This window comes from Brucella oryzae (genome assembly GCF_041929965.1).
Classification (GTDB): Bacteria; Pseudomonadota; Alphaproteobacteria; order Rhizobiales; family Rhizobiaceae; genus Brucella; species Brucella oryzae.
Genome location: NZ_JBHEEO010000016.1, coordinates 11610 through 68811, shown reverse-complemented (window position 1 = coordinate 68811; position 57202 = coordinate 11610). Strand labels below are relative to the sequence as shown.

Here is a 57202-nt window from a genome sequence, read left to right as displayed (position 1 = left end):
AGCCTTAGCGCGGAAGAACTCGCCGGTGTGCTGATCGTAGCAACCGAGACCACCGACGCCGGGAAACGGGAGGCGTGGGCCAAGCGCGGTGAGGCGTGGTTTCGTGGAAAATCACGGCGGTCTGTACCGGCAAATGATGATGGCGAACGCCGCGCTCAGACGCAACAGAACAGCGCGCAATCGCTATCAGGCGCAACGGGCGCGGCATGACATGCGCAAATGGCAGATCGAACGGAGAAAGAGAACACGTCACCTGATTGAACTCGGCGGTCTCGTCATCAAGGCCGGCGTCGTGGAACTCACTGGCGATGACCGCGCCGTCATTCTCGGCGCGCTCGTCTGGATTGCCGAAAAGCTGCGGAGTGACGACGGCGAGCGGGCGAGTGGTGTTTGGGCGACATTGGGGAAGATGGCGTTTGAGGCTGAACGGAAAGACGGAAAACCTATTGTCACGCTGGAATAGTAGAATTTGGTACGACCGACGGCGGGCGGCGCGGAGACCCCAAATATCGGAGCGTTGCCCGCCATCGTGCGGAGAAGCCACACAGTCCAGCAACTCCAAGTCTCTACTTAAGAAGGTTTGTCGTATCGAAGTCCCGCTGCGGACACAAAAGCATGGTTTGGCAAGCGGGTGTCGCCAAGCAGATCATACCATTCGATGTCGTGCGCCAGCCGTTCGTATAGATTTCGAGCTTCCCAACGACGTCGGCAACAACGCGTATTTCAGAAAGCGCGTCCGGTAAATCACTGGAATCCGCAATTGCACCTATCCTGTATTGATAACACGTAGGGCATGAATCCAATGGTCCGACCTCAATGCCAGTCCTTGGAATAGACGAACTTCGGCATGTTCCAGTTGAAGCGCAATGCGAGCAATCTGAGTGCCAAGCCAAAAACAAAGGCCACGAAAGTCACCAGTTCATGCGGCAGGGCAAGGTGCAGGCCGCCAGCGTAAAGAACGCCCGTCACCACGGAGACGCTGGCATAGAGTTCGCTCCGCAGGAGAAGCGGACTCTCTCCACACAGGATGTCACGCAGAACACCGCCTGCGCAGCCCGTGATCATACCCGCCACGATCACGACAACAGCCGGCAATCCGAGTTCGAGGGCGACATTGCAGCCAAGGATAGTGAAAACCACAAGGCCTATAGCATCGAGAAACAGAAACAGACGTTTCAGCCTGTCCATAAACCGGGCAAAGATGATCGTCGCAATTGCCGCAAATGCCGTTAGCAGCAAATAGAGGGGATGTTCTACCCAGACGAGCGGATGATGCCCTAGAAGAACGTCGCGAACCGACCCTCCACCGAGCGCTGTAACGGCAGCCAACAGGCAGACGCCTACCCAGTCCATGCTACGCCGCCCCGCGGCAATTGCGGCTGTCATGGCTTCAACCGTGACGGCCACGATGTAGAGGAAATGCAGTACTACGATGCTCATGAGTGAAAGGTCTCCAGTGACAAATCTTGATGAGTATTCAGACGAAGTACCTCGCGCTTCAGCAGGTGTTCGAGCCAGTCTGCGAACACCTGAAGCCGACGGGACAGGTGTTGGCGATGCGGATAGAGCAGCGTCATGGCCATAGGCTCAGCTCGGTAGTCGGGCATCACTTCGATAAGTTCACTGGCTTCGAGATGATGGCGGATATCATAGACCGGGATCTGGATGATCCCCAGACCGGCAAGGCAGCAGGCGATATAGGCTTCTGCACTATTGACGCTAACGCGGCCGTGCATCGGGAGCGTGCGAAGCGTGCCATCCTGCATCCATTCCCAATCCTCCACACGACCACTGAACGGTGATGCATAATTGACCGCCATATGCGCGTTGAGGTCTTCGGGGGTCTTCGGCATGCCATGCTGCTTCAGATAGGCCGGACTTGCGACATTGATCAGTGGCAATTTGCCGATCGGTCGGGCGATTAGGCCGGAGTCGCTCAGAGGTCCGACCCGCAGCACGCAGTCGACGCTGTCCTCCACAAGGTTGACCGCGCGGTCGGTAACACCGAGATCAATGTCGATCTGCGGATAGCGGTCAAGAAAGTCGGGCAGCGCCGGAGCAATTATCAACCGCCCGATACGGCCCGGAACATCGATACGCAGTCTGCCGGACGGTTGCGCCGATGTCTGCCGGAACAGATTCTCGGTCTCCTCGACATCGGAAATGAGGCGTTGGCAGCGGTCATAAAACGCAGTGCCGTCCTGTGTCGGCGACACCTGGCGCGTGGTCCGGTGGAGTAGGCGTGCGCCGACTCGTCCCTCCAGTTCCTGAACGGCCGCCGAGACGGAGGAGCGTGGAATGCCCAGTGTATCGGCAGCGCGGGTGAAACTTGAGCATTCAACAACGCGCGAGAAGATACGGAACAGGTCGATACGGTCCACGGTCTGGCGGCGCTCCATTAGTCGGTTTTTCTGACAAGTGATGTCAGAATAATCGGCTTTATTGTCTAATCCTAGACGATATTGTCTTCAGGTAGAAGCGGCCTCGATGTGACCGCACAGACCAAGGAGGCGATCCAATGACCGATCATTCCATCAAGGGCAAAACCGTCATCATTGCCGGCGGCGCGAAGAACCTGGGCGGGCTGATTGCCCGCGATCTCGCTGAACATGGCGCAAAGGCCGTTGCAATCCACTACAACAGCGCATCCAGCAAGGCCGATGCAGATGCGACGCTGGCCGCTATCAAGGCTGCCGGTGCCGAAGGCGTCGCCTTCCAGGCCGACCTCACCACGGCTGGGGCGTTGGAGAAGCTCTTCGCCGATGCGATCGCCGCCGTTGGTCGCCCCGACATCGCCATCAACACGGTCGGCAAGGTATTGAAGAAGCCGATCGTCGAGATATCGGAAGCCGAGTATGATGAGATGAGCGCCGTCAATGCGAAGTCGGCTTTCTTCTTCCTGAAAGAAGCCGGCAAGCACGTCAATGACAACGGCAAGGTCTGCACGCTGGTTACCTCGTTGCTCGGGGCCTTCACGCCCTTTTATGCGGCCTATGCCGGCACCAAGGCTCCGGTCGAGCATTTCACCCGCGCGGCCTCCAAGGAGTTTGGCGAGCGCGGCATTTCGGTAACGGCCATCGGCCCTGGTCCGATGGACACACCCTTCTTCTATCCGGCCGAAGGCGAGGACGCTGTCGCCTATCACAAGACGGCGGCCGCACTGTCGAACTTCTCGAAGACTGGTCTCACCGACATCGGGGACATCGTGCCTTATATCCGCTTCATGGTCTCGGACGGTTGGTGGATGACGGGCCAGACCATCCTCGTCAACGGCGGCTACACGACAAAGTAATGGTTGGCAGCGGCCTGCCGGCTCAGGCGGGTCGCAACGATTGAGGGAAGCAAATCAAGGGGGCGCTCGTGCATATGCTGCTTGTCATCGTCGGTGGGGTCGTCCTGCTCGGTGTGTTCGCGCTGTTCGGAAAGCTTTGGGGCGGCGACATCACAGGCGTCGCTACGGGAGCGAAACTCTTCACCCCGGTATGGCTGTGGTTTGCCTGGTCAACATGTGGGTCGGCGTAACAAAGGCCGGCTACACACTTGCCTAGGAACTGCCTATCCTGTTGGTGGTGTTCATGGTCCCTGCCATCGCTGCGGGAATCGTTACCTGGCAAGTGTCCGGAGCCAACGCGCAACCTTTGCCTCCTCTCCAACAAGAAAGAACTGCCATGTCGATCCCCCTCCCGCCAGCCCTTCAATCGGCCGTCGATGCGATCAATTCTGGGGACGAGGATGCCTTCGTCGCCGCGTTTTCTTCCGATGGCGTCGTCAACGACTGGGGACGCATCCTCACAGGCGCGGACGGCGTGCGGTCGTGGGCGCGTTCGGATGCGATCGGCGCGCAGGCCCGCATGACGGTGGTTGCAGCCACCATAAGGGACGACACCACACAAATCGTGTTCGACTGGACAAGCCGCGTCTTCAACGGCCGCAGCGAAGCCTATGTGACGCTGGCAGACGGCCTGATCCTCGAATTCCGCATTCCGGCGAAGTGAGGCGTAACCATGTCCACCGAAGCCGTCACCCACGCAGCAGAAGCCGCATATCACGCGACCTTCGACCTTGTTCCCGTCGTCGTGCTTCTCGCGGCGGCGGTCATCGCCGTTCCGCTGTTTCGACGCACGGGGCTGGGGTCGGTACTCGGCTATCTTGCCGCAGGCCTTGCCATAGGACCGTTCGGGCTCGGCTTTTTCGACGACCCTCAGTCGATCATCCATGTCGCCGAACTCGGTGTGGTGCTGTTCCTGTTCATCATCGGCCTGGAGATGCAGCCTTCGCGGCTCTGGAGCATGCGCGGCGAGATATTCGGGCTGGGTGCGCTACAGGTCTGTCTCGCCATCTTCATCCTGATCTGGGTGGGTATCGCGCTTGGCTATCCGGTCGAGGCGAGCTTCGTGGCAGGCACCGGCTTTGTTCTGACCTCCACCGCCATCGTCATGCAGATGCTTCAAGAGCGCGGTGAGATTGCCCAACCGAAGGGGCGCAGGATGATCGCCATCCTGTTATTCGAGGATCTGGCCATCGTGCCGCTTCTCGCACTGGTGGCTTTCCTCGCACCGGGCGGCGAGAACGTCACGCTGGCCAACCGGCTGACGGGGGTCGGTATCGGTCTTGCGGCGATTGCGGCACTGGTGGTTGCCGGGCGCTACCTGCTCGACCCCATGTTCCGCCTGCTGGCCAGATTCGGCGTCAGGGAGATCATGACGGCGGCCGCCCTGCTTGTCGTGCTGGGCGCCGCCGTTTTGATGGAGGCAGGCGGGCTGTCGATGGCGATGGGCGCCTTCCTCGCCGGTGTGCTCCTGTCGGAATCTTCCTTCCGCCACCAGATCGAAGCGGACATCGAACCATTTCGCGGACTGCTGCTCGGCCTGTTCTTCCTCGGCGTCGGCATGGCGCTCGACCTCGACATCATCGCAGCGAACTGGGTGGTGATCGCCATTTCCGTTCCAGCTTACATGTTCCTGAAGATGGCAGTGATCTACGGTGTGGCCCGCGCCCTCAAATCCGACAATGCCGAGGCCGTGGAGCGGGCCGTCATGATGGCGCAGGGCGGCGAGTTCGCCTTCGTTCTCTACGCCGCCGCGACACAATTCGGCATCCTTACGCCTGAATGGAACGCGACCCTGACCGCGATCATCATCGTCTCGATGGTGCTGACGCCGTTGATGATCATCGCTCACAATCGTCTCGCGCCGAAAGTCCTTCCATCGATGGCGGAGGTTGATGAGGCAAGGCACCTCGCAGGCAGCGTGCTTCTCATCGGTTTTGGGCGGGTCGGGCAGATCATCAGCCAGCCCCTGCTTGCGCGCGGGCACAGCCTCTCGATCATTGATTCCGATCCGCAGGCGATCCAGGACGCGAAGGATTTCGGCTTCAAGGTCTATTATGGCGACGGTTCGCGCCTCGACATCCTCCATGCGGCTGGCGCGGAACATGCGAAGGTGATCATCATCGCCGTCGATGACGCGAAGGCCGCCAGCACCATCGCAGAGCTGGCGAGACATGAATTCCCTCTCGTTCCGGTGCTCGCCAGGGCGGCGGACCGCGAGCATGCCATCGAGCTGGTTCACGCCGGCGTCGAGTTCCAGATACGCGAGACCTTCGAATCGGCTCTCAAACTCGGCGAACGCGCACTGGTGACTCTGGGCGACGAGCCGGATGCTGCGGGCGAGTTGATGGCCGACATCCGCAAGCGCGACGCCGAACGCTTCGAGATCGAGACGGCCGGCGGCATCTATGCCGGTCGTGATCTGATCCATGGCAATGCTCCCGGCAAGAACAAGCCTGCGGAGCCGGAGGCCTCGTCATGATCGCCATGCCAAGGATGCGCAAGCGCGGGGATGACGTTCTCATTTCCGACGTCGTCAGCTTCTGGGCGGATGCCGGCGCGCAAGGCCAGTGGTTCGCCAAGGATGAAGAGTTCGATCGCACTTTCCATGACCGCTTTCTCGACCTTCACATGGCAGTCGCAGCGCGGTGGCATGACGGTTGGATCAATAGCCCGGAGGGTGCGCTTGCGCTTCTGGTCCTTACCGACCAGTTTCCGCGCAACGCGTTTCGTGGGACCGGGCACATGTATGCGACCGATCCACTGGCCCGGCACTATGCACGGATGGCGCTTGCGGCCAACTGCATGGAGCGCGTCGAGCCCGTGCTGCGGCTGTTCTTCTGCCTGCCCTTCGCACATTCCGAAGAAGTTTCCGACCAAGACGTCTCGGTCAAGCTCAATGCCAGACTCGGTCAGCCTTGGCTCGATCACGCGGAGGGACACCGCGACATTATCCGGCGTTTCGGTCGTTTCCCGCATCGCAATCCCGTGCTTGGCCGCACCACCACGCCGGAGGAGGCGGATTTTCTCAGGCGCGGCGGGTTTCAGGGATAGGAAACACAGCCCCACAAGAGCAATCACAGGAGTAGTCAACATATGCCCGCATCGGACCTGAAAATCGAAACGCGGATCGGCGTAAAACGCAAACCGCGACGCATCCTATCGATCGTATCCAACACGACCGAGCTCAAGGGCTTTCCCGTCGGCTTCTTCGCCGAAGAAATGACACGTGCCTTTCTCATGTTCACCGAAGCCGGGCATCAGGTCGATCTTGCGTCTCCGAAGGGCGGCGAGGTGATGTTTGACACGCATAGCGATCCGCGCACGCCCGATGGCGCCTATGCCGACGATCTCATCAGCCTGGGTTTTGTCCATCACGCAACGTTCGGCGCGATGCTGAAGAACACCCTTCCGATCAGCGCGATCTCGGTCGATGATTATGATGCGGTCTGGGTGGCTGGCGGCGGCGGTCCTCTTTTGACGTTCAAGGATGACGAGACGCTGCACGACCTGATCGCGACCTTTTATGAGAAGGGCAAAATCGTCACGTTGATCTGCCACGGTTCGGCGCTCCTTTTATGGACGCGCCTGTCGGACGGGAAACTGCTGGTCGAGGGAAAGAAATGGACTGGCTTTACCGATGCGGAAGAGGAAGAGGTCAATGCAGCGTTCGGCATGACGCTCAACGAATACACGATCGAGCGCGAGGCCGCCCGTATCGAGGGGACTAGCTTTCTTTGCCGCGAAGCCAATGAGCCATTCGCAATCCGTGACGGACGTCTGATCACCGGACAGCAGCAATACAGTAGCGGGCTGACGGCGGAACTTGTGCTGGAAGCGCTAGAAGAATGACTATACTTGGCAACGTCGAACGATCGAGCGACCCGTCGAGCGGTTGGCCCGGCTCATCCTCGGAACATCTACATGCCCCGACCGGTTTGGTTTTCACCCCGCCGACTCAACTCTGGTTGAAATCAACACTTGTTGCTATACTTGAATGATCAGAAGTTCATGTTCGAATTGTTGCCAGGGGGACATCGATAGCGGCCAATTCACCGGGGCACATGTCTCCCTAGGTAGTTAAAGCCACAGGGGGCAATTGTCGCCCCCGGCGAATTAGCTCGTTCGGTAGCATTGGAATATGCAGTTCTGGAAGATACGCCAATCCGGGCCATCGCCCGCGCGGAAATACGCTTCGTTCCGCTACGCCTCACTACGCGTATTCCCGCAATAACCTTCACAATGAACCGCAATGAAATAGGTAGAAGAGCGCAACATCCGAATATTGCGATAAATCGAGCAGTTAGTCCGGTGACGAACAACTTAAAGCTTCGGTGATCTGCTGAGAACCTCGCGCAGGTCTACGCTCGGCTTGCGCCCACGCTCGGCCGGTTTCGGCAGCAATGGCTCTATCTGCTCCCATTCTTCATCTGTGAGATCGGTCGGGTAACGCTTCGTCTTCCGCTCAATCCTGGCCATCCGGCCTCGCGTCTCTCGTGTCCACATCGATAATGTGAATCACGAACCAGACACGAAGGAAACTCAATTCTCAAACGGACTCTTAGACGTTTTCTCTCATTGGCTTCGGTGCTTTTAAAAACTCGCCGTCAACTTTGCATTGAAACCGTGCTCCTGCGCGTTGGAAGTGATCTGCCCTTGATAGGAAAAGCCAAAGACAATCTGATCCGTCAGATTGAGATCGACACCGGCCTCAACAAGTGCGGTATCCTCCGCAAGAGGAACCCCCTTTATGTCGAAGAGAGAACTATCGGCAAAAGAGAAGGTTGCTTCCGGTATTTTATCGCCAAAGGCATGACGCCATCCAAGACCACCACGCGCCGCCCCGGCGACTGTTCCGATATCAAATCCCGACGATGCCCTGAGTCCAAGGGTTGAGAAGGTGACATTCTGCGACTGACTTTCGCCTGACAGCGCTGCAGCCCCGCCGGTTTCATTAAAGTCCTCAGTCTTCAGATGAACATATGCCAGATTTACATATGGCTCGAAGGCGACCGGCTTTGTATCGATATGATAACCCATCTCAGCAAAAGCCTGGAATGTCCCGGCATTGTAACTGGATTCCAGATTATCCGAAAATTCCGGAAAACCTACGCCGCGCTGTGCATCGACACGGTGCCATGTATAGGCCAGTCCAGAACGGAACCCAATATTGTCCCAATGCGTACCCGCATAGGCTCCCAGATGATAATTCGCGCTCGATCCTGTAGACCTGCGGTCGTCCACATCGAACGAAGTATGGCTATAACCGACAAGAAGTCCGGCTCTCCAGGTTTCAGCCATCGATGCGTCGACACCTGCCAGGAAACCGCCGGTGGAATAGTCGAGACGAGCCGCGTTACCGTTGTCCTTCATAAGACCCCAGGCGCCATATCCACGCCCCCAGAACACAGGACCTTCCGTATTGGCTGCAACGGGTTTGATGCCACCTGGGCCATAGGCCATGACCGGGACATCAGAAGCCCCGACTTCTTCAAATGCAGAGCGGATGCGATCAATGGCAGCATCGCGGACAAAATGGCTGTCTTCAATGAGCACGCCACGCATGGAAGCATAAATCTCACCGGATAGCTGATCGAGGGCATCGCGGGATTCCTGCTCCGTCAATGCCAGAATATTATCATATACTGGATCGCCCACTCCGAGCGTTTCGCTGGCCACAGCCGTCGAACGCTGATTGAACGTATCGGCGATGTCAGCGAACGCGGTCGATGTGCGGCTGACATCCAGATAGACATTCTTCGGGTCGTAGACCAGATTGAAATCCACAAAAGGTGAATCTGTCGCTAGAGTTCCGGTTAGCCCGCCATATGTTCCGTTAACACCGGCAGCCGCTGTGAGCAGCGTATAACGGGTATTCGCAGCAATTGCACCCTGCCGGATCAGATTGACCTGAGCAGCGCTGTCAATCGTGGCGTTGCCCCCAATATCGATGAAATCAGCGGACTTAGCGAGCCCTACTTCGTAAGTTGAACCAGACTGCTGTGCGAAACTGCCCGTCACCGTCAGTTTCGTAATCTGTTCGTTTGCGTCCAGAACGCTCCCCGGAGCGATGGTGCCACCATCTGTGACGGTAACTGCACCGAAAGTTCCGTAGCCGGCAATAATGCCGCCAGTACCGGTTTTAACTGTCCCGCCGATCTTGCCATCGTTGCCAAGAAGACCGGATGTTACGACATCATGCGTGATGGCACCGGCTTTTGCCAGCAAAAGACCCGCACCCTGATTGACTGTCGTCAATCCGGAATAATCGTTGCTCCCGCTCAGTGTCTGGACACCAGCCGCGATAACCAACCCGCCGCCACCATGGTTTTTGCTATCGTCGAAATCGCTGATGGAACCCGCGAATACGTCGTTTGCCGCCGTAAGAATCAGATTGCGATCACCAAGACCGATCGCACCCGTATCCATGCCGCTCAGGCTGCGAATGCGGACATCGTTTTGCGCGCTGTCAATTCCCCAATATTTATTGGCATTGCCATGTTCGGAGATATCGAGACTGCCGTTGACCGCAACCCTTGCGGATTGTTCGATACCGCCAAGGCCGGCCAATGACAGATAGGCATTCGCGCTGATAACCGTCTCACCTGTATAGGTGTTGATATTGGTCATACGCACATCCGTGTAAGGATCCAGGGTCAAGGAACCTGATCCGGATATGCTCCCGGCGAGTCCCAGCAATCCATAGGTATCCTGAACGGGGTTGCCGTCACTGCCAACAACGGGCTTGCCATTCTCATCCAGTCTATCCCGAAACACCTGACTGCCCATTTTACGGGTAATCTGGCTGAGATTGAGGCCCCCGCTGTCGGTCGTAAAGTTATCGGCACTGACGAAATAGGGCGTATAGGCCGTCGTCTTTTTTTCAAAGTCATAAACGACGGATTGGGAAAGGAAAAAATCCAGGCCTGCGATGAATTCGATTTTTCCCTCATCGTAATCTGGATCTGCTCTGGAAATCTTGCTGACATCCACACTTTGGAGAGAAACAGCATCTCCGCCTGATGCTGCAAGCGAAAGGTCCATCTCGTACTTGCCCGACCCTTTTTCCGTTTCTCTGATGACCCCATCATTCAACAGTTTGTCGAAGGTTCCTTCACCAAGCTTGATGGTCCCTGCTCCCGGTGTTCCCGTATCGAGCAGGACGGGAAGGTCAGCGGCCAGTGTTTCGTAGTTGCCACTTTTGGGTGTTACAGTCAGCGTGTGCCCCCCCTCAAACTGGGTCGATGCATCGCCCTGTGCACCAGGAAATTTATCTTCGAAACCTTCCCGGTTCTGATTGCCCCACAGCGTCGTCGAAACGAACTGCGCGCGAAGACCAGAATTCAGATTGACTATTATGCAGGGAGAACATCCCGGTGTTGCACCATTTTCTGCATAATCCGAGTTGCCATTGGCCGCGACGACAAAGCCGGTTCGCGTCATGCCGGCTAGCGGGCTGGACCTAATGCTGTTAGACATCAGGAAATCACCGGCGCCAAACGTACCGGCAAGTGAGTCTTTTTCCTCAAACCGCTCTCCGGCTTCAATTTTTGACCGTGCATCAAGATCGGCATGGTATTCGAGTGCGATCTTGCCCTTGTCCAGTTCTCCGGGTGCATAGCATTTCATATCACCGGGAGTCGTCGAACTGATGCAGACAGCTTCGTCAGACAATCTTTCGCCGTTCAGTTCAGGCGAAACCTTGGTGAAAACAGTGTCGAGGATTTTTGCAGCCTGAAGCGAGCCAAGTTGAGTAACAACGGACGCCGTGCCGTCCTTATTGAAATAGGTAAGCTTATCGAAACTGACAGGTTTGAAGACGTAACCATTGGTTCCATCATTGTAGACATAATATTTTTTGGGAGCACCAGCGATATCGTTGACATTCGCATCTTTCCCAATCGCCGCGTTAAACTGATCGGAACCGGTATCGAACAGAAAGCGCTGTGCCTTCCCGTCTCCTATGCCAACCCAGATACCGAGACGGCTGACATAGTGCTGCTCTGCCCCGTTATAGTTATAGGAGCCGTAAACATATTCCAGCGGGATTTGTTGCGGTTCCTGAGCAGCGGCCCCTTTGACCGATAGAGTCGCCCCGGCAAGCAGTCCGAGTGCCCATGCCACAGACACCGTCACAATTGCTGTGCTGGATGTCAAAAACGCAATTGTTCTTTCTCGCGGCAGCATTATCCACCCTTCCATACTGAACATGCATCCATCCGGCGAAGCTATTCGCCTGGTTACCGGTAACCCTTTTCGTGTCGATCAGGAGACCCCTCTCCTCAGTTCAGACAAAACAGACTGCAACACGCTAGCGACTGCTTATTGTCGAACCAACAAGAAAGCTCTTCTCCGGCACGGAACGGCGCCGAAGAAGAGCGAGCCGACAGTTGAAGCAGAGGGATGAGCTTCAACGATCGTAGCCATTGCGATGATATGATCTATTCCGAACTGTCATCGTCGCCTGGATCATCCGTCAGACACCCCATGCCGTGACAACCTTGATAATTGCCATGTTCGTCAAAGTTCGGCTCTCCCTCTTTGTCGAACTGGGGGGTGTTGTCGACCTCATCATCGGGGTTGTCGACCTTGCAGCCAATGCCATGGCAGCCGCTGTAATTATTGTTATACGTGTAGTTGGTTGTCGTATGGCTATGGGCATGGTGGTCGTTTCCGGCGGCGCCAGCGATGATCGCGCCAAGCACGGCACCTCCTATGACCTCGCCGACATCGTGACCGTGGTTATCATACATGCGTGCACCTGGGTCGAAACTGTCACCACGGCCATGATGATAACCGCCCACATCTGCAAAGACGCCTGAACAGCCTTCGGAAACCCACACGTATTTGCTGCGCGGATTATAGCCCCAGGTACGATTGAGTATGCACGGGCTGCTCGATATCTGATGAATAAGTTGCGGCTTCTTCAGGGGGCCAGCAAAACATTCGTCATATTGATAATGCATTGACCGGCATTCGACGGTTGATTGAGCCTGTGCATCGACCACCACCAAAGGCATATTGGCCAGCAGTCCCGCGACAATAACATAACGCAGCATCGTGTCCCTCCAGACGCGTAGTGACTTATTCGACTAACGATAGTTTGTGCAGTATTTCGGCGCCTCTGCACCACTCGCAGCGCAGCCCTGCCGGATCTCCTCAATCATCATGTTACAACTATTTTCAATATTGCATGGGGGATGAGTAGCACCTGACATATCGAGGCAGTGATCGGCGATTTCTTTCGCTTTCTGGAGACCAACTGCCTGACTGCATGCCCCTTTGTCCATGTTTCCATGCGTGGGTGCCTGTCTCTGTGCTGGTTTGTCGGGAGAAGTGCCTGTTGCCGCGCTCATATGGGGAACGCAGGACATATCGCCTTCCTCGCAGTTCACCTGCTGGCGCAAGTCAACAACACGTTGTGCGGTCAGAGCGGTTACGCAACTTGCCGTCAGCGAAGGCGCAATTGATCCATCGGCATAAGGCGCCACACGAAATGTGCATTCCTTGTCCCGGAAGCTGATCCACGCTCTCTGGGCATCCCGAAGACGTTGCTTGTCAGCATCGGAGAGCACATGCATGAGCGACTGGTAAAGTTTGTTCAACGTAGAATCAGCTGCTTTTTCGTCATCACCAAAACAGGCCGTGATTTCACTTTGTGTTTTGAGCGCATCGCAGTTGTCGGCACGCGCTTCCGTCGTGGCGCCGAAGCTGAACATATAGGCAGCTGTAAATACCGCTGACAGGAGAACACGCCAAACCATTGATTTCATGCTTAAACACCTGATTTACACTAAAGACGCCGACAATGAGAATAAAAGTACTGGCAATCTTCACGGGAGCAATATCAGAAATCTGCTAAATATAATGAAATTAACCTATTCCAAACGAAGTTCACCGGATTCAAGTACCCATACTCACATTTTTTTATATAGGTCTGGTCTATTCAATTTGGATAGAGTCATTTCGGCGATAACGACTTGCAACACGATAATGGATCGACGGAGACTATAGTGATGCGGAGCTGGAGAATTCACCTTGCCGGTTGGCTGCTAGCAGCCATGGGTCTGAATACCGCCGCCATGGCTGCTGGACCCGATATGGGGTTTGACGTCGCCGTCTCACTGTCGGACAAAGCGGCAGCGAAGTTAGCTTCGGACCGTGAAACGATCATTGCCTTTGCCAGCTACTATGGTGATCCGAAGAAGAGTGCCGCAAAGCATGTCAATGAAATCGGGCTGATCAGTCTTTCTCCAAGTGATGAAACAGTCGAGATTGTCGGCACAAGCCAAAAGGTGCACATCTCAGGCGATAAAGTCGAAGTAAAGCGTATCGACTGGGTGAATGGACCAGTTAAAGTCAATCTGAACGTCGCGTCAGGCCGCAAGGCTGGACCGGACAATATTCTGAGTTGCGACTTCATTGACGGCGCTCTTTCGCAAGTGAGAAAAAGGCCTATCACGCTGCACTGCTCGCTTATTTCCGAAAACGTCGAGACGAAGCTTTTCCCCTGAACTCTTCAGATCAATGCCCTTCGTGAACAAGGAGATTTCACGTGAAAATACATCCTATTGTTTTCGTTTTTAGCGTGATTGCCGTGACCGCGCTATCCGGCTGCCAGGCGCTGGACAAAATGGAACGTGAGAATTATCAGCGCGCCTGTGACAATCTCGGCATCGAGCGTAGCACGCCAGCATATGACGAGTGCATGCTACAGCAACAGCGCATGGAAAATGATGACATCCAGCGCTCCATAGATCGCTCGAATGAAGAGCGTATCCTGAAAAAGCTGTAAGCTACTTTTGTCTTCGCTCACTGTGGCGAGGTGAAATCATGATCAGGCTCGTTTTTCTGTTGCTTGGTGCACAGGCCCTCAAGCCAATGTGGTGGATTCTGGCTACTGCTGGTGCCATCTGGATACTGCTTGGTATCGGCATCCTCTATGATCTCGGCGATGGCAGGCTTTCCGTTGTGCTCGATACGCTGGCGATATTCCTGATCATTGAAGGCGTAGTGGAAATTGCTGCTGCCTGCGCACGTGGCGCTCGAGAGCACTGGATTGACATCCTTCGCGGCGTGGCATTCCTGTTTGCCGCGTTCGTTGTTTTCGATGTGCCGTGGGACAACAACATCGCCGCATCAATCCTGTTTGGTCTGGCATTTCTTGTCGACGGCCTGTTCCGCATGGCATCGGCTTTCGTCGTTCATAGCAAGCGGTGGCGTGTTGGGATCACGGCAGGACTGATCGAGGTCGGCCTTGCCGTTGTCATCCTTGCATCAAAACCCCTTCCTCATCGTCTCACCGTTCCTTTTTGCTTCGCTCTTCTCCTCCTTACATCAGGTTATGCATTGTTGCGCATGGCCATTCAGTTACGCACGTTGCCCGACGGAGCCTCTGTTACCGCTCTACCGCTCTACGCCGCTCGTAACTGGCAAGGCGGCGATTCTCGATCTCTCTTGATCGATCGCAGTCAAAATAGTTTCAAAAACAATGGCATTCTCAACGTCTATGTCTGGACAGCCATTGGTTCAGTAACAGATCCGGAAAGACGCATACTGATTGACCGGTATGTCGCCGCCGTCGACAAGAAGGGCGTTATCTCGACAGGCCATAGTGCACTGGAGATGCCACCTGATCTTTATATAAGCCACTATCCTCTGGATGACATCGACCATAGCCCGGACGACTTTCGTGCCCTTCTCAATGCCGGTCCTCAAAATGATGTCGCAGGACGGTTCAATGAATCGCTTGCAGCAGAAGCTGCTGCATGGTGCATGCCGGATCAGAAAATTACCTTTTCACACTTCAACCCTGAAGCGCTTGGCGTGTTCTGGAATACCTATTCGCAGGACAGAACCTATAATCTAACCGCGCGCAATTGCTCGACGACGGTTATCCAGGCGCTGGATGCAGCTCTCGAAGGTTCATCTTTCACCGGAAGGCCTCTGCGTGATTTTCTTCGTATTGCAAGTGATCCACATTTCTGGATGATGCGCATCGTACGCGGACGGGCAGAAGCCATGACCTGGACACCAGGAATGGTCCTTGATTACACACGTCTACTCTATCAGGTGGTTGAACAGAGCGACCGCCGCTGGCGCAGGAAGCTGAAGGAAGCATTCCGCGACCGGAGCACATTGGCTGGACAACACGTTCTGCCGCAAGGCGAACGGAGCGAAGTGTGACCACATTCGTCGTTATTCTGACCGCCGCCATCTTTGGCCTTACCTATGGCCTGAGTGCGCCATTGATCGCACTTGAACTGGTGGATGCGGGTTATTCGGAAACTATCGTGGGAGCAAACAGCGCCATGCATGCTATCGGCGTTTTGCTGATAGCGCCCTTTTTGCCTGGACTGTCGTTACGACTTGGTTTTCGTAAATTGGCCAAAGGAGCCCTTCTTCTCGCTGGTACTCTTTTTGCTCTTTTCCCTGCCATGCCGGTATTCTTGCTCTGGTTTCCGCTACGTGCGGCTCTGGGTGCTGCGTCGGAAACCCTGCTTGTAGTTTCTGAAACCTGGCTGAACCAGATCACAAACGAGGCCAAACGGGGTCGCACGATTGCGATTTATGTCGCTGCACTGTCAACAGGCATGGCACTGGGGCCAGCAATACTGGCACTAGTTGGCCGTCAACAATCCCTTGCCTTTCTCATCGGAGCGGGACTTGCCCTGATAGCCTGTCTCATTCTTGTTCTGGGCCACCCTCACGACGTCATGCCTGAACGAGATGACAGTGGCAGTCCCTTTCGTTATCTGAAATTAGTCCCCGTTGCAGTTGCAGCAGCGGCATTGAATGCCGGGCTGGAAACGGCAGGACTAAGCCTCCTGCCCGTTTATGCCATCAATCTTGGCTGGCCTGAACAATCAGCAACGATTCTTCTCACTATTCTTCTGATCGGCTCCATTGTCTTGCAACTACCCATTGGCTGGCTTGGGGATCGCATGCCCCGTCCGGTGCTTATCATATTCCTCGCTTCGTTTTCCGCATGTAGCGCATTGATCTGGCCCAGCGCCCTTGCACATCCCTGGCTTGCCTACCCGCTTCTCTTTGTCTGGGGCGGTGCATTTGCGGGCATTTACACAATGGTGATTGCAGCGCTTGGTGATCATTACAAAGGTGGAGAACTGGTCAGTATCTATGCGCTGCTTTCCATCGCATGGGGTATAGGAGCACTATTCGGTCCGTTGCTTGGTGGCCTCGCAATGGAGTTTTCCTTACATGGACTACCATTGCTTGCCGCCCTTTCCTGCACGTCATTCGCAATTTTTGCTACAATTCATGGAGGGAAAAGACAATCGCCCGGCTGATTGGGATCGTCTGAACTGAAATCATGAACAAAATCTATCTGGCCATACTCCTGCTACCCTTTTATATTCTGACGACAATCACGGCTCAGACACGAGTCCTGGACCAGTCTTCACCGCCAGACCCAATAACAGTCGGTGTTTATGTCAGCCCACCGTTCGTCTCGAAGGAGAACGCACATTTCACGGGAATGGCTATCGAGTTATGGGAAAAGGCGGCAGATGCGCTCCATCTCAAGTATAGTTATCGTGAGTATCCTTCATTCGAAGCACTGATAAATGCCACGCAAACGGGAGAAATCAGGGCTGCTGTTTCCAATATCACGATTAGCCGGGATCGGGCCACGCGGATTGCCTTTTCCCAACCCTGGTATGATGCAGGTTTGCGGATAATGGTCGCGGACAATGAACAGGGTGGTTTCTGGCAAATTCTCGGCGGCCTTGAACGGGCTGGGCATTTGCGCGCGATGGCGTGGCTTATCGCGTTCGTCATCATAGCCACTGTTCTTCTCGCTCTGTTCTATCGGCGTTTCGATAAGACATTTCCCCGGCAATGGCATGCTGGCCTCGCGGAGAGTTTCTATGAGGTCATGTCTGTTGCGACGTCCGGGAAAGTCACTCGGCCGAACATATTGGGTTGGATCGGCCGTTTGTCAGGCGGCCTCTGGATGGTCTGCGGTGTTGCCGTAATCGCTTACGTAACATCGTCGGTGACAAGCGTGATGACTGCCTTATCACTTACGCATCAGATCAATTCGGTCGCCGATCTTCCAGGGCGAACCGTTGGTGTTCTCGGTGGAAGCATCGCCGAACAATATGGGCAGGAATTACGGCTTGATGTGCGACCTTTTCCTGACATCCAAAGGCAGGTCACCGCACTTATTGCAGGCGAAAGCGATGCAATCATCGGTGATGCACCAGTTCTGGAATATTACGCACATTCGAATTCTGTTCCGGCCTTGTCAGTTGTCGGCGCTATCTTCCATCCAGACAAGTATGGCTTCGGATTCAAGCTCGGCGATCCTCTTGCGCATGAAATCACCCTGCAGATTCTCGACAATCAGGAAACAGGAGACCTCGGAGTATTGCGCCGCAAGTATTTTGGCAACGAGCCGTAAACAACGCAGTATAATGGTGCAACGCCTCCCACCGGAACTGGATGATCGTGACCGTTGGACAGGAGTGAAGCACAAACGTTCCAACTTTGCGCCCTATTATAAAATTGTTGCGTTTTTAAAATTCTGGTAGTAGCAGAAAATGAAGGGATAACCGAAGCGTCGCCTCGAAACCCGACACGTATCGTTACGCAGTCGGAGGGGTATCATGCCTTGGATAAAGAGAATTCCGTCAAAATGGGGTACCGTGCACAGGCTTCCTGATGGTGCGGTAACGCGAACCAAGACGGGGCCGAACGAGATTAAACTGGTTGCCCCCGAAGCCTTTGCGCTCGTTATGCTGTCTCCTCAACCCCATCGGGAAATCGCACTTGGCGCGGACCGGCCATATGAATTCGACGCTCCCGCAGGCGAACTTGAACTTATTCCTTCCACAGCCGACCTGTTCGCCCGTTGGCAGGTTCCAAAAGAAAACATTCTGACCTCAATAAACACCGACCGGCTTCGAGGCTTGTCCGGCATGGAATTTGACTGCGAAGATTTTGAGCTGGTTCCGCCAAAACCTGGCTTTATCGATAAGACGGCCTATACGATTGCACTACTCATACGGGACGAGCTTTTGCACAAGCATGGGCCATGCGAACTCGTGCTGGATTCGCTTAACGTCATCTTCTGGCTGCACATTCTGCGGACACACTCTTCACATTCACAGGCAGAGGGAGATATCCGCCATCGTGGAGGACTTTCGTCCAGGGCATGGCGGCTAGTCGATGATTATATTCGGGCGCATATCGCTGAAAAACCGACCATCGAAAACATCGCATCCATTGTGGACCTGTCGCCAGGGCACTTTCTGCGTGCGTTCAGCGCGACAACAGGCATGACACCCTATCAGTACATACTGGAGGTTCGTCTGGATTACGCAGCCGCCCTGATACGCGATAAGGAATTGCCACTGAGCGACGTCGCACGCAAAGCAGGTTTTGCGAGTCAAAGCCACATGACCGCAAAAATGAACGAGCGATGGAAGACGACACCGGCGAAACTACGAGCGAGTGAAGAATAGCTGTTTCAGATGCAGACAGTAATCCCCGACAACCCTACCCCTTCACCTGGACAACAAAGCCTCCAACCGTGGATACCGAGTGCCAGAATTTCGTCCAACAGGTTGATCGATGACCGCTACACTATACGCGAATGACGAGCGAATTATGACAGAAGTGGTTGCGGGGGCTCGCAACTACCGATGCGAACACTCCTTGAAGATAGCAATTTGAGAATGGTACTACCAAAGCGGGAGCATCCTTTCATCCAACCGTCGTAAGTTTCGAAAGACCAAGACCGCGACTTAATGAGATCAATTATCTCATTAAGTCGCTCTTAAATTCAGTCCAGGCCCATCTACGAATTGCTCGGCAACGCGATTAAGTTTCGCATTTTTTTGCAGAGCGACATCGTGGTCTTCTTGATACTTTATTATATCATGAAAGCGGCCTCCCTTTTCTAACAGAATTATGGAGGCAATGTGGTCCATTGTGTAATCACCGTCCTGAAGCGGTATTTTAGCAGCGTAAATTTTGTAACTCTTAATAGCGTCTTCAATGTTTTCTTCGGTACCGCTTACGCCCACAATATGCTTGGAACATTACTAACATAGGTTTTCATAATATCCGCTGTGTCACGGCGTGGGTCCACTGTGATGTAGTAGACCTTCAACTTGCCCCTGTCCCGGATCAACGCCCATGAGACCAAATTGGATTAATTGAGAAGAGAGGGTTTTCGGCTCATCATAGCTTTATCAAAGGAAGCGAAGATGAGACAGAAAACCGTACCTCAGACATCTGCGTCCGAGAAAACGATCAAAGACATCCGGCGTGCCACGCGTAAACATTATTCGGCAGAGGATAAAATCCGCATTGTTCTGGAAGGACTGCGCGGGGAAGACAGCATTGCTGCGATCTGCCGCCGCGAGGGGATCGCCGAGAGCCTTTATTATAGCTGGTCGAAGGAATTCCTTGAAGCTGGCAAGAAGCGCCTTGCAGGTGACACTGCCCGTTCTGCGACCAGTGACGAGGTAAAGGCGCTACGTCGTGAAAGCCGTGAGCTTAAGGAAGCATTGGCCGACGTCACGCTGGAAAACCGCCTGCTCAAAAAAAGCATGATCGGGGATGGGGGCGACGACGAATGAGATATCCCGCCACCGAGAAGCTTGAGATCATCAGGTTGGTCGAGCAATCGCACCTGTCGGCCAGACAAACCCTCGACCGGCTCGGCATTCCAAGGCCGACTTTCTATCGCTGGTATGACCGGTTCCAGACCCAGGGTGTCGAAGGGCTGGAAGACCGGACGTCTGCGCCGTCACGGGTTTGGAACCGTATCCCCGACGATATCCGGGATCGTATCATCGAAATGGCGCTGGATCATGCCGATCTGTCGCCGCGCGAGCTGGCGGTGAAGTTCACTGATACGGAAAGTTATTTTGTATCAGAGGCTTCTGTCTATCGTCTGCTCAAAGCCCATGACCTTATCACGTCGCCAGCTTATATCGTCATCAAGGCCAATGACGAGTTCAAGGACAAGACCACACGGCCGAACGAGATGTGGCAGACCGACTTTACCTATTTGAAGGTTATCGGCTGGGGCTGGTTCTATCTATCGACCATCCTAGACGATTATTCCCGTTACATCATCGCCTGGAAGCTGTGCACCAGCATGAAAGTCGATGACGTCACCGACACGCTCGATCTGGCACTGGCCGCTTCAGGCTGCGATAAGATCAAGGTCGAGCACCGGCCACGCCTGCTGTCGGACAACGTCCTAAGTGCGGAAGAAAATGGGCTTGGCAGACAAAGTTTCTCTGCTCGTCAGCATGCTCACGCTGCATGACGCTCGTCAAGTCACATCGTCGAACCAGGTGGCTTCCACTGGCATTGGAAAAGGTCTCGTCCATAGCAAACACAGGGTCCATCATTTTGGCCCTCACCGTCCTTAACACGAGCTTCTGATCCAGGTGGAAGACCCAAGCATTGTCTACAGGATCATCCGAAGGATGCCCTCACGGCTCTAACTGACAGAGGTTCTTCCACCTGGTACCCGCCCTTCAACGAAGGGCCGGTAGTCTGAACCGCTTTTGACGACGGCGTGTACGACACGCGCCATCTTGGCGGTAATAGCGGTCATTGCCTTGCGGCGCAGATCGGGATTGTCACGATCTCTCGCGATGTAGCGTTCGAATTTATGTCGGAAGCCGTTCTCACGCTGGCGGATGGCAACTTGCCCAGCAATCCACAGGGTCCGCCGCAGCCGCGCGTTGCCGAATTTGGAAAGCCGGGCCTGGCCGCGATACTGACCCGATTGCTGTGTCGACAGATCCAGCCCACAAAATTTGAGAAACTGACGGTGATGATGAAAGCGGCGTAGGTCCCCAGCCTCCGCAATGATTGTTAGCGCGTTGATCGGACCGATCCCGGGAATCTGCCGCAGGATCTGATAATCACGGCTGTGTCGCAGCAGCTCATCGGCCTGTGCTTCGATCTCGTTGCGTTGGCGGATCAAGCTGCGGGCTTCGGCGACAACCATCCGAAACATGCGAATTGCAGGCGCATCCAGCGGCAATGGCAAGCCAATAGAGGTGCGGGCAGTCTCATAAATATCCATTAAAATCTGTGACTTGCTGACTTTCCTGCCGACAACATCCCATGCCGCTTCGACGAACTTCTCCTTCGTCAGTATCGTGATGCTCGATGGTGTGGGGAAGGCATCGAGGAACGCGAAGAACCAGTCGCTGCGACTGTTACCCCGGAAACGCTCGATCTCTGGAAAATACAGCGGCAGGTAATGCGTCAGGATGCGATGTTGTATCTCGGTCTTTGCGTTAGCAATGGCTTCGTGTGTCTTCGACAATTCCTGAACGTCGTTGATGCCAGCGCGCAAGGGATCGTGATAGACCTGCGTCGAATGGATCCTCAACATGTGCAGGATCACCTGCGCATCCTTAGGATCGTTTTTGTCCCAACTGTTGTGCAAGGCTTCTCGCGTGCGGGCAAGCGCCAGTGACGACACCAACCGCGTTTCGAAGCCGGCTTCCACCAACCGCCAAGCGATCGGACGATGATAGTTACCCGTTGCCTCAAAGGCGCAGACCACCGGTCGGTCATATGATTGCAAAATCTCGATCAGATGGTCATGTTCTGCACGCGTATTGAGAACAGACAACCGACGGCGGCGTTTATGACCGGGTGCTTCGATCAACACTTCATTGCGAACCTTGGCGATGTCGATGGCTACCAACACGGCATCGGCAGGTATAGAATTCTGACTGGTCATGGTCGGTCTCTCCGGAATGAGTTGTGAACACTCACATTCTAGAGGTACTTCGACTGGCCATGGCCACCTCGGACGATGCGCGCTTGCAGCAAAAAAGCTGCGCGCATCGCTCCCTCGGTGGCTCCAGTTCTTCCTTCCGTAGGTGCTACGGTTCGTGTTACGTCGCTTCCGACCTTGGTGATTGGCTGGACAAATACAAGATAGACCAAGTCCACGGCGCTCCCGGTCACCCGCAAACGCAGGGTAAGATCGAACGTTGGCACCAGACGTTGAAGAACCGCATCCTGCTCGAAAACTACTTCTTCAAGGAAGACCTTGAAGCCCAGATCGCGGACTTCGTCGAACATTACAATCACCGACGATACCACGAGAGGCTCGACAACCTCACGCCCGCCGACGTTTACTTCGGACGCGGCCAGACCATCTTGCTCGAACGCGAAAGGATCAAACGAGATACCATCAAAAAACGCCGCTTGAACCACCAAACCAAAGCAGCTTAAATCAAACCGAAAACCGAGCCGGAAACTCCAATCTCCAAAAACACAAATAGTCTCAAATCATTCGACGACGGACAAGATACACCTTGTGGCAAAAACACGTGATCCGATTGTGTCAGACAATGGTTTGACAATAATGCCAACGGCAACTTTTGATGAATGTCCACAATATCTCGATGTAATATGCATTCCCGGTGGATCATCGGGAACACTCGCTGCGATGAAAGACGACAAGACGCTGGACTTCGTCGCAGACCGAGGAGAAAAAACAAAATTTATAACGTCAGTCTGTACAGGCTCTCTGGTTCTTGGAGCCGCTGGCCTGCTAAAAGGTTATCGCGCAACTTCACACTGGGGCGCACGGGATCTGTTGAAAGAATTCGGAGCCGTACCAGTCGATAAGCGTGTCGTCATAGATCGCAACCGTTTAACGGGTGCAGGCGTCACTGCTGGAATGGATCTCGGTCTGACAGTCGTTGCGCAGCTTCGTGATGATTTCTATGCTCAAGGCGTGCAGCTGATTGCGGAGTATGCACCAGAACCGCCCTATAATGCTGGGACGCCGGCCACCGCTCCTGAACCCGTCAATCAAATGATGGCAGACATGTTTGTTGGTTTCGTAGGCGAAACCTCTCAAGCAGCTAAAGAGATAGTCGCGCGACGGTTTTGACGAAGTTAAGTTGACCTTCATGAAACTCAGGCCAGTTTTCTACCACCGAACGACGTAAACATTCGAGCACATCGAGTGTTGCGAAGAGGTTAAGTACACTTTGCTAACTCAAACTCAGAAAACTGGCTACCTTCCTAAAATCGCACGTTAGCAAGATCATCGGTGTTGAGATATTTGCAAGTGACAGATCGTCTTAATTGACGTCTCATGAGAATTAATCTCTGCCGCATTTACGATTGGATCATTGAACTGAAAAATTATATCGTAACAAAATAAGTTCAAAGTTTCTATTCGTGAATGCTTGGTCTCATTCTAGCGGTAACACGTTTGAACGCTTGACTTGGCCTAAAGCAAAACTGCTTTCTATAGATGCAATATTTTCAAGCCGCGTCAGCCTGTCCTTGATGAAACGCTCATAGGCCTCAAGGTCGGCGGCAACGATGCGCATCAGATAATCGCGCTGGCCGGTCATCAGGTAGCAATCCAGCACTTCCGGCCAGCGGGAAACGGTTTCCTCGAAACGGTCCAGATCTTCCTCGCGCTGGCGCTCCAGCTTGATTGAGGCGAAGGCGTTGATCGGAAGGCCGACCCGCTTCTGGTCGACGATCACCGCATAGCCCTTGATGATACCGGCTTTTTCCAGCAGCCGCACCCGCCGCGCGCAGGGCGAGGGTGAAAGGCCGACCTTGTCCGCCAGCTCGCCGATAGAGATCTTGCCATCCATCTGCAAGCTGCGAAGAATCTTGCGGTCAATCATATCGATTTCGGAATCTGGCATAAAACACCAATTATTGCCGCCATATTGGCTATACGGGCCAATATGGCAGATTTGTAAGGACAAATATAGCCGCTTTTGCCTGTCATGATATTCTAGCATTTCCCGAAATCAACGGCAGCCGGGAGAGAGAAAAATGGCCGACGTGAATATGCTTGAGGAACTGGAGCGAAAGGTTCTGTGGCTCGCGACATGGATGATCCATAATGCCAACCACCTGCGCGATAATGGCGATGGCCTCAAGGTCGGAGGGCACCAGGCATCGTCGGCCTCGCTGGCGACCATTATGACAGCACTGTATTTTCATGCGCTGCGGCCTGAAGACCGCGTTGCAGTGAAACCCCATGCCAGTCCGATCTTCCATGCCATCCAGTATCTCTTCGGCAACCAAACACGCGAGAAGATGGAAAACTTTCGCGGATACAAGGGCGTACAGTCCTACCCTTCGCGCACAAAGGATATCGATGACGTCGATTTTTCCACCGGCTCAGTTGGTCTTGGCGTAGCGCAGACACTGTTTTCATCGCTGGTGCAGGATTACATTCAGGCGAAGAACTGGAAAGCCGCTGCCCCGGAAGGCAAGATGGTTGCCCTGATTGGCGATGCCGAAATGGACGAGGGCAATATTTTCGAGGCGCTCCTTGAAGGCTGGAAGCATGGCGTGCGCAACACCTGGTGGGTGGTCGATTACAACCGCCAGAGCCTCGATGCCGTGGTGCGTGAAGGTCTTTGGGCGCGGTTCGAGGCGATTTTCCGCAATTTCGGCTGGGATGTGGTGGTCATAAAGCATGGCAAGCTGCAACAGGCGGCATTTGCCGAACCGGGCGGCGAGAAGCTGCGCGAGTGGATCGATACATGTCCCAACCAGGCCTATTCGGCCCTGACCTTTCAGGGCGGCGCCGCCTGGCGCAAGCGGCTGATGGACGATCTTGGCGATCAGGGGCCGATATCGCAACTGATAGAGCGCCGCAGCGATGATGAGCTTGCCGCCCTCATGGCCAATCTCGGCGGCCATGACCTGCAATCGCTGCTCGATGCTTTCGACGAGGCGCGCAAGCACGATCGTCCGGTGTGCTTCATCGCCTATACGATCAAGGGCTTCGGCCTGCCGCTGGCCGGCCACAAGGATAACCACGCCGGACTGATGACGCCGACCCAGGTGGGTACGCTGCGCGAGGCGATGAATGTCCGCACCGGCCATGAGTGGGATATGTTCGAGGGAATGAACATTCCGGAACAGGCAATTCGAGACTTTCTGAAAGCCGTTCCGTTTGTCCGGCGCGGCCGCCGCCGTTTCGACGCCGCAAGAATTGCAGTGCCGGAAAAGCTGGAATTCAACGCACAGTCGGCCATGTCCACCCAGCAGGGCTTCGGCTTCATCATGCACGAAATCGCCCGCTCCGATACGTCATTCGCATCGCGCGTGGTCACCACCTCACCCGATGTCACGGTCTCGACCAATCTCGGCGCATGGGTCAACCGGCGCGGCCTGTTCTCGCGGGAAACCATGGCCGATCTGTTCAAGACAGAGCGCATTCCCTCCACCTATAACTGGGCCTTCTCGCCCGCCGGGCAGCATATGGAACTCGGTATCGCCGAGATGAACCTGTTCATCATGCTTTCGGCGCTCGGACTTTCCCATTCGATTTCCGGAGAACGGCTGCTGCCTGTCGGCACGCTTTACGACCCGTTCATCGAGCGCGGCCTCGATGCGCTCAACCATGCCTGCTATCAGGATGCCCGCTTCATGCTGGTCGCCACGCCCGCGGGTGTAACGCTCGCACCGGAAGGGGGCGCGCACCAGTCCATCGCCACGCCGCTGATCGGTTTGGCGCAAGATGGTCTCGCCAGTTTCGAGCCCGCGTTTGTGGATGAACTTGCGGTAATGATGCGCTGGGGTTTCGAACATATGCAGCGCTCCGGCGCAGCAGAGGCCGACAATACGACCTGGTTACGCGACGATAGCGGCGGCTCCACCTATCTGCGCCTGTCCACGCGCACCATCGACCAGCCGAAACGCCAGATGACGCCGCAGCTTGAAGAGGACATCGTCAACGGCGCCTACTGGATGCGCAGGCCAGGCCCGGCTGCACAGGTCATTATTGCCTATACGGGTGCGGTAGCGCCCGAGGCGATAGAGGCAACCGGCCTGATGAGCGAGGACCGCCGCGATATCGGGCTTCTGGCCATAACCTCCGCAGACCGGCTCAATGCGGGCTGGACGGCGGCGCAAAAGGCGCGGGAGAACGGGCTTTCGCATGCCAACAGCCATATCGAACGCCTGCTGGCCGATGTGCCTTCACATTGCGGTATCGTTACGGTCATAGATGGTCATCCGGCAACGCTCGGCTGGCTGGGTTCGGTTCACGGACAGCGCACCCGATCGCTTGGAGTCGATCATTTCGGGCAGACCGGCTCGATCACCGAACTCTACCGCCATTACGGTATCGATGCGCACGGAATTATTGCCGCTGCCGAGTCTGTCACGCCGGGCAAGCCGATCAGGCGTTTCAGACTTGTATGAACGTGGTCTGAGGCAAGGCCTGCTCCATTGAGCGAAACAGGCAATCCTGCCTGTTTTTCAAAAGAAAATCATTGATACCGGCGCATTCGCGGCACCTGCCTCTTTTCCTGAAGCCGGACAGTCGATTATAGTCTTTCGATGAATATAGACCGGCTAAAAACCAGAGCGGCTCCGGAACTGGCTCTTGATGGTGTAGGCGCACCCTATCAGCAGATCGAGCGGGCCATTCGCGCCAAGATACAGACCGGAGCCTGGCCGCCCGGTTACCGGATTCCGCCAGAGGAGGAACTGGCGGTCAGCCTCGGCGTGTCCCGCGCGCCGCTCAACAAGGTGCTGAACAACCTCGCCAATGCCAAGATTATCGTGCGGCGGCGGCGGCTCGGCACTTTCGTCAGCGAGCGGACCGATAATCATGCCGTGATCGGGATTATCGATATTCGCAACAAGATCGAGCAATCCGGCAAGGAATACAGTTTCGAGCTTCTGAAACGCGAGATCGTAAGCGCTGAAGACGCCTATGGCTGGCAGGAAGCCGTTCGTAACGAGCGGCTTCTGCGGCTGGAACTGGTCCATAGGGCCAACGGCGTGAACGAGGTTTTCGAGGAACGCTTCATCCGCATTTCCGTCATCCCCGAGGTCGAATTCCAGAAATTCGATGCCGTGCTTCCCAATGAATGGCTGCTGGCGCGGCTGCCCTGTACCCGGCTGGTCAATACGATCCGCGCCGCAAGCCCCGACCGCAGGATTGCAAAGGTGCTCGGTCTTACGCCGAACGAGCCGGTGCTGGTATCCGAGCGGCGAACCTGGGCGCATAATGATGCGCTGACATGGGTCAAGCTGTCTTTTCCCGGCTATCGCAACGAGTTCGTCGGCGAATTCAGCCCCCTTGAACCCCTCGCGAATATCGGCTGACCGCATATTACAAGGTGAACGACATGGATGGAATTGCGGGCATGAGGGCGCTCTCGCGGGACCTTCGAGAGAAGTTTTTTGGTGAAGCGCCGCAAGAGGTGGCGCTGGTCGTATCGTCCGACCCGCTGAACAAGGCCTATCTGTCCGGCTATGTCAGCATGACACATGATCTGGCGCCTGCCTACAGGTCGGCAGTTCTGGCCTCACGCGATCAGGTCTCGCTGGTGGTCAGCGCCGCCGATGCCGGTCCGGCCTATGAATTTTTCGCGGATGCCAGCCGCCTCTACCGCTACGGGGAGTTCTATTTCGAAGCGACCGATGATGCATTTGCTGAATTCCGCAAGGATACCTATGTAAGTTTTCAGGAAGCCCTTGCCGAAGCCATCAGGGCGCAGCAATCTGAAGATGGCCTTGTCGGCGTGGATCGCTCGAATGACGATGTTGCCTGGGCGCTATGCCGCGAAATTCTCGGGGAAAGCAGGGTGCGGGATATCACGCCGGATCTTGCACGTGCACGTGCCACCAAGACCGTTGGCGAGGTTGCGCGCCTTCGCAAGGCCAGTGCGCTTGTCGAACAGGGCTTTCGCCAGGTAGCGGAAATCGCCCGCACCGGCATGACCGAGCACGATCTGGCTGCCGAAATCACCCGTTGCATCGTTTCGGGTGGCGGCGTGCCGCGCTTCGTTTCCGTAACCTCGGGCATCAGATCGGCGCTTGCCGATGCCTATCCGGCCGACCGGAAAATATCGGCCGGAGAAATCCTGCGCATCGATGCGGGCTGCACTGTCGACGGATACTGGTCTGATATCGGGCGGACCTTCGTGTTTGGCGAACCCGATGCGCGGCAGCGCAGGATTTACGGGGCGCTGCATGCCGGGCTGGAGGCAGAGCTTGCCGCCGTGCGCGCCGGTATACGGGCCGATGCTCTTTTTGCAATCGCCATGGAAAGCGTCCGTTCCAGCGGCATTCCCCAATACCGGCGGCAGCATTGCGGGCATGGCATAGGGCTGCGATCCTACGACAATCCAACGATCAGACCCGGCGAAACGACGCCGCTGCTCGAAGGGATGTGCCTGTGCCTAGAAACCCCCTATTATGAAATCGGCGTCGATGGAATGATGGTCGAGGACATGATCCGGGTTACGGAAACCGGCTATGAGCCCCTGACGACGATTTCACGCGAACTCGTCGTCATTTCCTGATCGCGCCTCACTGTGCGACCGGTGCGCACAGGCCATACAAGGCATCTCCGGCGGCACTCAGCGTCGGAAATCTGCGATAGACCACAATACCATCCGCCGCGAAGCGAAGCTCCGCCGGATCGCCGAGCAGCGAACCGACGGGATGGAGATACCCGGCCAGGTCGCCCTTGCGCACAGTCGATCCAACCTGTTGCAACGGCTCGAAAAGACCATCCGATACCGCATGGATCGATGTTTCGGGCGGCAGCATCCTGAGCATGCGGGTTGGTGGCTTTTCCGGCGCCGAAAGTTCCGGTGCCACGCCGAAATACCGCAGAACACGGCGTATTCCCGCTTCGGCCAGCATTGTGCCGCCTTGCGACAGTCCCGGCCCGCCGCCAAGCTCCGTGGTCAACGCCGCAAGCCCATATGCGGCGGCGGAAGCGTAGAGCGTGGTTGCACCGCCGCCGCCCCGGCCATCGGTGAGAATGGTGTTCGGTGCGCCGAAACAATCGAGCAATGCGGCAATGCGCTTTTCCTGCTCCGGCGAGCGCCCGCGATGGGCAAAGGCAACCGGCATATAATCCAGCGAGCTTCCACCGGAATGAAGGTCCAGAACATAATCGGCCAGCGGAAAAAGAACCGTGGTCAGATAATGGGCGATCATACTTGTCGGCCCGCCATTTGCGGTGCCTGGAAACAGCCGGTTGAGATTGCCGGAATCGAGTGGCGAATTTCTGCGGCCTGCAATGACGGCGGGGCGGTTGAGTTCAGGCAGGATGATGACGCGGCCCCTGACCTCCGTATCGCGCAATGCGGCGGCAATTCTGCGCAAGGCGATCTGCCCCTCATATTCATCGCCATGCGTGCCTGCCGTGAGCAGAACCGTGGGGCCAGCGCCACCATTGATGCAGACCATGGGCACAGGAATCCAGCCATAGGCCGATGTATCGGAGGAAAAAGGCACGCGGGCATAATCGATCTGCACGCCGTGTCGCTCGAAATCGATTGCCGTCCAGACCTGGCTTTTCATCTCGCTTGTCATGCTGGCTCCCTGTTTATGCTGCATCGGTTCATTGCGATAAAATATCCGGCTCATATGCGTTTCATACGAAACTCCGGGGCTGTCGGTACTGCGGCTGCAAGGCATGCCGCCACAACACAGACAATGGCTGTGGCGACAAGAACCGCTGTCATCCCCAGCCCTTGCGACAAGGGCGCGATAGCTGAAAGCCCCAGCGGCGCAAGGCCGTAGGATACAATAAAATCCAGCGAGGAAACGCGCGACAGCTTGCGGCGCTCGATTTCACCCTGGATGGCCGTAAACCAGATGACGTTGAAAAGCTCCATTCCGAAACCGGCAATCACATAGGCTGCCATCGGTATCCAGAAAATTTCCGGCACCAGAAGGCTGAGAGGCACCACGCTATAGGCGCCCAGACCGGCAAGCGCCCACCAGCCTCTTTTGACCGGCTTCCAGTAAGAGATTGCGACGCCGCCGAGAAGTGCGCCGGACATGTAGGCCGTCACACTACCGGCCAGCAGGCTGGCATTATTGTAAATGGTCGTGCTGATCAGCGGCACGAGAACGCCGGTGACGGAATAACCGGTCGCGACCACCGCCGAAAGGGCGGCAAGAGCTGCAAAGAACCACGGATGGCGGCGGGCTTCGTGGTAGCCTTCCAGCAAATCAGCGGCAAATCTTCCGGCAAGGCCCGTTCCGGCGATTGCCCGCCTGATTTCCCTGTCCGGTTCGGCGGGCCATGGCGGAAGCACGGCGCTGATCATCCACAACAGGCCGATAACCAGAAATGCCGCCTCCAGCCCGAACGCGGTTGCCACGAGCGTGGCCGCCGCCGGTCCGATGAGGATCGTTGCCCGCACCGAAAAGCTGAGCGCAGCATTGGCAATCTGAAGCTCTGCTTCCGGCACCAGGCCGGGAACGATAGACTGGTAAACCGGCCTGCAAGCGCCCTGCCCCATGCCGGAAAGCACAACGCCCGCTGCGGTGAGAATGGAGAGCGGTCGCGTATCTCCCGCAATGTCGAGGAATATCAGGGCCGCGCCGCAGGCGGCAATCAGGCTCGACACCAGAATAATCCAGCGGCTTCCGACCCGGTCCGCCATGACGCCGGCAACCGGCACGGCGACCAGAAACCCTGCCGAGCGCAGCGCAAGAAATATGCCCAGATCGACCGGGGACAAAACAGCATCAGCAACCGCAAAACCGAGCACGAATGGCAGCGCCCAGGTGGCGATGCCCGATGCGGTATTGCCCGACCACAGCCGGAAAAAACCTATGGAAGGGACGCTGGACACCGGCCCTAGCCGCCCTGACCGGGAATATTCGCGCTGTTGCGAATTTCTTCGAGAATGCGAACCCAGCTGCGCACGCCCTTGTGGAAACGCCCGACATCATAGCGCTCGTCCGGCGCATGGATAGCATCGTCGGGCAGGATGAAACCGATCACGATACAATCGATGCCCAGCATATCGCGAAACTGCTGCGCAAGCGGAATGGAGCCGCCAGAACCCTTGAGAACGGTAGGCTTTCCCCATTCTTCCGCCAGGCCGCGAGCGGTCGCTTTCACGAACGGATTGTCCTCGGGCATGGCGACGGCGCTGCTTCCGGGAAAACCCTCGAATTCCGCCGTGCAGCCATCCGGCAGGCGGGAGCGCACCCAGGCCTGGAACAGTTCGCGTATCCTTGCGGGGTCCTGCCCTTCCACCAGCCGGAAGGAAAGCCGGGCCGTTGCCGAGCCGGGAATGACCGAGCGCTCGCCCGGTCCCTGGTTGCCGCCGGTAATACCGTTCATATCGACCGTGGGCCGCCCCCAGATGGCTTCCAGAATCGAATAGCCTTTCTCGATGACGCCGCCGCGCAGATCGATCTTTTCGACGAGATCGGTCTCTTCCGCCAGCGCCCGCCACTGCTGGCGAAGCTCCGGCGAGATATCGCTCACCCCATCATAGAAACCGTCAATCGCTACACGGCCATTTTCATCGTGAATGCCCGCAAGGATCCCGCTGAGTATGCGAACGGGATTGGCCGCGACGGCACCGAAAAAGCCCGAATGCAGATCGCCATTCGGCGCGTGTATCACCACCTTTTCATGGAGAAGGCCCTTGAGGCGAATGCTCAGCGCGGGCTGCGTGGGCGACCACATATCGCTATCGCAGATGAATGCGACATCGCAGGCCAGCTCTTCCCTGTGCGCCTCAAGAAAGGCGGGCAGGCTGTGCGAGCCGGATTCTTCCTCACCTTCCAGCAGGATAATCACCTTGCCCGGAAAACCGCCATGGATATTTTTCCAGGCGCGCAGCCCTTCGATGAATGTCCAGAGCTGGCTTTTGCTATCCGATGCGCCCCGGCCATAGAAGCGGCGAAGCCCGTCTTCCTCGATAATTTCCGGCGCGAAAGGCGGATGCTTCCACGCTTCAGCCTCTCCGACCGGCTGCACATCGTAATGCCCGTAAAACAGCATTCGCGGGCTGTCCTCGGCAACCGCGCCGGTCGAGTGGGCAAGCACCAGCGGATGACCTTCGGTTTCCACGATACGCGCGCTGAAGCCAAGCTCCGCAAGCTCGTTCTGTAGCCAGCGCGCCGCCTGGCCGATGCTTTCCACGCCCGAAGGATCGCCCGAAATGGAAGGGATCGCTATCAGTTCGAGGAGTTTGTTCAGCCCGGTCTCAAGGTTGCGATCCGCTTCCTGAAGCGCGTTTTCTGAAGCATTTCCGGTGAGTACGGAAATATCGGCCATGATCTGTCTCCCTGTTTTTCAGATTTCGAAGCCGAATTCCGCTTTCAGATAGTCGCGCAGCGATGCAATATCCGCCTTTGCAACCGACACCTGCTCTGGTTCCGTCGGTTCTTTCAGCCCTGTCGAGCAACCGATAACCACCACGGGACCATCGTTTTCGAACCCGGCAATGTTATCGAGCGCCGCAAATGCCGCACTGGAGGAATATTCCTGCCACAGGCCCTGGCGCGCCATGACCGCGTGGGCTGCCCGCGCTGCATCGTCATCCACCAGCATCGGCAGGCCATTGCTTTCCCGTATGGCGACAACTGAGCGATAGCCATTGATGGTCGTGGCCGTGCCGGACTGGAAAGTGGGCTTCGCCTCGACCGTAATCGCCGGAACCCCGGCCTCGATTGCATGGAAGAGCGGGCCGCGGGCCGCTGGCTCGACGGAAACGAGTTGCGGAATGCGATCCGTATGGCCCAGCAGCCTCGCTTCATTGAAACCCTTGTAGATGCCGTAAAGCATCTCGCCATAGCCCGTGGGCACCACCACGGCAGATGGGACCTGGCCGTCGAGATCGGCAAGGATTTCATAGGCAATCGTCTTGTAGCCCTCAGGCCCCCAAGGGTGTCCCGTATGAACAGAGGTCAGATTGCTCACCGGATAGGTGCCTGGCAGTTCCTGAAGCGCACGCAATGCCGGCCAGCGATCCTCGGCGGGCAGAAATACCGGAAATGCGCCATATCCGAGGATCATATCCCGGAATGCCGGACTGACTTCCGGCATGGTCAGCACGATGCAATTGAGCCCGGCGCGGCTTGCCATGGCGGCAGCAGATACGCCATGATTGCCTGAAGAGGCGACGATAATCGTCGAGGCGCCCTCATAAAGTGCAGCAGAAACCGTGAATGTGTTCAGCCGGTCCTTGTGGCTCCACGTCGGGTTGCGGCTCTCGTCCTTGACGAATACGCCCCGGTCGCGGAATACGGGCGGTGCGACGGCGGAAACATCTACCAGCGGCGTATCGCCCACCGGCATGGTCATTTTCGGATGAAGCGGCGGCAGGATTTCCTGCCAGTCATGCCATCCCGCCCGCTTTGCGAAACGGACGCGGGATACGGCTGCATAGTCGTAATCCACTTCCAGCGGAAATTGCATGCCTTCATTCGAGGTTTCGGGGCAACCCGAAAGCAGGGCGGGTAGCAGCGGGAAAGCCGGGTTTCCCGGGCCAAGCGATCTCTGTCCCTTCGCAAGCGAGGGAGTCTTGATATTCAGATCTGTCATTTTGTTGCCTTCAAATTACCAGGACATTCATTGCCCTTCAGGAGCGCAGGGTGTGGCGTCTGCTCAATGCAGTATCTGCTCCAGGAAGTGCCTGGTACGCGCTTCCTTCGGGCTTTCGAAAAATACGGATGGGGGCGCTTCCTCTACGATCTTGCCCTGATCCATGAAGATGACGCGATCGGCGATCTTGCGCGCAAAGCCCATTTCATGCGTTACGCAGATAATGGTGATGCCGTCCTGCGCCAGGTCCGCCAGCGTTTCCAGCACTTCCTTGACCATTTCCGGATCGAGCGCAGAGGTTGGCTCATCGCATAGAAGCACCGAGGGTTTGACGCAGAGCGAACGTGCAATAGCTACACGCTGCTGCTGCCCGCCGGAAAGCTGCCGGGGATATTTATCCGCCTGCTCGGGTATCCTCACCCGTTTCAGGTAACGGCGGGCTATTTCCTCCGCCTCCTGGCGCGGAACCTTGTGCACCCATCTCAGCGCCAGAGTGCAGTTTTCCAGCACGGTCAGGTGCGGAAAGAGATTGAACTGCTGGAAAACCATGCCGACATTCTTGCGAACCGCATCCAGCACCTTCGATTTTTGCGAAAGCTCAACGCCATTGACGGTGATCTTGCCGCCCTGGAAGGATTCAAGACCATTGATGCAGCGGATCATGGTCGATTTTCCGGAGCCCGAAGGGCCGCAAACGACGATCTTTTCACCTTCACGCACACTGAGATTGATATTGTCCAGGACCTGGAAGTCACCGAACCACTTGCTCATCTTTTCAATTTCAATCGACTTTTCGAGATTCATATCGGGCATGCCGGACCCCTTTCTTTCGGATCATTGGCAGGGGTGATCACAGCGCTTCCATACCTCCCCGCCCCGAAACGGAAACGAGCGAGAAAAGCGTCGAGATAGCGACCCGTGTGATGATGGTGATGCAGAGATAGATGATGCCGGCGATCAGCAACGGCTCATAGATATCGAGCGTACGTGAGCGGATTTCATTGGCAAAGCCCATGACATCCATGACCGTGACAGTGAACGCCAGGGCCGTCGACTTGCACAGCATGATGACTTCTGTCGTATAGGCGGCAAAGCCATTGCGCAGCATGGCCGGGAAAATCGCCACCCGGAAGGTCTGGAAGCCTGTCAGCCCCAGGGATCTTGCTGCCTCGATCTGCTCCTTCGGAGTCTGGTAGTAGGAGCCGCGCATGATCTCGGACGTATAGGCCATTTCCACAATGGCCAGACACATAACCGCGCACCAGAACGGGCTGGAGAATATGTTCCACAGAAACGTCTCGCGGATGACCGGCAGAACCGGAAAGCCATAATAGATGACATAGAGCATCAGCAGCATAGGCACGCCGCGAATACAGAACATCAGGTTCCAGACGATGGACGCTGTCAGTCCGCCGAAACATATCTGGACAAAAGCCATAAGCGCCGCGAGCACAAAGCCAATCAGCAGCGAAATGATGAACAGGCTGAGGGTGGTGGAAAGCCCGCCAAGAATTTCGTGCGTATAGGAAAGGATGAGTTCCATCAAACTCCTCCCATCGACTGGCGGGAACGCCTTTCAAGCCGGTGAAACAGCTTTGCCGAGACGAATGCAAAGACGATGAAGATCGCGATGGCAATACCGTAGAAAGTGAAGGGAGCGCCGGTCGAGCGTGCGCCCAGCGAGGCGATGCGCACTATATCGGAAATGCCGATAATACTCAGAAGCGCCGTTTCCTTCATACTGATCAGCCAGAGAGAACTGAGATGTGGGATCATTTTTCTGTAGACCTGCGGGAGAATGATCAGTCCCAGGGACTGCAATCCGGAAAAGCCGAGCGCCCTGCCCGCCTCATGCTGTCCGGCGGGAATATCCGCCCAGCCGGCCTTGAAAAGCTCGGTTGAATACGCCCCAAGCACGATGGATGTGGACATAATGCCCGGTACCAGCGGACTGACCTTTATGTGGGACATGCCCGGAATGATGGAGAGCAGGCTGTTGAGCATCCCATCGGCGGTATAGAATATCAGGATCAGCAGCAAAATGTCCGGAAGGCTACGGAAAATATAGGTGTAAAGCCTGACGACGAAGGCTGCGCCCTTAAGTGGCGACCTGGCGAAGATCGTAAGCACAATGCCGATTAACATACTGAAGGCGAAACTGAAGATCGCAACCATCAGGCTGACGCCGAAGGCTCTAGCAAATTGCCAGCCCCAGCCGGCTTCCAGATATTCAAGCATGCGGATAACCTGTTTCTGTAGCGCCATAGAGACGCGATAGTTTAGGTGCTTTTCCCGCCAGGCATGGCTTTCCCGACGCTACCCCGAACAATTCCGGGGTAGCCATGTGGTGCGGCTCCTGAATTGCGAAGCCGGGTAAAGGCTGCTGTTCAGACGTTGACGGAAATAGAGTTTCAGGCTGACGGCTGCTCAACACCTCACAGTTATCGGAGCAGCAGGTCATGACAATTGCGCTATGGAAGCTGCAAGGCCATGAAATTACTTGATGGGCGGGCCCCATTTTTTGGCAAGCTCATCCCATATACCCTTGTCACGTGTCGTCTTGAGAGCAGCGTTAAATTCATCGCGTAGAGCCGTATCGGCCGGGCGGAAAGCCATGCCTATGCCTTCCGATACCTGGACCGGATCGCCGATATTAATCATTTTTGGCGTATCGCCTTCCTTGCCTACAAACGGCTCGATATCGCCCAGAACGATATCGACGCGCCCGGTTTTCAGGTCGGATATGAGAGCATCCATGGATGGATAGCGCCGCACTTCGGCACCGGGAAAGGTCTTTTCGATATACGCGGCGTTCGTTGTACCCTGTTGCACGCCGATCGTCTTGTCCTTCATCGTGTCCGGGGAAATGTCGAATTCATTGCCCTCGACTACACCGAAATAGGAATATGTCTTTGCGTAGGGATCGCTGAAGATGACGCGTTTCTTGCGCTCTTCGGTAATTCCCATGCCGCCGATCACCACATCGAACTTGTCAGCCAGAAGAGCGGGAATAATGCCGCTCCATTCATTGGTGACGAAGCGGCATTTCACCTTCATGATCTCGCACATCGCATTTCCGAGATCAATGTCAAAACCCTGAAGCGTACCATCAGCTGCCGTCATGTTAAACGGAGGGAAACCGCCTTCATTAGCGATAACGATTTCGCGCTGCTCCTGAGCGTTGACACTTGAAAATGAACCAGCAACCAACGCAACGGCCATGGCCGCAATCGACAAATTATATCTCATTGATGTTCCCTCTTTTATATATTTGTAATTACAAATAACCTCACCATTGAAATGATGTCAACCATGTCCAAAACATTTTTGTAATGACAAATGACTGTGAAGTTTTTACGCCCGATTAGGAAAAAATATACATTCTCCGTCACTATTGAATTATCGTTTCTCAACTCAACGGCAGCATCGCTATTCACACAACGATTTCCCAGAAAAGTTCTGACATCCATATAGATATGAGTTGATCTTGGTGCTTGCGCAAGCCAATCAAAGAGAACTTCTCACAGTCGGGAGTTAAAATAGGAATACACACGAATTGTAACCGCAAAATCGAGAAGCACGACTTTTGATTATGCGATGCTAATTCCAGATTGCCAGTCAAGAACGTCCAAGTGATGCACTGTGGCGATGAAATCCGTCGTGCCATATCATGTTCAAGTCGTTATCCGGCAACTGTAAAAATATACCCCTGTCCTGCTCTGACTCGTCTTTCGGCCAGTCGAGGCAGTCCAACGGCTGAGTTGTCGATGGCCCAGCCGCTAGCAGCACCTGACTGGCAAACTGCAACAGAATGGGAGCCATGAGATATTCCGATACAAAACCAGGATCGTTGCTGAGCCATGATATTCGACCCGATCTTGCCTCTAGGCGAATTTAAGATCAAACATCGAAGTGCATTCCGTGACAGTCTGGAACGAAACCTCAATACCGTGCTCGGCGAGCGGAACAATTATGTCGCAAAGGCAGAGCGGGAATCGGGAATAGAGCCATACCGCTATAATCCCGGTAGAAAAGCTGTCACATCGAAAATGAGCAGGCTGGGATACCGTTAGCACTACGCAGCCTTCTCATCTGGATTCAAGAAAACATGTAAAATAGTCAGAGAAAGGAAAGTGCTGTCCTGTTCATAGCGGATCGATTAGAAAAAATGGAGCAATCAATGAGGACGCTCTTTTAAGCGTCGTTAAGCCAAGGGAGTGAAGCATGTGGTTTTCTACTGCCTCGGTTAGTAATTTGAGCGGGGCTAAATCAGACTCCCTATCTTTCACCATCCCGTTATGGATAGCTAAATTAGCCACTTCTACGCCATTGTTGGATCTTGAAAGAAATAGCTTTGAAGCTAACACCACTGAGTTCATTTACGCCTTTGATATTGAGAAAAGAAATCAGAGCCTTTTGTCTTCGAGTGATAAAGGAACAATATGCAATCGAGTATAACGAAAAGTGGCATGCCGACCTCGACTCATTGTTGCTTTCTAACGATTTGAACTGGTTTTCCACACCCAACAGGGGAAGGTTCTATAGGGCTTCTTGTGGGGAAACGGGCAAGATTATAGCCGCAGGTGGATTGTATGATTTGAGTTACAAGCCAACCACCCAAAGCAGACTACAAACGAGGTATGAATATAAAGCACAGGTGTGCCAGATCGTACGCGTTTATCTCGATTCTTCATATCGCCGTCGGGGAATTGGACGACAAATTGTAAAGGCATTGGAAACTGATGCGTATGAGCTAGGATACCATAAATGTTACTTGCATGCCGATGCAGAGGCGACAAATACGCTCCGTTTCTGGAGAGCATTGGGATATAAGGATTTCGGACGCTTTTCCTATCTGGCAGGATCTCGTGTCGACACTTGTGTCGATTTCGATAAGCAAATCTGAATCCCACCCAAAAGAGATCCAATAAAAGTGCCGCACATTGACCGACGCAGCGAACTAAAATTCACCCTTGAGCCTCCTCATTTGGGAAATTACAGGGTTTCCGCGCAGTCTTAAATTCCAAAAATGACCTCGTGCCGGAAACCGACACGAGGTATCTCGTGGTTTCAAGACTACTGCGGTTTCTCGCCTGCCCGATCCAGTATCTCCTGAAAACGCTTCTTGGCCCGTTGGGGTAAATCCGCCTGGATAAAATCAGGAGTAACGGCTGCATCGCCTACTTTTACGATCATCACCATTCCCATACCAATGTGGGGCGAACACTTGATGCCATAGAAGCCAGCCTCATCAAAGGTCACAGCAATTTCTTGGTCAATCTTGCCTTTGAACCCGGCATAGCCTTCCGGAGACATTCCCGGAATGGATGCCGCGTTATGGCTCTTGTTGCCGACCCTGAACTGAATAATGTCGCCTGGTTTCAGGCTGACAAACTCTGGTTCGAACACCATGCTACCATTTTGCCCACGATTGAGCATCTTGACTTCAATGGTTTCCGCATAGGCAGGCAAGTGATTGCTCATAACCAAGAGAGATGCCAGGGCCGTCGCTCGGACAATTCCTACTTTCGAAAGCCCGCTCATTTTGACAAGCCTGCCTTTTCAAGCGCATCTGCCAGGACTTCGATCCCTTCAATCGTGCGGATCGTCGGGTTCATTGCCTGAGCATCCATCTCCACTATTCGCTTCTCCTTGACAGCAGGCATCAGGTTTGTGACCGGATCCGTGTCGAGAAACTTGAGCTTGACTGCAACATCATCTGCCGGGAACCGACGGCGTTCCATCTTTCCAGCAACAATGATCGTCGGATTGGCTTTTGCAATGGTTTCCCAGCCAACTGTTGGCCATTCTTCTTCGCTGGCGATAATGTTCTTCACCCCAAGCGTCGACATGATGTAACCGGGGGCTCCGCTCTGACCCGCAACGTAGGGATCGATATCCAATTCGGCACTGGAAAACCAGAAGACCGCCGACGCTTCGCCTTTTAATCCGGCAATCTTGTTTCTGGCCTTTTCTTCGCGCTCCTTCAGTTCGGCTACGAGCTTGTCACCTTTTTCCTGCACGTCGAAGATTTTGGCGAGATCGGAGACTTCCTGATAGATCATGTCCATCGAGAATTTTGACGTGCGCAAGCCATCGCCGCCGCTGGAATTGTCCTTACCAATGCAATCAGCAGGCGATGTGTAGACTGGAATATTCAGTTCCGCGAATTGCTCTGACGTCCCCACAACACCCTGTGGCCCGATCTGCCATTCAAACTGATTGGCGATCATATCCGGTTTCGTTGCGACGACGCTTTCGAAGCTTGGATCGTTATCCGCAAGACGTGGAACTTTCTTGTCCAGCTCTTCAAATCCGGGAAGAACTGGCCCGATCCACAACGCCGTTCCGACAATTTTTTCAGCAACGCCAAGGAGATAGAGTATTTCAGTCGAGCTCTGACCAACCGAAACCACACGGTTAGGAGCCTGCTTGAATGTGATGTCATGCCCACAATTCTTGAGCGTCAGTGGATATCGGGTTTTGTCGGCAAATGAAGGTGTTACTGCGGTTGCCAGCAAAGAGGCCGTCGCCAAAGCAAGAACGAGAGATTTAAAGCGCACAGTCTTTCCTTTCGCGGAGATGTGAGTGCATCGCCACCAATGAATTGAGCGGAGCAGCTTTTGGGAGGATGTAGCAAGCGATCATAATGATCCTTTCCGAGCTTCCCCGCTCGTGAAGTTGGACGGTTTGATACGGCAGGTATCCTGGCTCACAGAGTTTGCACTGCTCATCTGCCTTCCCACTTTCGCAGTGGCATGACGCTCGAAAAACAAAGCGTCACTCGGATGAACGGTCTCCGCTTACAGTTGCGGGGGCAGCCACGGATTTGGCCCCATTCGGGTCGTCCTCACCGTGTTCCCTTTTAATCCCGGCAATTCTCATCGCCAGGAACCGTGAAATGATCACTAGGTTTTTGTTCCCTGATCAGTCAAGCAATGTTTGAGCAAATCGCAGTTAATCGTCAGGCCTGCCCAAACGCCATTTCGACTTGGAAATCAGTCCGCCTCAAGCCTTGCAAACATTTCTCCGGGATCAGCCAACTCCTCGCGACGCCAATCCTCGATGATATGAGGATGGACGACCAGATTCTGAATTAGAGAGGGAGGGTAAAGTGTTACGGTAAAAGACTTCTTTGTCCGCGATGATGCAACCTTTGTTGGGCCTGGAAGTTTGCCAGATTTTGTCCAGCGTCGGCATTCTTCGGCAGAGATATTGAGAAAATTTTCAACCGAACGGCTGGATAGCGGAGCGTTGATAATTGCGCTGACCCGACGATCAATCCTGCGGAGCTTGTCAAGGAATAACCCCAACTCACTATCGGTGGGATGGAATAAGAATACGTTCCTATCATCGGTTTGAAAACTGCTCTTTAATATGTTGACTGCTCTACGAAAACTGCGTCGAGCTGGCGTCTTTCGTGGAATGAACACATCCAGCGCAAAAATTTCCTCATCCAATGAGACTTCAATACCGGATTGTAAGCAGCGCCCTATTACAAAACTTCCATTGAAAAACACCTGAAACTTTTCCTCCATCAACATCCGGTTTTCATTGAACGAAACCTTTCGCATCAGGTCAATAAACGAGGCTGGATACGCGGCGTTTTTCCATAATCTCTATCAGTTCCAATAAATCTGCCAGATCCATTGCATTCCCCTTTTATCGAATAAACGGGCTCTTTTTCAGTTTTTATCAAGGAGTGGCAAAAGGGGTCAGAAATGCCCCTTTACGTCAGCTCGCCGCATAGGGTGAAATCGCTGCAACATTATCGCTGATTTGCATTTCATGGCTTATCGGGGGGAAGGCGCGTTGGCTGCATTCGCGGCGCTCGCACAGCTTGCAACCCACACCAATCATGGTTCGCGCACTCAGATCGTTCAGAACCAGGCCCTTTGAATAAACCAGACGCTCCGCATCCCTGAGATCGCATCCCAATCCAATGGCAAAAGTCTTGTCCGGCGCACCATATCCGCCATGATGATGTGTGACCGTTCTTGCAACCCACAGATAAGCCCGTCCATCCGGCATTTCAGCAATCTGGGTGCAAATCCGGCCCGGCGAAGAAAACGCATCGTATACTGTCCAAAGAGGACAACTGCCGCCTATTCTGGAGAAATGGAAATCTGTTGCAGACTGCCGCTTGGAGATATTGCCTGCCCTGTCAACGCGAACAAAGAAGAATGGTACTCCATTCGCACCCGGTCGTTGCAAGGTGCTCAGCCGATGGCAAATGGTTTCAAAACCCACCCCAAATCGCTGGCCGAGCAGATCAATATCGTAGTGCAATTGTTCGGCCGATTGCAGGAAGGCCCTATAAGGCAGTATCAGCGCGCCAGCGAAATAATTGGCGAGGCCAATGCGGGCAAGAGCAACGGCTTCTGAGCTGGAGAACCCTGCCTTCCCCGTCAGAGTGTCGAGCAACCCGGCCTGTTCAAGGAAGCACAATTGCGTCGCCATCTGAAACGCAGACTGTCCGGGAGAAAGCGTATTGGACAGCGTAAGAGTTCGGGACGCCGGATCAAAACGCCTCAATGAGCTTTGATAATCAAAGGACTGATCATACTTTACCGAGACGGAATGCAGATTATGGAGGCGTTCCACGAGGGCTTGATCAAATCGCCCAATTTGCATGCCAAGTTCTCCAGCCAGTTTCTCTGCACAGAGATCGAGTTCGGCGATGTGATTGCTTCTCGCATAAAAATAGTCGCGGACTTCCTCATAAGGCATGGAAGGAAAGGGCTCCAATGACGATTGCCTTGGATCACCCAGACGCATAGCGAGCGCCTCCGACTGCTCAATCGCCTTTCGCATCTGCTTGTAAAGCTGGAGAACAGTGCGCCCCACAGCTGGCATATTGCTGGCAATCTCCCTGATCTCACTGTTGCTGACCGTCTCGCCTAGCAGCGGGTTTGAGAATACCTGTCTCAACTCTCCGATCATGCGTCCATCATCTTGCCCGGAGAAAAGCTGAACATCGATCCCGAAAGCTGCATTCATGCGCAATAGTACCTGGACAGTAATGGGTCGCTGATTGTTCTCGATCTGGTTGAGATAGCTCAGAGATATTCCAAGTGCATTTGCCAACGCTTGCTGGGTCAGTTGGCGTTCCTCGCGCAGTCGTTTCAGACGCAGCCCTACAAATGGCTTCTTCATGGCTCCTCCAATCAACTGCAGATGACTTCGCAAACTTTGCAAATTCACCGATTTAACTTCGCTAAACTACACATTTTCAGTCATTTACCGCTTTTCCCATAAGTGGATATTGCGAATTAACGTTTGTGATGCAAGGCCAGAATTATCCATGAGTGTTCCAACTGAAACGTCATTGAATTCAGATTACAATTTTCTGGAAATGGTCTTCCCTGATCGTGCCAACCATTACGGCACGCTGTATGCGGGCAATGCGCTTGAAATCCTCACCAGAGCGGCCTTTGCCACAGCGAGTATTTACACAGCCAAACCTGTTGTCATGGCAGAAGTGTTGAAGGTCAAATTTCACAGTCCCGTCGCGGTTGGCACTATTCTCGAAATTACCGCCAATATTCTGAATGCTAGCCGCAGGTCTGTAACCGTTGGCGTCTCCATTACAAATCAGAACTCAGAAAATGCAGCTCCCGTAATTACGGGACGATTTCGAATGGTGGCGGTCGATAGCGCTGCCCACCCCACCGATGTGCAGAAGAGTTTGAACATGACTTGTGGAAAGGAAATCTGTTCGTGAATACTCATACCGTCCGCACCTACAAATCTGCCGAACATCTGGACCGCGAAGATCAGCTCGCGTGGAAAATCGCATCTGTTGCCGCCGACGACGTGCCGCTTGACGATGATGTCGTCGAGATGATTGGTAATCGCATTATAGACAATGCGTCTGTTGCTGCGGCATCACTGGCACGGCACCCGGTTGCAAGCGCGCGCGCACAGGCCATCGCCCATCCTTATGCGCGAGGGGCCACGGTGTTCGGGTTTTCAAGTGACAAGCGCGTTTCGCCAGAATGGGCGGCGTGGGCCAATGGTGTCGCGGTCCGTGAACTCGACTTTCACGATACGTTTCTGGCGGCAGACTATTCGCATCCCGGCGACAATATTCCGGCCATTCTGGCGGTAGCACAACATTGCGGCCTCTCCGGCAGCGATCTGGCTCGCGGCATTGCAACCGGATATGAAATTCAGGTCGACCTCGTAAAAGGCATATGCCTGCATGAGCATAAGATCGACCATATTGCCCATCTTGGACCATCGGCCGCCGCTGGCATAGGAACTGCCCTCGGATTGCCCGCAGAGACAATCTATCAGGCAGTTCAGCAGGCGCTTCATGTAACCACGACCACACGGCAATCGCGCAAGGGCGAAATTTCCAGCTGGAAGGCGTTTGCACCCGCATTCGCGGGGAAAATGGCCATTGAAGCGGTCGACCGCGTTATGCGCGGAGAAGGCGCGCCGTCACCTGCATGGGAAGGCGAAGACGGGTTTATTGCATGGCTGCTTGGCGGGCCTCAGACACAATATGTTGTCCCCCTGCCCGCCAAGGGCCAGCCCAAGCGCGCCATTCTGGAGACCTACACGAAGGAACATTCCGCAGAATACCAAAGCCAGGCCCTGATCGACCTTGCACGCCGCATGGGAGCGAAGATCGGCGATCTTTCCAATGTGAATAACATAGTCATTCATACCAGCCACCATACCCATTATGTGATTGGCACGGGCGCGAACGATCCGCAGAAAATGGACCCGCATGCCAGCCGCGAAACGCTTGACCACTCAATCATGTATATCTTTGCTGTCGCGCTTGAAGACGGCGGCTGGCACCACGAGCGATCTTATGCTCCTGAGCGTGCACAACGGCCTGAAACCGTCGCTCTGTGGCACAAGATTGCGACGGTTGAAGATCCTGCATGGACAAAGCGCTATCACAGCTCTGACCCTGGGGAGAAGGCTTTCGGTGGCCGTGTCGTCGTAACCCTGAAAGATGGATCGGTCATCGACGACGAGCTCGCTATTGCCGACGCCCACCCGTTGGGCGCGCGCCCCTTCAAACGTCCTGACTACATTAACAAGTTCCGGACTCTGGCAGACGGAATAGTCGATGTTTCCGAACAGGACCGTTTCATCGCAGCCGTCGAACGGCTGACCTCGCTGAAGCCCGATGAACTTGACGGCCTGAATTTCAGCGTTGTGCCTGATCGGCTGGGCGTTCCCGCCGCGAGCGGAATCTTCGACTGGAAAGTGTGAACATTACGGGAGGAATGGAACATGACTACACCAAAACCCAAGAAGTCTGTGGCTCTTTCCGGTGTTGTGGCCGGAAATACGGCACTTTGCACAGTCGGGCGGACAGGCAATGATCTGCATTATCGAGGCTATGACATTCTCGACATGGCCGAAACCTGCGAATTTGAAGAAATCGCTTATCTCCTCATTCATGGTGATCTGCCCACCCGCACAGAACTTCTCGCTTACAAGGCAAAGCTCAAATCCCTTCGTGGATTGCCTGATGTCGTAAAACGCACGCTTGAACTATTGCCCGCAGCCACTCATCCGATGGATGTTCTGCGATCAGGCGTGTCAGCGCTTGGTTGCGTTCTTCCTGAAGCCTCGGACCATAATCATTCGGGCGCACGCGATATTGCGGACCGCCTTCTGGCTTCTCTCGGTTCAATGTTGCTGTACTGGCATCATTTTGCGCATAATGGCCGTCGTGTCGATGTCGAGACTGACGATGACTCGATTGGCGGGCATTTCCTACACCTCCTGCATGGGACGTCACCGGGTGCCTCTCATGTACAAGCCATGCATGCCTCGTTGATCCTGTATGCGGAACACGAATTCAACGCCTCGACCTTCACGGCACGCTCCATCGCCGGAACAGGTTCGGATATGTATTCTGCAATTGCTGGCGCAATCGGCGCTCTACGCGGCCCGAAACATGGCGGGGCCAATGAAGTGGCCTTCGAAATCCAGAAGCGTTACAGCCACCCTGACGAAGCAGAGGCAGACATTCGCCGTCGCGTGGAGGCCAGGGAAGTCATTATCGGTTTTGGCCATCCTGTCTATACGGTTGCCGATCCACGCAATGAAGTCATCAAGAAGATAGCGCTCAGCCTTTCAAACGAAGCAGGCTCAACGCGCATGTACGACATTGCAGACCGCATCGAAAAGACAATGGCGGACACCAAGAACATGTTCGCCAATCTCGATTGGTTCAGTGCGGTCTCATATCATCTGCTTGGTGTTCCGACAGCCATGTTCACCCCCCTGTTCGTCATTGCGCGGACCTCGGGCTGGGCCGCCCATGTCATCGAACAACGTGTCGACAACAAGATTATCCGCCCCTCGGCAAACTATGTCGGCCCTGAGAACAAAGCCTTCATTCCTATTGAGCGTCGCGGCACTTCCCGTGTTCCTCAACCACATGCCGCCTAAGGAATTATCATGACTTATCTTGTTGCATCTGATCTCGCTTCAGAACCCGCTGGCATACGTTTCAGAAAACTTCTGGATCAGCGATCTATTCTCCAGCTACCTGGTGCGCATAACGGAATGGCGGCCCTTCAGGCTAAAAAGGCGGGCTTTGTCGGGCTTTACCTCTCTGGAGCTGCCATGACCGCCTCGATGGGAATACCGGACCTCGGCATGATTACAGTGGATGAGGTTTCCTTCTTCATCCGCCAGATCGCACGGGCAAGTGGATTGCCTTTGCTTGTCGATGGTGACACTGGCTATGGTGAAGCGCTCAATGTCATGCATATGGTACGCACGTTCGAAGATGCCGGTGCCGGTGCAGTTCATATAGAAGACCAATTGCTTCCAAAGAAATGCGGCCATCTCAACGATAAAAAACTCGCAGACGCGCATGATATGGCTGCAAAAGTCGCCGCTGCCGCCAAAGCGCGTCGCCATCTGTACCTGATCGCTCGCACCGATGCCGCAGCAAGCGAAGGTATCGACGGCGCTGTGGCGCGCGCCAAGCTCTATTTGGAAGCGGGTGCGGATGCCATCTTCCCGGAAGCGCTGACCAATGCCGATATGTTTCGCGAGTTTGCCCGCCGAATGCCCGGGGTGCCTCTTCTGGCAAATATGACCGAATTCGGAAGAACGCCATTCTTTACGGCATCCGAATTCGAAGAAATGGGATATCGGATGATCATCTGGCCCGTTTCCTCGCTGCGAATCGCCAACAAAGCGCAAGAACGGCTCTACGATACGCTCAAGGTGGAAGGATCGACAAAGTCTGTCCTCGGAGACATGCAAACACGTGCAGAGCTTTATGACACAATCGGTCTTGCAGATTACGAGGCCCTCGACGCCTCCATCGTGAAAACCATTGTGCCGGAACCTGCTTCTGTCTGACAGCACTTGACGGCTTCCCGCAAAAATATACGGGAAGCCGCGAGGGCGTCGACCAGCTCCATAAATTCGCGAACCTGTAGAACGATATTCCCGGTGCTTAGGAGGTCGGTTTACCAAGATCCCCGCCTGCGCAGCCAGCTTAACGCATTTTCGAGGCTACCGAACGGAAATATATGCAACTGCGATATAGTCGGTCGAGCAAGAGTTGCCAGTTCTTTCTCGATCGGCAAAACAAAGGTTTCTGGCGAGTAGCCGGTCGCGAGCGACATGATATTGCCCGCGCTTCTTGTCAGCATCGACAGGGGGTTTCCAACGCCGCAAAGTGTTGCATACCTGATCAGCGTGGCAAACTTAGCCGGGCCTGCCACACCAATATGGACAGGAAGATCGACACCGACTTTTGCTAGGCTTGCCGCCCAAGCTAAGGCACGGGCGGGATCGAAGCAGAATTGCGTCACGATACGCAGACGCGCGCCGGTTCGCTCAGCAAATGCCTGCTTTTGCCTGAGAGCTTCGATCGCCGATACCTCTGTGAAATCCGGACTTCCCTCCGGATGTCCGCAGATAGAAACATCCTTAATGCCAAACCGGTCTATGATTCCGGTTTCAAAAATATCCATTGTGCTTTTATACGGACCTAAAGGCGTGGCGAGACTACCGCCAACCACAAGAACATTGTTCACCCCAGCCAGTTCTGTAAGTTCCTTTATGCGCCTCTCCAAAGCTTCGCGACTTTTGATCCGCCGTGCTGCAACATGAGGCACCGGAATGCAGCCTACCTCTCGTAGGCGCTGCGCGGCGACCAGCATTTCGGCATTCGTTCTTGGCGCTCCAACGTCGGCCAGATAAACAAGCGTGCCTGAGGGCAGCAACGCTCTGAGCTGATCGCTTGTCGGTATTTGCCTGGGCAGAATTTCAATTGAAGCAGGCAGAGGACAAACAGGATGGGACTTTGCGGGATGCATTCAGAAACTCTGGGATTAAGGGAGCCCTCGTATCAGCTGGCTAGCCATTGAGATAGCGACGCATGCAATAGAGCAGTGTTGCCTGTTCCTCGTGTTCACGAATATCGATCACGCGCCCGAAGAAGATGCGATGCGTTGCCTCATCAACCGCATTGGTCAGTTCGCACTCAAAGCTGACAGACGCGTTTTCCAAGACCGGAGTACCCGTCAGACCTTCCCGCCAATTCCCTATCGCAAAACGGTCTTTCGTTGGAAGTCTTCCGCCAAAGTGGTCTGAGATGTCCTCCTGCCCTGGCATAAGCGTGTTGACGCAGAGGTGGCGGGCACGTTCAAAGGCTTGAAAGCAAGAGCTTCCGCGATTGAGACAGACGAGAAGTGTTGCTGGTGTATCGCTAACGCTACAGACTGCTGAAGCTGTAAAGCCGTATCTCTTGCCTTCATATATCGTTGTAACAACGCTGACGGCGGAGCCGAGGCGCGACATGCCATTACGAAACGCAGTTTTATCTACATTTTCGAAGCGGTGGTTCATAACGTTCATGTCGGCCTCATGTCATTCAGCAAGGATTATGCCGAAAGCTCTCTTCTGATGATTTCAGCACCTGCACCCAATGCACTTAATTTGCCGCGTGCTACTTGTCGCGGCAGCGGAGCCATCCCGCAATTGGTGCAGGGATAAAGCTTGTCAGCATCAACAAACTGAAGTGCTTTTCGCAGAGTGTTGGCAACTTCCTCGGGAGTCTCAACGGTTTGGGTCGCAACATCAATAGCCCCGACCATCACCTTCTTGCCTCGGAGAAGTTCAATCAAATCTATCGGAACATGTGAGTTTTGACATTCCAGCGAGATCAGGTCGATGTTGGACTTTTGCAGCTTGGGGAAAGATTCCTCATACTGTCGCCACTCAGAACCAAGTGTCTTTTTCCAATCAGTGTTGGCCTTAATTCCGTATCCATAGCAAATATGAACGGCCGTTTCGCATTTGAGACCTTCGATTGCCTTCTCAAGGGTAGGAACACCCCAATCATTGACATCGTCAAAGAACACATTGAACGCAGGCTCATCGAACTGGATGATATCGACGCCAGCAGCCTCCAGTTCTTTAGCTTCTTCATTGAGTATCTTCGCGAACTCCCACGCCAACTTCTCGCGGCTTTTATAGTGAACATCATAAAGAGTATCGATCATGGTCATTGGACCCGGAAGAGCCCACTTGATCGGCTGAGCAGTTTGTTTACGTAAAAACCTGGCGTCTTCAACAAAAACCGGCTTCGGCCGAGACACAGCGCCAACGACTGTCGGCACACTGGCATCATAACGATTGCGGATTCTGACCGTTTCACGCTTTTCAAAGTCAACACCATCAAGGTGCTCGATAAATGTCGTGACAAAATGCTGACGCGTCTGTTCGCCGTCACTAACGATATCAATGCCCGCCTGCTGCTGATCATATAGTGCCAAACGCAAGGCATCCCGTTTGCCCTCGATCAATTTATCATCTTGCAGCTTCCATGGGGACCAAAGCTTCTCAGGTTCTGCAAGCCAGGAAGGCTTTGGCAAACTGCCAGCGGTCGACGTAGGCAATAGTCTTTTCATGATAGGTAACCTTATCTTTTGGCTCATCAAAGGGTGTAATTGGCAGACCATTGCTCCAGGACGGTCTTATACGGCGTCATGAATTGTTCCTGAGCGAATCGTCCCTGCTCAACGGCCAGTCGGCTTCGCTCTTCGCGATCATAGACAATGCGTGTCAGTGAATAGTCTTCGTGTTTCAGGCTTGGCTGAAAGCAAGCCCCAGCTACCGAATTGGCATTGTAAATCTCGGGCCGATAGATCTTCTGAAAAGTTTCCATCGTGCTGATTGTGCCAATAAGCTCAAGATTGGTATAGTCATCAAGGAGGTTGCCAACAAAATAGAAAGCGAAAGGCGCAACACTGTTTGGCGGCATGAAGAAGCGTACCTGCAATCCCATTTTTTGAAAATATTGATCAGTCAAAGATAATTCGTTTTGCTGATATTCTGCGCCCAGCACCGGATGGTAATTACCAGTCCGGTGATAGGTCTTACTGCTTGAAGCGCTTAAGCAGATAACTGGTGGTTTCCGAAAATGCTCATTGTATGCATTTGAGTTAAGGAAACATTTGAATAGTTTCCCATGCAGATCGCCGAAGTTCTCTGGAACGCTGAACGTGGAGCGTTCCTTGTTATAGTCGGGCAGAACGACGCTAAAGTCGTAATCTCGAACATAAGAAGAGAAGTTGTTCCCAACAATGCCTTCGATGCGTTCATTTGTCTTCCGATCGACGATATTCGTTTTCAGAATTTCAATCAGTGGGAAAGCATCCCTATTGCCTTCCGCATCGATATTGATTTCGACCGAAATGATTTCAAGTTCCACAGAATAACGATCGCCTTCGGATTATCCCAATGCGCCAAAGCGTTGAACCGATTGTCGACCATCCTCAGAGCATTACGGAGGTTCTCTTGGCGATTCTCCCCTCGGGCCAAATTAGCAAAGTTGGTCGTGATACGCGTGGTGTCTGAGGGGTGATAGTTTTCGTCAAAACGAAGGGACTTGAGGCGAAACGTAATGTCGTTATGCCCCGTGATTTCCTGGTAATCGACAAGTGACCCGCCTTTTGCGGCGACTGGAGTTGCGGTTTGAGACATGACTCACCCCAAAAAGTTGGGGGCATGGGTCAGCGAACGCATAGCAATAAAGACCGCTACGCGGCCTTCGCTACGGCACACCGGGACACCCCGCCCGTGGACGTTATTTTGCAAAGGCAGGTCTCCTGGCTCGCGGGTCATAGCTTTCGTCCGTCTTCCCGGGTTAAACCCCAGTGACATTCTGGACATCCGCTCACCGCTTACAGTTGCGGGGGCAGCGCCGGCTTTCCCGAATGAGACGGGGCACCGACTTCCCTCTTAGCCCCGGCATGTCAAAAGCGACAACCGGAGAACCTAAGCATCGTTACTCTTCATGCATCGGGCACATAATGTCAAGAGCACATAAAGAAATGTTTATATCTTTAAGTTATAGACGAAGAAATTGAATTCTTCGCGCCTGCATTTCCCACCCGCCCACCTTACATGCATTATCGGCATTAGGTCGCGCAGGTAGGTAAACTCAGCCAGACAGCATGGCCTAACGATTGAAATTGACAGTCGCTGGCGCTTGTGCTGTTTCTCATAATGATCTAGGTGCCGGAGGAAACTCCAGGTAAAAGGGAATCCGGTCAGGGCCATGTCCAAATCCGGAGCTGCTCCCGCAACTGTAGACGGCGAGCCAACCCGATATGCCACTGGCGCACAGTACGCCGGGAAGAGCGAAGAACCGCAAGTCAGGAAACCTGCCCGGATCGTTCACCTGTTCTGACTGCGGGCAGCGTGTCAGGAGCGGCCTTTCCGTAAGGGTGATACCGTCGCTTCGTACATTGATTGATACGGAGCGTTTGTTCGTTTATCCGGCCGCTATGCCTGCGGCCGGCTTTAAGGTGTGTCGCGATGATGGAAGTTCAAAGCCCCGAATTGACCCTGCCCGGCGACGAGAAGAGAGTGCTCCTGCACTCCTGTTGCGCCCCCTGCTCCGGCGAAGTGATGGAAGCAATGCTGGCCTCCGGCATCGACTATACGATTTTCTTCTACAATCCCAATATCCACCCCGAGCGGGAATATCTACTGCGCAAGGACGAGAATATCCGCTTTGCCGAAAAACACGGCGTTGCGTTCATTGATGCCGATTATGACAAGGACAACTGGTTCGCCCGAGCAAAGGGAATGGAATGGGAACCGGAACGCGGCATTCGTTGTACCATGTGTTTTGACATGCGCTTCGAACGGACCGCCCTTTATGCCCATGAGAACGGTTTTCCGATGATGACTTCGTCGCTCGGCATCTCGCGCTGGAAAAACATGGCGCAGATCAACGATTGCGGCAAACGCGCCGCGGCACCCTACGAGGGCCTGTCCTATTGGGACTATAACTGGCGTAAAGGCGGCGGCTCTGCCCGGATGATCGAGATTTCCAAGCGCGAGGAATTCTACCAGCAAGAATATTGCGACTGCGTTTATTCCTTGCGTGACACGAATATCCACCGCCGCAGTCAGGGACGCGGTCCCATCCAACTCGGCAAACTCTATTACGGCAATAACGAGTCTTCAGCTTAAAGGCCGAAGATTGCCTGTATCGCTTCTTCAACAAAAAGACCAAATGTGTCAGCTATGCCAGAACGTCATGTTCTCCGGCGGCATCCCCGCCGATAGCGTCGAGGGCATTTTCGATCTTTTGGCCAGCACGGTGGGCGAGCGGGTCGCCTTCTGGCCGGACGGCGAGATCAATCCCGAGCGGCGCGGCTGGATCGGCGCTATCAACAACATGGTGCTTGCGGCCTGCTGAAAACGCTGGCCGAAGGCGCGGACCATAAGGCTACGGCCTGACCTGCGACGATCTGTTTCCTTTTGGAGCCGCCTTGGCTCCGAAAGGAAATGACAACACCGCAATCTGGAACCTGTTCAAAATCTGGTCCAACGCACGAATGGAAGCTCAAGCACCCACCACAACGTTCAGAACCGGGATTACCATGCTCTGCCGCGCGGAAGAGCGAAATCATCTTGAGTCAGTGCGAACCGCATAGCATGGGCGAATTTCGGCGAGGTCATGTTCAGCACGATGTTGTTGACCCCGTGATGACAGTTGGTTCTCCAAGGTTGTTTGCGCGCGAACCGTGGTCGGACTATGCAGTCATATGTCAGGCATTTCAGCGCGGCAATCAACAGCTAAGCAGACCTTGCGAGCTGTTGAGGCCGCACAACAGCGCCGAGGCCAAAATGCGACCGTAGCGTGCTCCCTTCGTATTCTTTACGGAACAGACCGCGCTTCTGAAGGACTGGAACGACTTCCTCCGCGAACAATGCAAGCTGGCTGTTGAAGATGGGGGCATCACGTTGAAACCATCAGCGGCTCCGGTTTTGAACCAGTCTTCGATGGTGTCAGCGACCTGTTTTGGCGTTCCTGTTGCAACGAAGTGTCGCCGCGCACCAGCCAATTTCCGAAGCAACTGCCTAAGTGCAGGCTTTCTCTGAGCGTCATGTCGATGTAGCCGATCACGCGGCTTTTCGAGGCCTCCACCTCATTGAGATCAGGAAAATCGTTCGTTGTCAGCGGCCGATCAAGCGGGACGCCACTAAGATCATGGCCGGCAAACCTCGCCGAAAGACGTGTCAGGCCAACCACCGTGCTGGTTAAAGCCTCGAGCTCTTCCCAGACCAATTCTGTTTCTCTCGTTGTGGATCCAATCGCTGCGCTGATACCTGGCAGGATGACGATGTCATCCGGGCTTCGTCCATAGCCAACGGCACGGCCCATCATTCGCCCTTGCGCACCTCCAGCAGAGGACGCCCAATTGGTCGGATCGAACAGCAGCACTCAGCCATGGTTTGCCCCGCATGTGAAGAACCTCAAGGCAGAAACGCGAAACATGAAAAGGATTTTTGAACGCGATTATTATCTGAACAATATCAAGCGCCGTGCGACCCTCCGGGCGCACGGCGCTTTTAAGATTTCTTGCCTATAAGCATAAATTGCTTTGATCTGAACTCAAGCGCTTCCTAGTTCCAGCGGACCATGATCGTCGCAATGGTCACCATGCTGATGATGCAAACGCCCATTCACCAAATAATCGATGTGATCACCATGAGGAACTGCCTCATGGCCGCAATTTGGCCCGTGAACATGGTCGTGGTCATGACCGACGGAATCTGTCAATGGCTTACATCCATCTGGATTTGTGGCGCTGATTTCGATGACATGTTCGTCGACATGATCACCATGGGGATGATGCAGATGACCATCGTGAAGATAGTCGATATGATTATTATGCTTCACCGCAATGTGACCACAGTTCGGGCCATGCTGATGGTCATGATTTGCATGATGAGGCAGATTACAATTGGTCATTATATCACCCTTCTCTTCGTTCAGTGATTTTCGCATGCATGGTCAATGGCATTGTTGACCATGGCGAGGACATGATGATCGACAATAGAGTAAATGGCGTTCTGACCTTCCTTTCGCCGCTGAACCAACCGTGCGGCAAGAAGAACCTTTAGCCGGGCCGAAACGGTGCCGATCTTTTCATCTTCGATCTCGGACAACTCGCTGACACTGCACTCTTTTTCAGAGAGGGTTATCAGGGTTTTAAGCCTTAGCGGGTCTGACAACGCCTTGAACATTGACGCTGCAGCTTCCAGTTCCTTGTTTGTAACCATATGTCAGAATCCAATATTCTATCTAACTATAGAATAATAGATATTCGGCGGAATTATGTCAAACGTTAAAAAAGCGGCCGTCATTTCTGGATAGCCGATGACATTTTTAAAGGTCGAAGCCGGCGCGTTTTATTTCGCGAAGCGGAATAAAATCTTTTCCTCGGCATTATAGGTCAAGGCGTCCATGATTCCGGGATGGAACTTTCTATCGCCAGGCGGTGGTGCGAAATCGGTAAAGCCAAATCGGCGCAACGTTACCTTGAAACCGCAATCCGCAAAGGCATTGATGTAATCATCAGGAGAGTAACTTGGAACACGTGTATTGCTGCGCGTCGCGATAACATCCCTGCGCCGGTTCCAGAGCGGGCTTTCGGTGTGGCAGCCGGTGACTGCATAATAAACGCCATTTTCCCGCAGTGCCGCTTTCATCTGGCGTGCATGCTCCGAAAGATCCTGCAAGAGATAGATAACCTCATAGCTGAACGCCAGATCGAACGCTGCGTCGAGCTGAGTTGGATCACTGCCCACGAAATAGCTGACGGGATAATCTCCCGCCAGATTGTTTGCATCGCTGATCGACGCTGAAGCAATGTCTATACCGACCCCCCGCGTAAACGGACGCATCTTGTGCAACAGGCGTAAAAAGCCGCCACGGTTACAGCCAAAATCGAGAAGGGTAGAGCCGGACAAGTCCTGCTCGGGAACGGCATTGATGAAATGGCGCCAATAAGGTGTATGGATATCTTCCATTGCTGCCTCATTGCTGGCACTCAGATGCCATGTCGAATAGGTCTGTTCCATCACAATACCATTTTCTTTTTTCGGCCTCGCCATTACGAGCCATCTGGCTGTCTTTGGTTAGCAAAATTGCCAACGCAATACGAGCGGTCCAATATAGCGCGGTGCAACCTTGGGTCATACCGCTCTGTCATCCACATCACCGCTTACCATAACCGTATCAAGTGGCATTGGAAGGCCTTGGCATCAAGCGGCAACACTGATTGTTTCCCCGCCGGGCTGGCGGTTACAGGCACACAGTTCATCTGTCTGCAGGGCGTCAAGAACCCGCAGCGTATCCGTTGGATTGCGTCCGACGTTCAGATTGGTCGCATAGACGTGCTGAATGATATGTTCCGGATCGACGATAAGGGTATATCGGTATGCGACACCTTCCGGTGCGCGTACACCCAGTCCATCGACAAGACTGCCATTGCTATCGGCAAAAGACCAGATTGGCAGGCGATGGAGATCTGAATGATCGCGCCGCCAGGCCAGCTTGCAAAATTCATTATCCGTCGAACCACCCAGAATGACGGCATCCCGATCAGCGAATTCATCCGCCAGCCTTGCGAATGCGGCAATCTCGGTCGGGCAAACAAAGGTGAAATCTTTCGGATAGAAAAAGATGACTTTCCATTTTCCTGGAAAACTATCGCGTGTCAGCGTTTCAAATGCGCTTTCACCATTCTCTTCAATTGTATGAAAACCGGGTTTCACGCCTGTCACTTCGAATTCAGGCAATGTGTCGCCGATACCAAGCATCGCAGATATTCCTTGTCTTGTGTTCCATATGGCGTATCGGCAAGCAATGCGTGCTTGCCTCTCTATTCAAATTGTTCAGATTTTAGCGGCAACAAAGGTGATCTCGACCAAAGTACCCTTTGCGAGTTCCGCGACCCCGACGGCAGCGCGTGCCGGAAGATTGTCTGGCTTAAACCAACTGGTCCATACTTCATTCATTGCAGCCTTCAGTGACAAGTCGGAAAGATAGATTGTCGCCTGTACCACATGATCCCTGTCGCTTCCTCCCTGTTGCAGGAAGTTCTCGAGCTTCGATAGTATCTGGCTGGTCTGGCCGCTTATATCCGCGCTCTTATCATCAGCGGTTGTGCCGCCGATAAAAACCAAGCCACCGGCCTCGACAACACGATGCATGATGGGTGTCTGGACATGTCTTTTGACGGTCATTTGTCAGTTCCTTACAGTAGTTTTCAATGGATGCGAGAGGTTCTGGAGTTCGCGCTCCAGGCGATAAAAAATCATATTCAGATCGTCCCAGATATCGTCAGAGTCTTCGAGGCCGATACTGATCCTTAGATAAGTGCGCTCCTGCTGCGGCAAAGCGGAATCACCGCCACGGACCAGCGTAATCGGCGCAAGGAGACTATGGGTTCCACCCCATGAAGCACCGATTGCAAAGCATTTCAGCCCATCCAGAGCTGAGCTAAGGAAAGGGGCGGCCTCAGGCTTCAGTTCGACGCTGAACAAGCCGCTCGCACCGCTGAAATCGCGCAGAAAACTTGCATGGCCGGGATGATTTGGAAGAGACGGGTGAAGCACCTGCTGTACAGCAGTGGAAAGACCGATCTTATGTGCGATGTCGGCTGCTATGCGGCCCACATGCGCAAGGCGTACCCCCATTGTCTCCAGCCCACGCAGGACAAGCGAGCAATCATCGGGAGAAACGCCTATGCCCATTGACCGCAGCCAACCACGCAATCTTTCGGCATGGACTTCTTCACGCATGCTGACCGAGCCCATCAGCACGTCCGCATGGCCGCCAACATATTTTGTCAGTGCCTCGACGACAAAATCCGCACCGAGCGCCAATGGCTTGCATAAAAGCGGTGACGCCCAGGTATTGTCACAGCCGACCAATATACCCGCGCGATGTGCCGCCTGAACGATTGCCGGCAAATCCTGCACCTCAAGACTGGTCGATCCGGGACTTTCCACCCAGACGAGCCTTGTGCGAGGGTCGAACAGCTTTTCAATCTCGGCACCGCAAAGTGGATCGTATATCGTGTGGTTAATACCGAATTCCTGAAGATAATCCCTACAATAAGCCAGCACCGGCGGGTACGCACTGCTGGGGACCAAAACCCGATCGCCGGGGCGCAACATCGCCTGCATTATGCCCGTAATAGCAGCCTGACCTGAGGGTAGCA

General features: G+C 54.4%; 53 protein-coding genes, 7 pseudogenes and 3 riboswitches (1 of these 63 running past the window's edge). Of the genes and pseudogenes, 28 read left to right on the top strand and 32 right to left on the bottom strand.

Going from position 1 to position 57202, the window contains the following annotated elements; all coding sequences use genetic code 11:
* Both JNC70_RS16195 and JNC70_RS16190 read left to right on the top strand, forming a co-directional pair.
* Window positions 1-210 carry the 3' portion of a conjugal transfer protein TraD gene (locus JNC70_RS16195; RefSeq protein WP_374788702.1) on the top strand. The gene continues 117 nt to the left of window position 1, outside the view, so the window shows 210 of its 327 coding nt (coding positions 118-327); the start codon falls outside the window, past its left edge; its stop codon occupies window positions 208-210.
* Window position 211: 1 nt separating this feature from the next.
* Window positions 212-463 (top strand): conjugal transfer protein TraD, encoded by a 252-nt coding sequence (locus JNC70_RS16190; RefSeq protein ID WP_374788701.1) that lies wholly within the window; start codon window positions 212-214, stop codon window positions 461-463.
* A gap of 350 nt (window positions 464-813) precedes the next feature.
* Here JNC70_RS16190 and JNC70_RS16185 read toward each other — a convergent pair whose 3' ends face one another.
* Together JNC70_RS16185 and JNC70_RS16180 are read right to left on the bottom strand one after the other, a co-directional pair.
* Complete coding sequence (locus JNC70_RS16185; protein WP_374788700.1) at window positions 814-1440, bottom strand: trimeric intracellular cation channel family protein; 627 nt, start codon at window positions 1438-1440, stop codon at window positions 814-816.
* Window positions 1437-2381 carry a LysR family transcriptional regulator gene (locus JNC70_RS16180; RefSeq protein WP_374788720.1) on the bottom strand — a complete coding sequence of 315 codons (945 nt, stop codon included), beginning with the start codon at window positions 2379-2381 and terminating at the stop codon, window positions 1437-1439. Before JNC70_RS16180 ends, JNC70_RS16185 begins: the two co-directional genes overlap by 4 nt.
* Before the next feature lie 137 nt (window positions 2382-2518).
* On the opposite strand from JNC70_RS16180, the gene JNC70_RS16175 reads away from it, so the two are divergent.
* The 6 genes from JNC70_RS16175 (at window position 2519) to JNC70_RS16150 (ending at window position 7180) form a co-directional block, all read left to right on the top strand.
* Entirely contained in the window at window positions 2519-3292 is a 774-nt protein-coding gene (locus JNC70_RS16175; RefSeq protein ID WP_374788699.1) for an SDR family oxidoreductase, read from the top strand.
* 68 nt (window positions 3293-3360) lie between these two features.
* Complete coding sequence (locus JNC70_RS16170; protein ID WP_374788698.1) at window positions 3361-3522, top strand: hypothetical protein; 162 nt, start codon at window positions 3361-3363, stop codon at window positions 3520-3522.
* Window positions 3523-3668: 146 nt separating this feature from the next.
* A complete protein-coding gene (locus JNC70_RS16165; protein ID WP_374788697.1) occupies window positions 3669-3995 on the top strand; it encodes a nuclear transport factor 2 family protein in 327 nt (108 codons plus the stop codon).
* A 9-nt stretch (window positions 3996-4004) separates the two neighbouring features.
* Window positions 4005-5810 (top strand): monovalent cation:proton antiporter-2 (CPA2) family protein, encoded by a 1806-nt coding sequence (locus JNC70_RS16160; protein WP_374788696.1) that lies wholly within the window; start codon window positions 4005-4007, stop codon window positions 5808-5810.
* Window positions 5807-6382 (top strand): DUF924 family protein, encoded by a 576-nt coding sequence (locus JNC70_RS16155; RefSeq protein WP_374788695.1) that lies wholly within the window; start codon window positions 5807-5809, stop codon window positions 6380-6382. The genes JNC70_RS16160 and JNC70_RS16155 overlap by 4 nt, the downstream gene beginning before the upstream one ends.
* A gap of 42 nt (window positions 6383-6424) precedes the next feature.
* Complete coding sequence (locus JNC70_RS16150; RefSeq protein ID WP_374788694.1) at window positions 6425-7180, top strand: type 1 glutamine amidotransferase domain-containing protein; 756 nt, start codon at window positions 6425-6427, stop codon at window positions 7178-7180.
* 489 nt (window positions 7181-7669) lie between these two features.
* Here the strand turns inward: JNC70_RS16150 and JNC70_RS16145 are convergent.
* The 4 genes and pseudogenes from JNC70_RS16145 to JNC70_RS16130 form a co-directional block, all read right to left on the bottom strand.
* Window positions 7670-7834 (bottom strand): annotated as a pseudogene (locus JNC70_RS16145) (transposase); the annotation flags it as partial.
* An 87-nt stretch (window positions 7835-7921) separates the two neighbouring features.
* Entirely contained in the window at window positions 7922-11458 is a 3537-nt protein-coding gene (locus JNC70_RS16140) for an autotransporter outer membrane beta-barrel domain-containing protein (RefSeq protein ID WP_374788693.1), read from the bottom strand.
* A gap of 311 nt (window positions 11459-11769) precedes the next feature.
* Complete coding sequence (locus JNC70_RS16135; RefSeq protein ID WP_374788692.1) at window positions 11770-12387, bottom strand: DUF3011 domain-containing protein; 618 nt, start codon at window positions 12385-12387, stop codon at window positions 11770-11772.
* Between the two features lie 33 nt (window positions 12388-12420).
* Entirely contained in the window at window positions 12421-13101 is a 681-nt protein-coding gene (locus tag JNC70_RS16130) for a lysozyme inhibitor LprI family protein (RefSeq protein WP_374788691.1), read from the bottom strand.
* Window positions 13102-13308: 207 nt separating this feature from the next.
* On the opposite strand from JNC70_RS16130, the gene JNC70_RS16125 reads away from it, so the two are divergent.
* The 6 genes from JNC70_RS16125 (at window position 13309) to JNC70_RS16100 (ending at window position 18816) form a co-directional block, all read left to right on the top strand.
* The gene (locus tag JNC70_RS16125) at window positions 13309-13842 is read left to right on the top strand and encodes a hypothetical protein (protein WP_374788690.1); all 534 of its coding nucleotides are present in this window, start codon (window positions 13309-13311) and stop codon (window positions 13840-13842) included.
* A gap of 41 nt (window positions 13843-13883) precedes the next feature.
* Window positions 13884-14123 carry a hypothetical protein gene (locus tag JNC70_RS16120; RefSeq protein ID WP_247997981.1) on the top strand — a complete coding sequence of 80 codons (240 nt, stop codon included), beginning with the start codon at window positions 13884-13886 and terminating at the stop codon, window positions 14121-14123.
* A gap of 38 nt (window positions 14124-14161) precedes the next feature.
* Entirely contained in the window at window positions 14162-15514 is a 1353-nt protein-coding gene (locus tag JNC70_RS16115) for an HdeD family acid-resistance protein (RefSeq protein ID WP_374788689.1), read from the top strand.
* The gene (locus JNC70_RS16110) at window positions 15511-16638 is read left to right on the top strand and encodes an MFS transporter (protein ID WP_374788688.1); all 1128 of its coding nucleotides are present in this window, start codon (window positions 15511-15513) and stop codon (window positions 16636-16638) included. The genes JNC70_RS16115 and JNC70_RS16110 overlap by 4 nt, the downstream gene beginning before the upstream one ends.
* A 23-nt stretch (window positions 16639-16661) precedes the next feature.
* Window positions 16662-17753, top strand: a complete 1092-nt coding sequence (locus JNC70_RS16105; protein WP_374788687.1) for a transporter substrate-binding domain-containing protein — start codon at window positions 16662-16664, stop codon at window positions 17751-17753.
* 205 nt (window positions 17754-17958) lie between these two features.
* Entirely contained in the window at window positions 17959-18816 is an 858-nt protein-coding gene (locus JNC70_RS16100; RefSeq protein ID WP_374788686.1) for a helix-turn-helix transcriptional regulator, read from the top strand.
* A gap of 303 nt (window positions 18817-19119) precedes the next feature.
* Here JNC70_RS16100 and JNC70_RS16095 read toward each other — a convergent pair.
* A pseudogene (locus JNC70_RS16095) lies at window positions 19120-19502 on the bottom strand (SCO family protein).
* A gap of 61 nt (window positions 19503-19563) precedes the next feature.
* Between JNC70_RS16095 and JNC70_RS16090 the strand changes: the two are divergent.
* Window positions 19564-20564 (top strand): annotated as a pseudogene (locus tag JNC70_RS16090) (helix-turn-helix domain-containing protein); the annotation flags it as partial.
* A 224-nt stretch (window positions 20565-20788) separates the two neighbouring features.
* Here the strand turns inward: JNC70_RS16090 and JNC70_RS16085 are convergent.
* A pseudogene (locus tag JNC70_RS16085) lies at window positions 20789-22076 on the bottom strand (IS110 family RNA-guided transposase).
* Between the two features lie 149 nt (window positions 22077-22225).
* Here JNC70_RS16085 and JNC70_RS16080 point away from each other — a divergent pair.
* Both JNC70_RS16080 and JNC70_RS16075 read left to right on the top strand, forming a co-directional pair.
* A pseudogene (locus JNC70_RS16080) lies at window positions 22226-22576 on the top strand (integrase core domain-containing protein); the annotation flags it as partial.
* Window positions 22577-22661: 85 nt separating this feature from the next.
* Window positions 22662-23243, top strand: coding sequence for a DJ-1/PfpI family protein (locus JNC70_RS16075; RefSeq protein ID WP_374788685.1), 582 nt, complete (start codon window positions 22662-22664; stop codon window positions 23241-23243).
* A gap of 307 nt (window positions 23244-23550) precedes the next feature.
* On the opposite strand, the gene JNC70_RS16070 is transcribed toward JNC70_RS16075, so the two are convergent.
* Window positions 23551-24021: an Lrp/AsnC family transcriptional regulator gene (locus JNC70_RS16070; protein WP_374788684.1), complete on the bottom strand. Its 471-nt coding sequence runs from the start codon at window positions 24019-24021 to the stop codon at window positions 23551-23553.
* Between the two features lie 133 nt (window positions 24022-24154).
* Here JNC70_RS16070 and JNC70_RS16065 point away from each other — a divergent pair, with 133 nt between their 5' ends.
* From JNC70_RS16065 to JNC70_RS16055, 3 genes are all read left to right on the top strand, one after another.
* Window positions 24155-26542, top strand: coding sequence for a thiamine pyrophosphate-binding protein (locus JNC70_RS16065; RefSeq protein WP_374788683.1), 2388 nt, complete (start codon window positions 24155-24157; stop codon window positions 26540-26542).
* A gap of 138 nt (window positions 26543-26680) precedes the next feature.
* Complete coding sequence (gene hutC, locus JNC70_RS16060; RefSeq protein WP_113342176.1) at window positions 26681-27454, top strand: histidine utilization transcriptional repressor HutC; 774 nt, start codon at window positions 26681-26683, stop codon at window positions 27452-27454.
* Between the two features lie 23 nt (window positions 27455-27477).
* A complete protein-coding gene (locus JNC70_RS16055; protein WP_374788682.1) occupies window positions 27478-28656 on the top strand; it encodes a M24 family metallopeptidase in 1179 nt (392 codons plus the stop codon).
* A gap of 7 nt (window positions 28657-28663) precedes the next feature.
* On the opposite strand, the gene JNC70_RS16050 is transcribed toward JNC70_RS16055, so the two are convergent.
* From JNC70_RS16050 to JNC70_RS16010, 9 genes and pseudogenes are all read right to left on the bottom strand, one after another.
* On the bottom strand, window positions 28664-29680 hold the full coding sequence (locus tag JNC70_RS16050; protein ID WP_374788681.1) for a succinylglutamate desuccinylase/aspartoacylase family protein: 1017 nt from the start codon (window positions 29678-29680) through the stop codon (window positions 28664-28666).
* Between the two features lie 50 nt (window positions 29681-29730).
* Entirely contained in the window at window positions 29731-30954 is a 1224-nt protein-coding gene (locus tag JNC70_RS16045; protein ID WP_113342178.1) for an MFS transporter, read from the bottom strand.
* A 5-nt stretch (window positions 30955-30959) separates the two neighbouring features.
* Window positions 30960-32396: a M20/M25/M40 family metallo-hydrolase gene (locus JNC70_RS16040; protein WP_113342179.1), complete on the bottom strand. Its 1437-nt coding sequence runs from the start codon at window positions 32394-32396 to the stop codon at window positions 30960-30962.
* An 18-nt stretch (window positions 32397-32414) separates the two neighbouring features.
* A complete protein-coding gene (locus JNC70_RS16035) occupies window positions 32415-33665 on the bottom strand; it encodes a threonine synthase (protein ID WP_113342180.1) in 1251 nt (416 codons plus the stop codon).
* Window positions 33666-33728: 63 nt separating this feature from the next.
* Window positions 33729-34478: an amino acid ABC transporter ATP-binding protein gene (locus JNC70_RS16030; protein ID WP_113342181.1), complete on the bottom strand. Its 750-nt coding sequence runs from the start codon at window positions 34476-34478 to the stop codon at window positions 33729-33731.
* 37 nt (window positions 34479-34515) lie between these two features.
* On the bottom strand, window positions 34516-35208 hold the full coding sequence (locus JNC70_RS16025; protein WP_113342182.1) for an ABC transporter permease subunit: 693 nt from the start codon (window positions 35206-35208) through the stop codon (window positions 34516-34518).
* Window positions 35208-35903, bottom strand: a complete 696-nt coding sequence (locus tag JNC70_RS16020) for an ABC transporter permease subunit (RefSeq protein WP_162750337.1) — start codon at window positions 35901-35903, stop codon at window positions 35208-35210. The genes JNC70_RS16025 and JNC70_RS16020 overlap by 1 nt, the downstream gene beginning before the upstream one ends.
* Window positions 35904-36161: 258 nt before the next feature.
* Window positions 36162-36914, bottom strand: a complete 753-nt coding sequence (locus tag JNC70_RS16015; protein WP_113342184.1) for a transporter substrate-binding domain-containing protein — start codon at window positions 36912-36914, stop codon at window positions 36162-36164.
* Between the two features lie 638 nt (window positions 36915-37552).
* A pseudogene (locus JNC70_RS16010) lies at window positions 37553-37687 on the bottom strand (IS6 family transposase); the annotation flags it as partial.
* 404 nt (window positions 37688-38091) lie between these two features.
* On the opposite strand from JNC70_RS16010, the gene JNC70_RS16005 reads away from it, so the two are divergent.
* The gene (locus JNC70_RS16005) at window positions 38092-38571 is read left to right on the top strand and encodes a GNAT family N-acetyltransferase (protein WP_374788719.1); all 480 of its coding nucleotides are present in this window, start codon (window positions 38092-38094) and stop codon (window positions 38569-38571) included.
* A 170-nt stretch (window positions 38572-38741) separates the two neighbouring features.
* Here JNC70_RS16005 and JNC70_RS16000 read toward each other — a convergent pair whose 3' ends face one another.
* From JNC70_RS16000 to JNC70_RS15985, 4 genes are all read right to left on the bottom strand, one after another.
* Window positions 38742-39209, bottom strand: coding sequence for a pseudoazurin (locus JNC70_RS16000; RefSeq protein ID WP_113342187.1), 468 nt, complete (start codon window positions 39207-39209; stop codon window positions 38742-38744).
* Window positions 39206-40201, bottom strand: a complete 996-nt coding sequence (locus tag JNC70_RS15995) for an ABC transporter substrate-binding protein (protein WP_374788718.1) — start codon at window positions 40199-40201, stop codon at window positions 39206-39208. Before JNC70_RS15995 ends, JNC70_RS16000 begins: the two co-directional genes overlap by 4 nt.
* A gap of 144 nt (window positions 40202-40345) precedes the next feature.
* Window positions 40346-40579, bottom strand: a riboswitch (cobalamin riboswitch).
* Window positions 40580-40663: 84 nt separating this feature from the next.
* Window positions 40664-41209, bottom strand: a complete 546-nt coding sequence (locus JNC70_RS15990; RefSeq protein WP_374788680.1) for a hypothetical protein — start codon at window positions 41207-41209, stop codon at window positions 40664-40666.
* A gap of 190 nt (window positions 41210-41399) precedes the next feature.
* Window positions 41400-42821, bottom strand: coding sequence for a short-chain fatty acyl-CoA regulator family protein (locus tag JNC70_RS15985; protein WP_374788679.1), 1422 nt, complete (start codon window positions 42819-42821; stop codon window positions 41400-41402).
* A 148-nt stretch (window positions 42822-42969) separates the two neighbouring features.
* On the opposite strand from JNC70_RS15985, the gene JNC70_RS15980 reads away from it, so the two are divergent.
* From JNC70_RS15980 to prpB, 4 genes are read left to right on the top strand one after another with little or no spacing between them, the layout of a single operon-like run.
* A complete protein-coding gene (locus tag JNC70_RS15980) occupies window positions 42970-43389 on the top strand; it encodes an acyl-CoA thioesterase (RefSeq protein WP_374788678.1) in 420 nt (139 codons plus the stop codon).
* Window positions 43386-44900: an MmgE/PrpD family protein gene (locus JNC70_RS15975; protein WP_374788677.1), complete on the top strand. Its 1515-nt coding sequence runs from the start codon at window positions 43386-43388 to the stop codon at window positions 44898-44900. The genes JNC70_RS15980 and JNC70_RS15975 overlap by 4 nt, the downstream gene beginning before the upstream one ends.
* A gap of 21 nt (window positions 44901-44921) precedes the next feature.
* Window positions 44922-46091: a bifunctional 2-methylcitrate synthase/citrate synthase gene (gene prpC, locus JNC70_RS15970; protein WP_113342193.1), complete on the top strand. Its 1170-nt coding sequence runs from the start codon at window positions 44922-44924 to the stop codon at window positions 46089-46091.
* A 9-nt stretch (window positions 46092-46100) separates the two neighbouring features.
* Window positions 46101-47018, top strand: a complete 918-nt coding sequence (prpB, locus tag JNC70_RS15965; protein ID WP_374788676.1) for a methylisocitrate lyase — start codon at window positions 46101-46103, stop codon at window positions 47016-47018.
* Window positions 47019-47128: 110 nt separating this feature from the next.
* Here prpB and JNC70_RS15960 read toward each other — a convergent pair whose 3' ends face one another.
* The 4 genes and pseudogenes from JNC70_RS15960 to JNC70_RS15945 all read right to left on the bottom strand — a co-directional run bounded on the left by JNC70_RS15960 (window position 47129) and on the right by JNC70_RS15945 (window position 50576).
* Window positions 47129-47983, bottom strand: a complete 855-nt coding sequence (locus tag JNC70_RS15960; RefSeq protein ID WP_374788675.1) for a methylenetetrahydrofolate reductase — start codon at window positions 47981-47983, stop codon at window positions 47129-47131.
* A gap of 40 nt (window positions 47984-48023) precedes the next feature.
* Window positions 48024-48524, bottom strand: coding sequence for a flavin reductase (locus JNC70_RS15955; protein ID WP_374788674.1), 501 nt, complete (start codon window positions 48522-48524; stop codon window positions 48024-48026).
* 26 nt (window positions 48525-48550) lie between these two features.
* Entirely contained in the window at window positions 48551-49579 is a 1029-nt protein-coding gene (locus JNC70_RS15950; RefSeq protein ID WP_374788673.1) for a methionine synthase, read from the bottom strand.
* Window positions 49580-49605: 26 nt separating this feature from the next.
* Window positions 49606-50576, bottom strand: a pseudogene (locus JNC70_RS15945) (DUF1852 domain-containing protein).
* Window positions 50577-50752: 176 nt separating this feature from the next.
* Window positions 50753-50967, bottom strand: a riboswitch (cobalamin riboswitch).
* Window positions 50968-51169: 202 nt separating this feature from the next.
* Window positions 51170-51359, top strand: a riboswitch (cobalamin riboswitch).
* 132 nt (window positions 51360-51491) lie between these two features.
* Between JNC70_RS15945 and JNC70_RS15940 the strand changes: the two are divergent.
* Window positions 51492-52154 (top strand): epoxyqueuosine reductase QueH, encoded by a 663-nt coding sequence (locus tag JNC70_RS15940; protein WP_374788672.1) that lies wholly within the window; start codon window positions 51492-51494, stop codon window positions 52152-52154.
* 43 nt (window positions 52155-52197) lie between these two features.
* Complete coding sequence (locus JNC70_RS15935) at window positions 52198-52383, top strand: hypothetical protein (RefSeq protein WP_162750339.1); 186 nt, start codon at window positions 52198-52200, stop codon at window positions 52381-52383.
* A gap of 543 nt (window positions 52384-52926) precedes the next feature.
* Here JNC70_RS15935 and JNC70_RS15930 read toward each other — a convergent pair.
* A complete protein-coding gene (locus tag JNC70_RS15930; protein ID WP_374788671.1) occupies window positions 52927-53355 on the bottom strand; it encodes a hypothetical protein in 429 nt (142 codons plus the stop codon).
* 339 nt (window positions 53356-53694) lie between these two features.
* Here JNC70_RS15930 and JNC70_RS15925 point away from each other — a divergent pair, with 339 nt between their 5' ends.
* A complete protein-coding gene (locus JNC70_RS15925) occupies window positions 53695-53970 on the top strand; it encodes a hypothetical protein (RefSeq protein ID WP_374788670.1) in 276 nt (91 codons plus the stop codon).
* On the opposite strand, the gene JNC70_RS15920 is transcribed toward JNC70_RS15925, so the two are convergent.
* The 5 genes from JNC70_RS15920 to JNC70_RS15900 all read right to left on the bottom strand — a co-directional run.
* Window positions 53964-54218 (bottom strand): ArsR/SmtB family transcription factor, encoded by a 255-nt coding sequence (locus JNC70_RS15920; protein ID WP_374788668.1) that lies wholly within the window; start codon window positions 54216-54218, stop codon window positions 53964-53966. The two genes, JNC70_RS15925 and JNC70_RS15920, sit on opposite strands and share 7 nt — an antisense overlap.
* Window positions 54219-54383: 165 nt before the next feature.
* The gene (locus JNC70_RS15915; RefSeq protein ID WP_374788667.1) at window positions 54384-55088 is read right to left on the bottom strand and encodes a class I SAM-dependent methyltransferase; all 705 of its coding nucleotides are present in this window, start codon (window positions 55086-55088) and stop codon (window positions 54384-54386) included.
* Between the two features lie 150 nt (window positions 55089-55238).
* Entirely contained in the window at window positions 55239-55796 is a 558-nt protein-coding gene (locus JNC70_RS15910; protein WP_374788666.1) for a peroxiredoxin, read from the bottom strand.
* 75 nt (window positions 55797-55871) lie between these two features.
* Window positions 55872-56222 carry a RidA family protein gene (locus JNC70_RS15905; protein WP_151659431.1) on the bottom strand — a complete coding sequence of 117 codons (351 nt, stop codon included), beginning with the start codon at window positions 56220-56222 and terminating at the stop codon, window positions 55872-55874.
* A gap of 3 nt (window positions 56223-56225) precedes the next feature.
* A partial coding sequence (locus tag JNC70_RS15900) for a trans-sulfuration enzyme family protein (RefSeq protein ID WP_374788665.1) occupies window positions 56226-57202 on the bottom strand: 977 nt, incomplete at its 5' end.

What these genes read in the sequence shown, in the direction of transcription:
- JNC70_RS16190 (WP_374788701.1), top strand. Translation starts at nt 212, where the DNA reads ATGCGCAAATGGCAGATCGAACGGAGAAAGAGAACACGTCACCTGATT.
- JNC70_RS16185 (WP_374788700.1), bottom strand. Translation starts at nt 1,440, where the DNA reads ATGAGCATCGTAGTACTGCATTTCCTCTACATCGTGGCCGTCACGGTT.
- JNC70_RS16175 (WP_374788699.1), top strand. Translation starts at nt 2,519, where the DNA reads ATGACCGATCATTCCATCAAGGGCAAAACCGTCATCATTGCCGGCGGC.
- JNC70_RS16165 (WP_374788697.1), top strand. Translation starts at nt 3,669, where the DNA reads ATGTCGATCCCCCTCCCGCCAGCCCTTCAATCGGCCGTCGATGCGATC.
- JNC70_RS16160 (WP_374788696.1), top strand. Translation starts at nt 4,005, where the DNA reads ATGTCCACCGAAGCCGTCACCCACGCAGCAGAAGCCGCATATCACGCG.
- JNC70_RS16155 (WP_374788695.1), top strand. Translation starts at nt 5,807, where the DNA reads ATGATCGCCATGCCAAGGATGCGCAAGCGCGGGGATGACGTTCTCATT.
- JNC70_RS16150 (WP_374788694.1), top strand. Translation starts at nt 6,425, where the DNA reads ATGCCCGCATCGGACCTGAAAATCGAAACGCGGATCGGCGTAAAACGC.
- JNC70_RS16135 (WP_374788692.1), bottom strand. Translation starts at nt 12,387, where the DNA reads ATGCTGCGTTATGTTATTGTCGCGGGACTGCTGGCCAATATGCCTTTG.
- JNC70_RS16130 (WP_374788691.1), bottom strand. Translation starts at nt 13,101, where the DNA reads ATGAAATCAATGGTTTGGCGTGTTCTCCTGTCAGCGGTATTTACAGCT.
- JNC70_RS16115 (WP_374788689.1), top strand. Translation starts at nt 14,162, where the DNA reads ATGATCAGGCTCGTTTTTCTGTTGCTTGGTGCACAGGCCCTCAAGCCA.
- JNC70_RS16105 (WP_374788687.1), top strand. Translation starts at nt 16,662, where the DNA reads ATGAACAAAATCTATCTGGCCATACTCCTGCTACCCTTTTATATTCTG.
- JNC70_RS16100 (WP_374788686.1), top strand. Translation starts at nt 17,959, where the DNA reads ATGCCTTGGATAAAGAGAATTCCGTCAAAATGGGGTACCGTGCACAGG.
- JNC70_RS16070 (WP_374788684.1), bottom strand. Translation starts at nt 24,021, where the DNA reads ATGCCAGATTCCGAAATCGATATGATTGACCGCAAGATTCTTCGCAGC.
- JNC70_RS16065 (WP_374788683.1), top strand. Translation starts at nt 24,155, where the DNA reads ATGGCCGACGTGAATATGCTTGAGGAACTGGAGCGAAAGGTTCTGTGG.
- hutC (WP_113342176.1), top strand. Translation starts at nt 26,681, where the DNA reads ATGAATATAGACCGGCTAAAAACCAGAGCGGCTCCGGAACTGGCTCTT.
- JNC70_RS16055 (WP_374788682.1), top strand. Translation starts at nt 27,478, where the DNA reads ATGGATGGAATTGCGGGCATGAGGGCGCTCTCGCGGGACCTTCGAGAG.
- JNC70_RS16050 (WP_374788681.1), bottom strand. Translation starts at nt 29,680, where the DNA reads ATGACAAGCGAGATGAAAAGCCAGGTCTGGACGGCAATCGATTTCGAG.
- JNC70_RS16040 (WP_113342179.1), bottom strand. Translation starts at nt 32,396, where the DNA reads ATGGCCGATATTTCCGTACTCACCGGAAATGCTTCAGAAAACGCGCTT.
- JNC70_RS16035 (WP_113342180.1), bottom strand. Translation starts at nt 33,665, where the DNA reads ATGACAGATCTGAATATCAAGACTCCCTCGCTTGCGAAGGGACAGAGA.
- JNC70_RS16030 (WP_113342181.1), bottom strand. Translation starts at nt 34,478, where the DNA reads ATGCCCGATATGAATCTCGAAAAGTCGATTGAAATTGAAAAGATGAGC.
- JNC70_RS16025 (WP_113342182.1), bottom strand. Translation starts at nt 35,208, where the DNA reads ATGGAACTCATCCTTTCCTATACGCACGAAATTCTTGGCGGGCTTTCC.
- JNC70_RS16020 (WP_162750337.1), bottom strand. Translation starts at nt 35,903, where the DNA reads ATGCTTGAATATCTGGAAGCCGGCTGGGGCTGGCAATTTGCTAGAGCC.
- JNC70_RS16015 (WP_113342184.1), bottom strand. Translation starts at nt 36,914, where the DNA reads ATGAGATATAATTTGTCGATTGCGGCCATGGCCGTTGCGTTGGTTGCT.
- JNC70_RS16000 (WP_113342187.1), bottom strand. Translation starts at nt 39,209, where the DNA reads ATGAGCGGGCTTTCGAAAGTAGGAATTGTCCGAGCGACGGCCCTGGCA.
- JNC70_RS15990 (WP_374788680.1), bottom strand. Translation starts at nt 41,209, where the DNA reads ATGTTGATGGAGGAAAAGTTTCAGGTGTTTTTCAATGGAAGTTTTGTA.
- JNC70_RS15985 (WP_374788679.1), bottom strand. Translation starts at nt 42,821, where the DNA reads ATGAAGAAGCCATTTGTAGGGCTGCGTCTGAAACGACTGCGCGAGGAA.
- JNC70_RS15980 (WP_374788678.1), top strand. Translation starts at nt 42,970, where the DNA reads ATGAGTGTTCCAACTGAAACGTCATTGAATTCAGATTACAATTTTCTG.
- prpC (WP_113342193.1), top strand. Translation starts at nt 44,922, where the DNA reads ATGACTACACCAAAACCCAAGAAGTCTGTGGCTCTTTCCGGTGTTGTG.
- prpB (WP_374788676.1), top strand. Translation starts at nt 46,101, where the DNA reads ATGACTTATCTTGTTGCATCTGATCTCGCTTCAGAACCCGCTGGCATA.
- JNC70_RS15960 (WP_374788675.1), bottom strand. Translation starts at nt 47,983, where the DNA reads ATGCATCCCGCAAAGTCCCATCCTGTTTGTCCTCTGCCTGCTTCAATT.
- JNC70_RS15955 (WP_374788674.1), bottom strand. Translation starts at nt 48,524, where the DNA reads ATGAACGTTATGAACCACCGCTTCGAAAATGTAGATAAAACTGCGTTT.
- JNC70_RS15950 (WP_374788673.1), bottom strand. Translation starts at nt 49,579, where the DNA reads ATGAAAAGACTATTGCCTACGTCGACCGCTGGCAGTTTGCCAAAGCCT.
- JNC70_RS15940 (WP_374788672.1), top strand. Translation starts at nt 51,492, where the DNA reads ATGATGGAAGTTCAAAGCCCCGAATTGACCCTGCCCGGCGACGAGAAG.
- JNC70_RS15935 (WP_162750339.1), top strand. Translation starts at nt 52,198, where the DNA reads ATGTGTCAGCTATGCCAGAACGTCATGTTCTCCGGCGGCATCCCCGCC.
- JNC70_RS15930 (WP_374788671.1), bottom strand. Translation starts at nt 53,355, where the DNA reads ATGATGGGCCGTGCCGTTGGCTATGGACGAAGCCCGGATGACATCGTC.
- JNC70_RS15925 (WP_374788670.1), top strand. Translation starts at nt 53,695, where the DNA reads ATGGCCGCAATTTGGCCCGTGAACATGGTCGTGGTCATGACCGACGGA.
- JNC70_RS15920 (WP_374788668.1), bottom strand. Translation starts at nt 54,218, where the DNA reads ATGTTCAAGGCGTTGTCAGACCCGCTAAGGCTTAAAACCCTGATAACC.
- JNC70_RS15915 (WP_374788667.1), bottom strand. Translation starts at nt 55,088, where the DNA reads ATGGCGAGGCCGAAAAAAGAAAATGGTATTGTGATGGAACAGACCTAT.
- JNC70_RS15910 (WP_374788666.1), bottom strand. Translation starts at nt 55,796, where the DNA reads ATGCTTGGTATCGGCGACACATTGCCTGAATTCGAAGTGACAGGCGTG.
- JNC70_RS15905 (WP_151659431.1), bottom strand. Translation starts at nt 56,222, where the DNA reads ATGACCGTCAAAAGACATGTCCAGACACCCATCATGCATCGTGTTGTC.